The sequence below is a fragment of the Legionella gresilensis genome (assembly GCF_900639865.1).
Classification (GTDB): domain Bacteria; phylum Pseudomonadota; class Gammaproteobacteria; order Legionellales; family Legionellaceae; genus Legionella_C; species Legionella_C gresilensis.
The window spans coordinates 57,672-115,342 of record NZ_CAAAHX010000007.1 but is presented as its reverse complement, the minus strand read 5'-3'; the positions used below and the strand labels follow the sequence as shown (position 1 = coordinate 115,342).

Sequence of the window (57,671 nt, the reverse complement as noted above, 5' to 3'; positions counted from 1 at the left end):
CAAAGAGTAAAATTAAGCAATTTAATGAGGAAGGTTATATTGTTATAGATAACGTTTTACCTATGTCATTACTAAAAAATATGGAAGTTACAATTAGTACCGTAATAAAAGATATTTTATTTCGAGCATCAAAAGAGCTAAATCAACCACAATTAATGCAAATCAACAATATAATAGATAAAGGCATAGTTGAATTACGTAAATATAATATAAGTTACCCATCCATTATTCAGCGAATAGTCAATCGTACTCCTGCATTTTTAAATTTAGCATCTCATCCAAAGCTTGCTTCAACTGTTCGTCAGCTTAACCAGTATTCAGATGACAATCCGCTTTATATGTTATCAAACTGCTTAATTTTTTCTGATCCAAATAACCATAAGGACAGATCGCCTTCACAATTTACTTTAGATTGGCATAATGATGTATTTTCGACTATTCCATTTAGCCAATTTACTCATATGTGGATTCCTATAGTTCGTGATGCGACACTTGAACGTGGCACTTTAATGTTATGCCCTCGAAGCCATAAAGAACTAATAAAGCAAGAAATAAAACTTGATGTGCCTTATAATCATCGCTTCAAGGTTGATTTTAAACAATTAGAAAAATTTAACCCTACTTCCATTGAGGTCAAATTAGGGCAAGGACTCTTTTTTGATGGTAACATGATTCATCGAAGTGGGTTTAATAGTTCGAATCACATGCGCTATACCATGATTGGCCTATTCCATAATATATTTAAGGAGGAGTTTCTGCCTGTTGCAACAAGTTATAAATATATGAAAAGAACGCCTTATGAACACTATTTTCAATTATTTGGCGGGGATCACCTTAAGCCTTTTCTTTATGAAGAACTTGAAAGTGATTTAAAGAATGCTTCTGTATAAAATTTAAAAGGAAATATCAGTAGAGACATAAATTTGATGAAAGTTCAGAGTAATACAATAACTTATATAATGGTTATTGCAAGTGTTCTTTTTATAACGTTTGCGTGGACGCCACTCATACCTGAGATAGCCTCTGACCTAAGAACCACTAATCAATCAATTACTAGCACCCTGTCATTTTTTCTTTTGCTTTATAGTCTAGGATGGATTTTCTTCAGCTTTTTAGTCTTTCGATTTTCTCCTAATTTTTTATTAAGAATCACTTTAAGTATTGCTTTTATTAGCACGCTAGGCATTGCCATAGCCACTAAGATAATAGTTTTTTCATTTTTTTTCGGTATGGCCGGTTTTGGATTAGGTGGATGTACTCTATTAGTACGTCAAACCCTATCTGAACAATATAACGGACATCAATTATCAAAAATTATGTCTATAAGCAGCACTATTTTAACTCTACTTAAAACAGCTTCTTTCTTTTTAGTTATTTATGCTAATTATTTATTTGGATGGCGAGGCGCATTTTTACTTTTATCTGTAATAATTTTTATTTGCATCATGTTCAATCTATACCAACCAACCAACCTCCCTTTTAAAGGATCTCGATTCAAATATTAGTACACAAAAAGTAGTAGGTATCTATAAGAAACTACTAACTAATTTACACTTTTTATTATATCCATTATGTTTTTCCATAGCATATACTGGATTTATTGTTTTTTTTTAAGCACGCCTTTTATCTTTCATAAATATGGACAGATAACACAAATTCAAAATGCACTTATTTTAACAGTTATTATGGTAGGAATGTTCATAGGAGCTGTCTTAAATTTAGCTCTTCAAAAAATATCACCTTATAAAAAATTGATAATTGCCTCATTATTGATGGTATTTTCCTGCATTATTATGCTTACACTTATCGATAGCAAATATGGTAATATTTTAACAATTATTGCTACATTTTTATTCTACACCACCGGATGTCAAATAGTTTATCCAAACTCCTTTTCACTTGGCATGGCTCTTAGTCAAGCTATATCAGACGATACAACTATTGCTAATGTTATTTATAGCGCGCTAGGTATGCTTGCGTCAGGTTTAATAACGCTTAGTATTTTTAACACTATTGAACACTCACTTTACTTAGTTGCTTTTTCACTTTTCCTCTGTAGTAGTGTTATTTTCTTTATAAGTATTATTTTAAATAGTCTACATAAAGCCTCAAAAGAACCATTTGCTTGAACTCCCTAATATCATTTTTATAAATACTATAGATGGTTAACCACGACCTTTTAACATGCCGTGGTTTTAGTACTCTATACATTGAAATTAGCTTTTAACCATTCTTTGGCTTCTGAACTAATTTTTTCATCTTCTAGGGCAATGGTAATAACTGTGGCTTTTTTATCAATCTGATCACCACATATTTCATCCATTAATTGACTCCAGTCATTTAATAACTGAGATGAAGAAATTTTTCCGAAGTTATCTAGAATAGAATAAGCACGTTGCTTTAAATAAGCGTCCATTGCTTTGTCCATCCAAGCTACAATTTCGGGGGTCAATCCATGTTGCTCAAGCCCTTTTCCTTCGGCAAAACCTTTTTCAAATTTTTTAGTTCTGAGGTGAGCGTATTTCTTACCATATAGATTGTTCACCCAATCCATCAATTTTTTCCCTAAATCAATACCCAATTTGGAATTAGGATCTTTATGCAAGTTGTCCTTAAATTCTTTCACCAGATTAAACCACTTTTGTTCAAACATTTCTTTTTGTTCTGGGGTTGAATTTGATTTTAACTCTGTTTCAAATTTTACATACTCTTTAAGCTCAGTAGGCGTAAAGATTTCTTTAACCCAAGCATCTTCAAGCTGTTGCGTCATTTTATATACCTCAATTAATTCAATCACATTTTCCCAAGGAATAGATTTATTAGCGCTACATTCAGAAGATATACGATCTAAAATAGTGCTTGCTTCCAATAATGATTCTGCTTTTTCTTGTAAGAACCTGGATTGCATGGCAAGATTCTGCAGTACATTATCCTTTTTGCTAAGCAATTGTTTGATTTGAGATAACTCAAAACCAAAAAATTTAAGTGCAATAATCTGTTGTAACTTTAATAAATCTGCTTCGGAGTACAAACGATAATTATTACTTTGGCGCAAACTAGGTTTAAGTAAGCCAATCTTGTCATAATAATGCAGCGTACGCACTGACACTTGTGCAAGAATCGCCAACTCTTTTGCATACCATTTTTTCATAATATTTGTCTCCTTGTTGCCAAGGTTAGGTTATGACGTAACGTCATAGTCAAGGGTTTACAATATAAATTTACACATTATCTTATGATAAGCCTTAAGTCGTTAATGTAAGGGGTGATTACAGCAAATTTTATAGCGATTTAGACAAAGTAAATTCAAAAAAATCACTTATAATAATTTAATTTAGTACTTAAGTTTAAGTACCTCTTTTATAGGCATTGGAGACTGAAGCTTCTGGGATATCGACCGGTCTATTTTTTATAATATAGCATTGGTGTAACTCATCTCGCTCAGAAGAGCCTGCGCTAGAAAGTCGCTTTACCGTACCTAACACTTCTAGACCATATTCTTCTTTAAAATCTTTTTTTCTAAAATGTAAAGGTGAATAGCCGCTGGCAATAATTAAACCATGCTCACCGAGTAAAGGTTGCATATATTCCAAATGTTCTTCTGCTAAATCGTATCCGACAATTTCCAGATTAATCGGTCCACCTGATAGGATGATTGCATCGACTTTTCCGCAATATTCATCATATTCTCTATTTGAATTTGCAAATTCTTCCAAGGTTGAGTTGATCACCTCAACATCTTTTTGATTCATCTGTTCGGGGTAATTTTCTTGAAAAAGTTTCGTTGCAACTTCACACTGAGATAAAGCGGGTTCTATTAAGATATATTTAAAAGGAATTCGACGCTCTAATAAAACATCAATAAGTTTACTGGCTAATCGTCCTTTTCCACCCCCTATGTCCATGATAACTAATTTTTGATTTTGCTGAGCTAAAGGTAAGACATTTTCCTCAAACCTCTGTTTCATAAAGCCATCACTTATCTTGTCATAATAGTATTTTTCAACGCCCTCTTCCCAATTATATTGACTCCAAAATTCACTAGACTTTAGTTTTGCGTTTAAGCGAACATGCTTTCTGCATACAACTTCTAAATTATCCTCAGGAAGGCGATTTATGAGCAACTTAACTTGATTCTCTAATCCACTCTTAACAAAAAAATGTATCTTTTGTCCATCTTTTAATGTAAGTGTAAGGATAAATTTAGCATCTTCTGTAATATATTTTATATTACCATAGGTCTCTGTCACTTTAATGGAATCAATTTGTGGATGATAAGCCCCAACTAGCATCCTAATATCTCTTAGTTGTAATGACTTCCTAACGAAAGGATTTAATTTAAATTCATTATCAACTTCAAAAATTTTTTCCTTATTTTGCAAACAAGCTCGTAAGGCTTCTGCGTCATACTCTTTAGATTCCAAAATTTTAAGCCCTTTATCATGTGCTTCCATACAGATTTTATATAATTCATCAATTGTCTGAGCTATAAGGCTGTCATTATCAAGCGAAGTAGACATTAATTTTCCTGCAAAAATACATCTTTTTTAAGTATAGTTCATGAGATTAGTGCTAAGATGTGGTATAGAGCTGCTGCATTAATTTTATCTATTAGATCAAAAGGATACGTATTATTAAAAATGATAATTAAGCTCTGAATTTTTTTCCTCAGCAATGTTTGCTTCAGTCAAAAGCCCATAAGAAAGTATAAAATTATCAAAAAGTTAAAGCAGAGTGGATAAGAATTTTATAAGTGCTGAGCGGTTAAAATCTTTAACAGATGGCTTAATAGCCATAGTAATGACCTTGTTGGTTTTAGAAATAAAAATACCACTATTGGCAACTACATCATTTTCTATTTTAAATATAAAATCAGTTGACTTTATATCAATTACTTTTATCGCTTCAGAAAGATGATTTATGGGGATTTTAAAATATCTAGCTATACTAGATTTTAAAAATGATAAGAATCATATACGCTATTAAATTGCTATACACCGACTTATTTTAAGAATCAATTTAATAAAATACCAAGTATAGTTTAACTATCTTTACCTGCTTATTCTCAATTTTAAAATTACCTTTTTTAGTAGATGTCAATAAAAATTAACTCTTACAGGAGTGTTCAAATGCCATCGCCGCTGATTAATGAAATTACCCTTCCTCATATTCCATTTAAAGTTAATTTAGAAGATCTCTCACCGGATAATAAATTATTAACTAACAACCAAATTACACAAGTTATTAAAGACATCGAAATCATTAAAAAATCATCTCATAAAATTTTAAAAAAAGAACATTTTGCCCAGCGGTTTAAAAAAATAGAGTTAAATACCGCCTATGATATCCTTGTTTTTGATGAAAATTACTATGCCATTTATTATGGTGCCCAACGCAATAAACATGTAGGTTCTGGCGGCTTTGGTTATGTCAAGTTGGTACAAAATCTTAAGTCTGGGGAATGGGCTGTTTTAAAGCTAACTGTTATCGATAAAAAACACAACGAATACTTATTGTTACAGAAAGTTAATTTAGCTTTAGGATATCTTGAACGAACACTACCTATCGATAAAGAAAACTATTTTGTTAAATCTCAAAAAGCACAAAACAGGCGTGGCGCTGCAACTTCATGGTCCCTTCATCAAGCAAATCTTTTAATGAAATTGGCTGATGGTATGGATTTAGATGAGTTAGCTCGTGGTGATTACCATTTACCCATGAGCAAATGGGTTGAAATTATCCTGCAAGTAGCAAAAGAATATAAGAAATTAAAAGATAAAAACATAATTCATAAGGACCTAAAACCAAAAAATATTTTTTATTCTCTTAATAAAAATAAAGCAACTATTATTGACTTTGGTGGCTCAACAAAAAAAAGCTTTTTTGCCCCGAAAAAGGAGCAAGCAATTTATACTATGGGATATGTAGCACCCGAATTACTTTTTAAAACACACTATAATGAAGCAACTGATATTTATGCGCTTGGTAAAACCTTCCTTCATTTATTAGATTTAAGTAGCTATTATTTATCAAAAACTAATGAGACTCAGCTTTATTACAAACTATATAAATACTGTTATTATCGTATGACTGATAATGATGCTAAAGATAGGCCTTGTATTGAACAAGCCATTGGCTTCTTTGAAACTCTGCAATACTCCTGCTCTAATTTATTGCCTAAACCTTTCAGAAAAGTTGCCCTATTTTCTATTGATGAATATTTCTATTACCTACATGGAACGCAAAATAGTATACTTGAAGAAGAACTTATTAAAGGAAAAACTAATAGCCACTCTAAAGGCGAAATCATTGCACCAAAGCAAGATAATTTTAATTTTTTAAATTTTTTATCACCTACTTTTGCTTTTATTAATTCATATTTGCATCCAAGCAGTAAGATGCCTGAAGAAAAAGATCCTGATAAAAAATTAGAAGAGCCGATTCCTTTACAAGCTCCTAATGAAAACTTAAAAAAATATGCTCAAGCTCTGACATCGGCCTTAAAATTATTTGATGAAGTATGGTTTATTGACACATCTAAGCGTTCACAAAAAGACTATATTCAATTATATAGAGACTTAAGCGCCCAAAAAATTATTGTCGGACAGCGATGTTTCTTAACTGAAGATAAAAATTTAAACGCGGTTGTCTCTGCTGTTGGAGAAAAAATTAAAAAGGCAAATTCAAATCAAGATAGCAAATATTTTTTTATTACTGCGCAAATAGAAATACATGAGTTAGAGGATATTTGTCCTATTACATTAAGGCCTGAGGAAGACGACGATTACTATCAAAAAATCATTGATGCCTATACAGCGCTTGATATTCACAAGGAATATCAAATTATAAAAGAATCCTTAACTACGCTGGCTAATCAATACGATATTGTGAAAGATACCTTAAAAGATTTTGAAAAACGCTTTTCAGAAGGTAAGTTAGCTTTCAATTATTTAAAAGATACTTTAAGAGAATTAAGTAAACAACTACCGGCTTTAGAAGAGAAGATCTCTGCAGTGACAAGTCATAATAACATGAAATTTTTTTCTAAATTTAAGCATACTAAATCTCAATCTCTACAATGTATTAAGCAAATTGAGACCCAAATTAATGGCTGGGTAAGTTCATATTAAATGTAATTATTATAATAATCCGTATTACTAAATGTAATACGGAATTAATTTCAAGGCTATCTTTAAATAGCTACGATATTCTCTGCTTGAAGTCCTTTAGGACCTTGAGATACAACGAATTCTACTTTCTGACCTTCTGCTAGGGTTTTAAAACCTGGACTTACAATCGCTTTAAAGTGAGCAAATACATCTGGCCCAGATTGTTGCTCAATAAAGCCAAAACCTTTTGTTTCGTTAAACCACTTTACGGTTCCAATTTTTGTATTAGACATAATAATATCCTGAATTTATTTAAAAGATGCCTTATAGGCTGTGAATAGCGAAAAAGTAGACTTAAACTTAAAAACTTCAGGACGTCGAGTAACAAATAAAACAACGAATTGGAGATAATAAACAATAGACTTTCTTCCTTGCTGGTTGTCATGTTACCGATAATAATGAATTTTGTCTAGATTAATTTTCATATTTATATTTTTAAAATAACTAATGAAACTTCGTTACAACTTATGAAATCCTTATTGATATTGCATGACCGCCCTAGTATAACTTATTTTTACTATATAATATTGGAGCAATACAATTAATTTAAACGCTTAGTTGGTAAAATATATTCATAAAAAGAGTCCTTTCAAAAATAGAACTTATGTTTAATTATAGGGGCTTATCTGTGATGTCGGGCCAAGGCCCGACCTACGTTTATTGATAAAGTTAAGAATGTACTTTTAGTTTATTTTTCACGTCAACTACGCCTTTAGTTTCAAGCGCTAGTTTATAAGCTAATTTTTTCGCTTCTACTGAAGAAACATCGCCAGACAAAATAGCTATTCCTTTTAAGGTTTTAACGTGTAGATTGGATGCATGTATTGATTGGTTAACTATCAGCTTTGCATGTATTAAGCGGCTAATTAAGGTATCCGATATTTTATCTGGTATTGACGCTTTATTTTTGGCAGCAGGAAGATTAGGATTCACCTTAATCTGATTATCAATTTTATCGATATATTCAACTAAACTTGCTAAATCTTCTGCTAATTCTTTTTCTGAAGAATTCTGTACGCAACCTTTAAGGGTAACCTCTTGATCATTGGTTTTACTACATACATTATGTTCTTTTAAAACAGGGTTTTGCTCATACAACATGTTGATTTGTGTATCAATCTCTTTATCTGTATTTGTTTCTGCAAAAACTGAATAATTACCTGCAATTAATACCACAAAACAATACAATTTAAGTTTATTTATAAACATACAATACTCATTTAATGATTTAATTTAGATGCAATTACAATTGCGGAAAGAAAAAATTATATCATAATGTGTTTATTTTGCCCACCGCCAGCAATTCTTGTAACTTAGGAGAGATTTAACCTACATCTTGTTTATAAATATCATCTCTAAAATTCAGGATACCTTTTTCATCCACCCAAGCAGTTAAATAGGTAATTAAAACAGGCAAAGGTTTATTTAATTTAATATTAAAAGGCTCGCCTGATTCTAATATTTTATTAACATCATGAGAGTTTTGATTAATAGATGGATCATTTTGTACGATTTTAGAAAATAAATTAAACGGATTTTGCAACCTTATACAGCCTGAGCTAAGGGCCCGATTTTGATTTTTAAAAAGATCTACAGAGTTCGTATCATGTAGAAAAATAGATTGAGAATTGGTGATTTTATATTTAATCTGCCCTAAAGGATTTTTTGGTCCTGGTTCTTGACGAAAAAAATAATTATCGGCATTTTTATCTAATTGCAAATTGTCTAACTCCTGTAACGGCAATTCCTTTTTATTAGTAGCGTCAAATATACGAATATTTTGGTTTTTTAAATAATTAGCATCTTGTAATGTTTTAGGAACAATATTTTTTTTAGCTAAACTAGAAGGCACGATCCAATAAGGGTTTAACATCACATCTGTAATTTCGGTAGCCATCTCAGGCGTTGGATGCGAGGGCTTTCCGACAATGATAGACTCTTTTAAAGTTATCTTATTTTGCTCAACAAGTTGCGCTTGAAAAGCTGGAATATTAATCCAGAGATAGTGCCCTTTTTGTTTTTTTGCAAAATCATTCCAGCGATTGATATTAGCTTGCAACTGCTTTAATCTCGTTTTAGGCGGAATATTAAGAGCAGCTAATGTTGGTTTATCAACTGTACCATTAGCAGCTAAGCCATGACGCTGTTGGAAAAGGGTAACTGCTTCTTTTAATTCCTGATCAAAATTAGGGTTATTAACCTGTGCTGAATTAGAAAGATCACCAATCAATTGCAGGCGCTTACGAAGCAAGATTACACTTTTATCTGTTACACCTAATTGCAGTAATTGCTTAGGTTGTAGTACTTCCCAAGGTGCTTCAGCTGCTTTTTGATAAATGGCGATAAATTGTTTTAATTTTTTATCTTTTTCAAGGAATGAAATGTGGTCTGTTTGCTTAAAAGGCTGATATTTCGTAAAGAGCAAACCAATGATTACGCTAACAAAAATTAAAAAAGGTACAATAATTTTTTTATTAGACTGCAATAAATTCATAGTCATGATTGCCTTAAAGATAAAACAGGCTATGTTACCACTAATTGCCCTATAATGAGCAAAAAAAGTTTAGATTTATCAATTTAAGGGCTAAAGTGAATTTTTATTAGATATTGAGTAAGTTTAAATGCACTGCCTAGGAGGAAAATAGTTTATGCAAAACAAGTATGTATACATTATGCCTAACTCAAATGCTGAATAAAATGAATTATGTGGAATTTATAAAATGAGCTAAGGAATTTGCAGAATTAAATGAAATAATGTGCAATTATCGCCATATATTCAGGACCTTAACGAGATTTTAAATAGACGTGATCCTACTTCCCTTTTTAAGAAAGTAAAAGCTATCCTTGCTTAAAATTTTAGCTCGAGAATGAAAACTTGATTACTCTGCGCTGCATCAAGCCTACGCTTATTGTTTAAATATATAAATAAATAGAAATTATCAAAATATTATTTAATGCAACAAATTAAGTTTATCTTCCGATTAGGTCTTTGGCTTTCCTAAATGTTGGGAAGCAATTTTGTCTGATTCTTCTTCACTATGTATTTTGCGATCGCCTGTTGCACTGGCAATTTGGACTTGTAAGGGTTCTGGAATATTAAAAAAGCCCCTACTTATCTGGCCAATTAATCGAGCATTTTTTGCAATTTCTGCTCGATTTTCTCTCTTAGCTACTACCCCCTCAGCTTCAGCTAAGTTTTTATTACCTAGTATTTTTGCAACCTGTGAAAATGCTCCCTTAGCCACAAATAATGACCCATCATTGTCTTTAAAGAGATGCTTAAATTTCGCAAGGTTTATAAGAGCATGATTAATTAAAGTATGAGCCTGATCAGGAAGTGCTTGTACAAACATATGCAAATCATAATAATTTTTAAATAGACGTTCAAATTCTTGCGGGTTGTTTAGAATGAAATTAACTAGCTTATCCCTAGTAGAATCAGGAAGTGTTTCTATAACGTGAATCAACTCAAAATTATCTTTGATTAAGCGCTCGCATTCGCTTGGATTATTAAGAATTACGTCAACTAACTTATTAGCCTGATCTCGATATTCTTCTGCACTTTTAGCTACCACCTCAGCTGCTGCTATGTATTCTCTGTTACCTAATAAGTCAATAAATTGTCGAAATGTCCCCTTAGCCAAAAATAATGATGTTTCATCATTCTCAAACAAATGATTAAATTTTTCAGGGCTTATCAGAACAGCATCAATTAAAGTATTAGCCTGATCAGGAAGTGCTTTTGCAAACATCTGCAAATCATAATAATCTTTAAATAGGCGTTCAAATTCTTTCGTATTATTCAAAACAAAATTAATTAAATTATTTCTAGCAGAGGCGGGAAGTCCTTCTGCAACGTGAAGCAGCTCAAAACTATCTTGGATTAAGCGATTGAATTCATCTGGATTGCTAAGAATTACACCAACTAACGCATTAGCATAATTTGGATATGCTTCTGCAATGCTACGTAAGTCATTGTTATTTTTAACTACGCCCTTAAATTCTTCTGGATCTTGCAGAATTTTTATTACCTCAGCTTCTGAAATCATTTTTTATCCAACCAATGTGATTAACACATTTAAAGACTTTATTAGTATAAATATTGTACATAACAAGTTTTTTGTCAAAATTAAGATTAAAATATTTTAGAGGTTACAAATTTAATGAATAAAAGGTTAATTATGCCACGCCCCCTTAAAGCGACGCTTCTAACCAGTTTTTAATTTTTTCATGTTCTGCTAATTCTAATAGTGCTGGAGCATGACCAACATTTTCTATTTCTATCAACTCTGTACGCGGGTGAGTTTCTTGCATTTTAGTGATGTATTCAGGTAGTAAAATATCTGAATGGCGACCATGAATGATAAGTACAGGGCAAGTGACCTGCTGCCATACAGACCATAAATCAATATCGAAAAAGATGCCTTCTAAAGTTTTGTGAGGGTGCTGCACAAGCTCCCACATAAATTGGGTGGGCGTTTTATTATGTGCAATATTGGGATCACATTTGGCAATGTATTTGCCATCAGCTCGAAGTTTAATGCTGTGCTCTGTAAAGTCAATCCATTGAGCTTCGCTCAAATTACCAAAATCGGCATAAATTTTTTGGTAATATTGTTTTGCCTCTTCTTTATTAGAAAAGGCAATACATGTATCAGAGTATTTTGCTAAGCGTCGCAAACCATAGAGTGGCACTTGCGGACCAACATCGTTTAGCACCAAACGGCGAATAGGAGAATTGGGCATAGCTGCCATCATCATCCCAATCAACCCGCCCATTGACGTACCAATCCAGTCAATTTGAGTAGCTGATGATCTAGCAATAAGAGCCGTCATATCTGCGATGTATTGTTCAAATTTATAATGCTGAGGGTTTTTGAACCATTCACTATCGCCACGACCAGCAATATCAGGGCAAAATAGGTGATAACCTTGAAGACTTAAAAAATTAGCCAGTGCATCAAAGTCGTGGCGGTTACGCAGAAGCCCATGAACACAAAATACAGTAGGTTTTGCTGAGGTAGGTTGCCCCCATTCAGTATATACAACTCGATGGAAACCTTCGGTTGATGCTCCCAAAAAATCATTATTTTTCATAGATGAATTACCTCCTTGTAACACATTTACCATACGTCATTAGGGGCAGAATTGATAGATAGTATAAATTATTCTTTAAGAATAGACGAAGTAGCCTTGATGAAGCGATATCTACAAGGTATCTTTTCTAAAGATTGAGCTAATTTAACAATGAGGCTTAATAATTTTAACTTAAACTAGCTTTTTATAAGGATTAAGTTTGTTTCAAATTGAATTACAAGTTAGAGATTATGAGTGTGATATTCAGGGTATTGTTAATAATGCTGTCTATCAACATTACTTTGAACATGCAAGGCACCTTTTTTTAGACCAAAAAGGGATTAATTTTTTTGAAATTACCAAAAAAGGGATTTTCTTAGTAATCTATAAAGCAGAGATAGACTACCTCTTTCCTTTAACAACTAATAAAACATTTAAAGTAAGTGTTGAATTAGAACGTCTATCTAAAGCTAGATGTTTATTTAAGCAAATAATTACTATGGATAGTGATATTTATACTAAAGGAAAATTCTTCACAACCGCAGTGAATACTAATAGAAAACCAATCAATCTTGATTTTCTAGATATGGATTAAACCAATAATGTTTTGAAAAAGAGCGAACCTAAGGTAAATCCTTTAGCTATTTCATTTAAATTAGATTACAAAATTGGAGATGGTAATTAGTATTGTTTTTCCCTTTACGTTTAAATTTAAAAGATATCTGATCAAGCTCTTCAGTTTTTGCTAATAAATTATCAATTGGCTCGATTTCTATCATCATTTCTTCAATTTTTTTTATCAATATTTCTGGCGTTTCTTCTAACTTAACTTCAGCCTGTGTCACAGGATAATTTTGAAGAGGTTCAAAAGAAGTGGGCTCTTTCATTTTCAATTTATGCTTAAATTGCGAAGATCTTTGCTTAAACTCCTCTACTGTAGCCATTAAACTCTCAAATTTCTCACCTTTCACTATCACTTTCTCAATATTTTTCCTGATTATTTCTTTGATTTCTTCTAACTCAGCTTGGGCTTGAAGCAATTGGTAATCTTGTGTGTATTTAGGAAGATCAGCAGCTATTAAGAAAGGCTCTAAATGGCACTTAAATAGATGGTGGCAAAGATAAGTTAATTGTCTTTTATTTAATTGGACATTACAGGCGAGCGCATAAAAACCAGAAGATGTTTTTTGACCATATAAATAATAACCTTCTCTTTCAAAACCATAGCATGCATCTATTTTTAAATTTTCCAAAAAAGAGAGAATATCCAATTTAATTCTTTCAAAAAATTTTTTAGTGAAAAAAGTGCCTTGCTGATTTGATGAGTTAGGAGTTATCCAAGTGATGTTCGATAAATGACTACCAGTAGCTAGCATATAACATTTCATCAGTTTTCTTCCTAAATAACTGGTTAAAGAAGCGCTAACCTTAATCAAACATTTGTAGATAGCTATTACTTCTTCAAACCTTGATTTCGCTCCGCTGTATCAAGGCTACATTAGTGATTACAAATATTGTTGTCAATTTTTTGATTAAAACTTATTCGCATGCCCATAATTTCAATATCTTGATTAGTCGAAGGCGGTAAGGTTAATTTAAATTCTCCAGCAATTGCTGCTTTACGTATTTGTTCCTGCACTGATAAGGCATTAACCAGTAACCTATGGCTGTCCATTGGCCATTTATCGTTTCTTTAAATCCAGTAAATGTAGCATTTTCTAATATTAAGATGAGTGAATTATTTTGCAAATCTTGTATTTGCCAAGCATCACATTTTCCTATGTCATTTGCTAAACAAAAGGGAATATTTATTGAGCCTTCCATAGCAGGCCAATGTTGCTTAAGAAAAGACGACGGCAGTTTACCATTTGCCGTATGAATAATTAGCGGACTGGGTTTTTCACCACTATTAGGATAAGCTTTTAACTGTAATTTTAAAGCGTCTTTAGCATGAGCACGTACATATTCCCTCTGTGGACCTTGCCAAATATTTTGTAACTCTAGCAATGCTTGTTGACCAAAACGTAACCCCTTATAGCGGAGCGCTTCAAAATCAAATTTTTCTGGGGTCACTTTTCCTGACTGAAGGCGCAATAACTGATTAGCTACAAACAGACGAACTGGATCAGCTAAGGGCGTATGTAAAGCCAAATAAATAATGAGAATCAAAAAAGCTGTTGCTATATTGCAATAAGCAAATAATACAAACCTTTTTTTAGAAAAAAGTGCTGTTAAAGTATAACCAACTGCATATGCGCTACCTATTATCATGCATGCAGCAGCATAAATGCGATCAACTGATAAACCATATTGTTGTACCCGTAAATACAGTGCATAAATAGCTAAGATCATAAGTGGGATTAACAAATAACAAGACAAGGCAGCTGCCCAATACTGTACAGAGAATAAGGATTTATTATCATAAGCGCCTTCTCGATAGACCGCATTAATAAGGATAATTAATACACCTGCCGCTAAAAGTAATAGTGCGCTAGCATGACCTGTTTGCCACAATGGCGACAAGCCTGTAAAAAACAGACTAAGTAAAAATAAACTTATAATTGCTGCAATAAGTGGTAATAGCCAAGCTAATAAAGTTAAGCAAAGTGTCCGAATACCCTGAGTGACACGCACATTCACATCGGTAATATGCAATGCGATTGCTATCATAAAGGTTGTCGCCGGCATAGCAAAATAAGCTTGAGTAATTAGGTACTCGAAAAAAGTTAAGTGAATTAAATGAAATAAAGTAGCTCCTAAGGCAAGCAGTAACCAAAAGGCTCCTACAAAAGCTATAGTAAATATAATTTGTACCCCTAACTTCCACGCTATATTAAAGTAGGTTGAATAGTTAGCCACCAAGCGTCGATCCTGTTCACTACTTAATAGTAACGATTGCGTAATAAATAAGGGGATACTAGTAAGGAAAAACAACTGCATGGAAAAAACCATGGATATTAGTGGCAAGCTGTCCTGATTTGGTAAAATTTGTCTATAAACAGCATAGTCTGCAACTCCGATTATTATTAAAGTAATTAAAAGAGTTGCTATACTAAGCGTTTTAAAACGTAAACTAGCAAGCCCTTGAATAATAAGAAGTGGAACAAACATGGTAACCATGAGCATGGGTAGAAAAATAGAAGGATTAAGGGCTAGCCATTGAATTTTATTTTGACTAGCTAAAAATAGAAAATAGAGTACCGCTCCTTGAATTAGCCCTATAATACTGCGTACTGTTGCTGTATTTAAAAACAGTTGTTTCACAAACTACACCATAGATTTATATGATAACAAACTGACCACAATTTTAACTTACAAGTTTTTCAACTTGCAAGTTAGAGAATGTATAAAGCGTAAATGTGTAAAAATGAGAAATTTATCTTCGATTTTTACTCTTTTTAATCTTACTGTATTAAGTAAATTAGCCTTGAAACACCGCAGCTTAACCAAGTTTTTGAAGGATAGTTATTTTACATTATCGGCTAAGGTCCGGCCTAAGCTTACTGAGTATAAGTACAGGACAAGTGACCTATTGGCCATATAGACTATAAATCGATATCAAAAAGATGCCTTCTAAGGTTTTGTGAGAATGCTGCACTAGCTCTCACATAAATTGGCGGGATGTTTTATTATGTGTAATATTGGGATCATATTTGGCAATGTATTTGCCATTAGCTCGCAGTTTAATACTGTATTCGGTAAAATCAATCCATTGAGCCTCGCTCCAATTACCAAAATTTGACAATAAATGCTCTATAATTTAATAGATTTATTAATTTTTTAGGTGGATTTATGCCAAAATCAGATATATCTCCGGGGATCATTCATGAATGGATACAACAAAATAGATTTTCTGATGTAATCTCTTTTTTACAAGAAAATGAGCCTAAAGATAAAAGCGAATTTGTAGATAATTTAAGCCCGGATTCTAAGCAAACTCCCCTTGCAGAAGCTTGCAAAATAGGCAATGTTGAGCTAGTAGAAGCATTATTAAAATGTGGCGCTGATGTCAGTAAAGGAGGGCTTAGAACTAGAAAAACCGTATTAGATTATGCACAGGATAAACCTGATATAATTGCGAAGATTTTGACTCAGTAAAATCATGGGTAGACAATTGGAAAGTAACCGATAAAAGTTCTAGTGGAGATAAAGCAAAATTTGCCTTGTTAGCCTATAGTTTAGCTGATTATTATCAAGCTAGAAATGATACCACGCTTAGTCAATTTTACTTTAAAAAAGCTCAAGCGTTGTCTGACCCTAAAAGATATTCCAGTAATCAATCAACTATAGCGGCTATTATCGGCCCACTAAACTGGCGACTATTTAAATATCAGCTTCTTAATGGTGACATTGCCCAAGCTTCAAAAAGCTTAGAGCAATCGTTAACAGCATATGCTCTTACTAGTTCACAGGATCCTACAGCGTTATTATTTGAACAAAATGTAATATATGATTCAATTATAATGCTTATAAATTTAAATGACCCCAAGAGTCTATCTTGTTGGGATGTAATTAATGATAGGTTTGTAAAAAGCGCTTTGACAGCTGAGCAAAGGCTAACTCTTGTAACAAAAATCTTCGATTTGTTAACTGAACAGTTAAAAGACAATAAATTCATTCACCCAGAAGTGCTTCATAAGGTATCTCTAATAATTAGAGCTGTACCATATGATAAAATCAACGATACCCAAAAGTTTTATTTCGCTAAAATCTTACAAAATTTTGCCCTAAAATTAGATAAATTGGATTCGCCCTTGTCAAGTGAATTATTTACAGCCTCTAATGGTTTATTAGAAAAAATTAAAGAAAAAAATCCAGCCCTACCCGTAATGAAAAATATGAATGATAGGTTTCTAAAGTTTTTTACTGATATGGTTAATTTTGAGAGTGAATTTTTAAAAAGTGAATGTCCAAAGAATTATGAAGAATTCCTATCTATATTCACTAAGGTTTTCCGCATAAATACTGATCCAACCTTTGTTAAAAATCTTATACGTTTTAAATATAAACCTCAAGTAATAGGAGAAATTGGCGGTTTACTCGAACCATATTATCACAATGCAACCAATCCTAATGACGACTTTAGTAATTTAGCCATATCACAAATACCTATTACAAAATTAACGGATAAGTCTCTTCAGAAAATACAAAACGATACAGATAAATTTTGGTCAATATTACAATTGACAAATAATTTTAAAGATCTTAAGCGGCTTCATAATGCAATGTACAATATGATTAAAGCATTAAGTAGTATAAAAATACCTTCAGCAGATCCAGCAAAAGTAAAACAAGCAGTTTATTATTTTATCGAAAAACTTAATGCTATTGAAGTTGCAATGTTTTTGCAGAGCTCTGAAAGCGACCGTAATTCATTCAAATTTAACTCAGTTTATTTTTATGCTAAGGATATAGATGATATATCCACAAGAATTTTAACAAAATCAAACGTTTCAAGTAGTATCCAGAGTATTGCAGAAAAAATTGATCGTAATTTAATACCTACAATAGATCTCATCGAATCACACCCTCCAGCTAAAGCTCCATTGTTTTTCTATCTAATCAATCTCATGAATAAAATTGCCTTGGGAAAAACCCTAGAAAAGGCAGCTAGTTCATTAGCCGAGGCTATTTCAAGAACAATAAGAGTAGAAGAAAGTAATCCAAAAAATATAGAGGACGCTGCTGCAGGACTCGTTTTTTTAAGTCAAGCTAATATAGCAATTTTTGGTAATTTTAATGAGGCTGATTGTAAATTTTTTGAACAATTATTGACGGGAACTAAAGGAATATATGTTAAAATGCAGAAAATGAATATACCTTATAAGAAGAAAGAAATTCTTTATAAGGGAATAATAGATTTTTGGTTCAAAGCCATAAAAGATGCAATCGATAAAGGTCATAGTGGCTTGGCGATAGAAGCAGCTATGTTTCTTACAAGTAGCAAAATTGGTTCTAGCAATGAATACAAAGCTGCTCAAATTGGTGCAATTATCGCTGAAAATTTAATACCGTACTTAGAAAAAAACATCTCATCAGAAGATATGTTGCAAAAAGATTTGCCGAATATAGCATCATATATAAAAATGCTATTAGAAACAGGCGAAAAAAAGCTCGTAATTTCAATGTTAAATTCATTAGCCTCTCAATTGATTAAAAGCAATTATAGGCTAGCACCAGAAATAGGTGAAAAATTAATTTCTCTTGCCAATCAACTGCCACCAAATACTATACATCCTCAAATTATTGCAGACTTAAATTTCCTAGTTCTTAGGAATTTAATGACTCAACCTGATCTTAAAGTGAACCGCATTGCAATTATCACAGATGAGTGTGCAGCTTACTACACTTCACCATTAAGTGAGGAAAGTCATAAACCTCACGATTACCTAGAGCTAATGCGCGCTAGCTATAATATGATTGCGGAAAATAACAAAGAAAATAATAAATATGCTGCAGCGCTCGATTGTTATAATGGCCTAATGGAACTAGACCCCGATAATATAAAAGTATATGTTGAGAAGGCTAATGAGGTTCTAAAAAAACTCCTTGATATAACGCCCAAAATTAGTACTAAAGTACTTTTACTTGAGGAGCTAATCGATAATTATACCTACCTGGATGACGAAAAGACGGCAAAAGAGTTATATAAAGAACTTTTTATGGCAAAATTTGGATTAGCTATACAGTATTTAGAGCATAATAATTTAAAAAGCGCTAACAAAATTTGTGAAGAAATACTCAATGACGTTCAATTTAGTGAGCAATCTGACGCTTATCGAGGGGAAGTTAGAAGTTTAAAAATAAAAATTGACGATAAACAATCTTCACAAAAACAATCTTTCCAGCAAAATCAGTTATTTTTCACTTCTTCTGCTTCTACCTCAAAAAAGAAAAAATCGAAATCTAAAAAAACTGTTGAGAATGAAGAAACAAAAACAGATGAATTTAAATATGCCAAAAAAGACACCACAAAAGAAAAAGGTTTTAATGTTGTAGAGGTACCAAATTTTCCAGATGGCAAAGTTGGTAAGCACGTTAGCGGAAAATTTATTGCTAAAGATAATTCGGGTTTCTTTCCTGTTATTAAAAAGGATATTTCAGATTTTAATAAACTTAAAAAAACAAATTTTGTTTTATATAAAAAGTTAAAAAAAGCAGCGCTAGAAGGTGAAATTTGTCGCGAGTTTGGCCAATCAGGAATTAAATATTTAGGATCTGATATGTGGGAAGCAAAAGTGAGCACCAAACAACGTTTATTTGGGAAAACAGTCGAAAGAGATGGAAAAAAATTTATTGTTTTTGACACGTATTCACCAAAAGGGCTTCATCGCTAGAAATAAAGTTTCGGATTTAAGATAACACTTACTAATATTTGAGTGATATTAGAATGTTGATTGTATTGTTGATATCAGATAAAAAGTATTTTTTTAAGTCTGCATTTCCTTAAGTGCTAGCTATGATATGGACATTACTTGCTTTATTTTTTTGGTGGTTAATATATCGGGAATTAAAAAATCCTATAAGCAAATTTCTAGGCTTTGAAACAGATATGGCACTGCCAGTTTCGAAAGGATATCTGGCATTATTATTTGTTCTTGCTTTGTTATGTTCATGGCTATCTCTATCTCAATGGCACTTTCAACGTTATCTAACTAAGGTAGCGCGACAGTTATCGCAAAATCCATCAGCTATTGTGCATTGTAATACACTGTTTGATACCATATTTGATGAAGAAGTGGGTATAACTGGCCATGCAGATATTAAAAAAGGATATATTGTTATACAGTACCCTAGATGCAAATTCTTAAAAAACTATATTAGTCATCCTAAGCAAGCAACTTTAGAAGAGCTGATTAGCTTAAATACATTAACACATGAAAGTATGCATGTTCGAGGAGAATATAATGAAGCAAAAACTGAGTGTCAAGCAATACAGAGAAATTATCTTACGGCAAAGTTACTTGGCGTTCCTGCTCAGATTGCTAAAAAAAATGCACTAGATTATTACGCGCGGGTTTACTTAAAACGTCGTGATATGTATTTTTCAAAAGATTGTGCTGCTGGTAAAAAATTAGATGAACAATTACCTGATTCTATTTGGGCTGAATAATAAAACTTAACAAGCGTAGAAGGCTTATACTTACTGTTTTGGTAGGTTGTTAGAGCTTGTTGGAATTATTTGGAGTACTTCTTCTAATCGTTGACTAGGCATACTAAAGAGATGATAACAGGTTACACTCTGTAAAGTACTATAAACGCCATTAGGATCACGACGTAATTTAAAAGGCTCTTTACTTCCTACCTACCTCTATACTTCAAAACTCTCTGTTTTTCCTTCAATTTCTAGATGAAATTTGCCCTTTCATAAATACTTAATAGAGGAATATTTATTAATTGATATCCTAAAATTAATAAAAATATCATTGTCGGACCAAGGACCATTTTAAACTTGAGGACCCTCAATAAAATTTAAGATAAAATCCGTCCTTTCAGAAATACCTAATAGAGGGATATTCATTAATTGATATCCTAATTCTGCATACACCTTTCTTAGGTTATTTTCAAATACTACGACTTCTTCAAAAGTAAGCCGCCGCTCAGCATCATTTATATAAATACTCTCCCAGGCTGGTGCAAAAAACACCGTTGGATTGTATTGATAACTACAACTAGCCTTTAACTCTGAACCTAGAGGCAAATTAAAGCATTTACTATAGACCATCAAATCAGGAAGTCCCCTATCAAAAAATACTAGATCGTATTTTGAGGCACTTTCATAATCAACCAGCATCTTTGATAGCATTAATTCTTTAAATAAAAAGGGATTTTTATCATAAACACCCTCACCATCAATTGACCTTTGTTGGGCCAAAATTCTTCTCGCTGGCTCTTCAATAATTGGAAAGCCTCGTTTTGATAATTCAGCTAATATGGAAGTTTTGCCGCTACCTGGCGGGCCAGTTAATATATAAAATTGATTCATTATTTCCTCTATAAAATACCCTACATTTGCCTCGCATTGACAGCTTCAAATAATTAATGCCACTATTTTCTTTAGTTAAAAGCTATAGGCCGCTATTAATATAAGGACGTAATATGCATAACTATAACAAGCTGCGAAGCTCAATATTATTATTCACTTGTATTGGGATCACTCATGCTACACCACCTATATCCATAAAAGACGACTCCCCCAAAGAGCAATATCTCCAGACTATTGATTACGTTGCTAAAATGGCACAAGATATCTATTGTTATTGGGATATAAAAAAGGAGCAGCATGGTGTTGATTGGCAAGTGATTGTTAATGATGCCAAAAATAAAGTAAATGACAACACAACCTTCGATCAATTTCAACGAATCCTTACAAGTGTCGCATCTAGTTTACACGATGGTCATGTCAACTATATTCCTGCTTCACTGCAAGAGATATTTTATACACCCATCAGAGTAAAAAAACTACCTGATGGCTATTATATTTCTCAAGTAGAGCAAGATAAAATGTGGCCTTACTCCATCGATATTGAGCCTGGCGATGAGGTTTTAGCCGTCCATGATCAACCAATTGAAGCCTATATCACAGAAAAGGGTAAAATGATGTCAGCTTCAACCATGTATGCACTTAAATCACGCACTGCTTCAGCTATTCATGCTATGGATAAATTTCAGCATGCGCCAAAAGATAATCTTAAATTAACTATCAAAAAATACACTACTCAACAAGTCAAAATAGTTGAATTGCCTTGGATTAATTACCAAAATCCCAGTTCGGATGAACAATCATTATCTGATATCGTTCAAACTAAAATTCTCCCGGGTAATATTGGTGTGTTAACGCTAACCAGCATGCATTATAAGTCAGGAAATGAGGCGCATATAGCATTCATAAAGCAAGCCATGAATACTTTAAAAAACACCAAATCGCTTATCATCGATGTGCGTAATAATGGCGGAGGTTATGGTGAGATTGGTGATAGTGTAGTTGCCCATTTTATTAATAAAAAAGTCAGAAGATATCAAGCCCAATTAAAAAATTCCTATCAAGCCATGTATGCTCGCCCAGAATTGATTGAGCTCTTTCAGCAAACTGATCCGTCTATTTCTGAATTTTCTGAGTGGGTCGATTACGACATCCAACCTTTGTCCGCAGAAAAACCTGCTTATGATAAACCAGTTTATATTTTAACTAACGAACGCTGCTTTTCAGCCTGTGACACTTTCGTTGATAGTTTTTCATCCAATCACCTAGGCAAAGTGTTAGGAGCTCGAACAGGTGGCGGCACAGGATATCCCTTATGGTTTAAATTACCATGGCAATTCGGTAATTTTCGCTTCTCAATTCTTAGAGGCTTTTCCAACCATGATCGCTATTTAGAAGGTATAGGAACTATACCTGATGTAGAAATTTATAATACTCCACGTGACTTATATCATAAGTTAGATGGCGAGCTGATTGGTGCTTATAATCTCGTAATGAATGAACTAAACCATACCAACCAAGTTCAATATGCCAAAAAGAAAATAGATTTAAAAACCAATTTTGCAATGAGGCAAAATGAAATTGTGCCTTTTTATATTGAAGAAGCTTACTGGCAAAAAGTTCAAAGGTGAATTGAATTATGAACTATAATTAACCATAACATATATAGATATCCTAGCCTTGATGCAGCGCAGCGTAATCAAGGCATTTATTAGGATAAATTGTACGTTAATCATCATGAATAAAGTTTTTTACCATATGTATAGAGCTTGATTGATTAATAATTAATTTTGAATTTATAATGCTGCGAAAAATAAAAATAATAATTAAGTAAGTATGAAACAAATCAACAATCTTTCGAAAAGAATTACTAACTATTCAGAAAAAATACAAGCCACAATTAATCGAGTATTAGCTAATGGTTGGCTAATATTGGGTCCAGAGGTTAAGCAATTTGAACAAGATTTTGCAGCCTTTCTTGGATGTGAATATTGTATTAGTGTTGCCAATGGTACTGATGCTTTAGAATTAGCACTTAAAGCAATGGGTATAAATCGCATGGATTATGTTGCTACCGTAGCTAATGCTGGAATGTATGCTACTAATGCTATATTAGCAATTGGCGCAGAACCTATTTTTATGGATATTAATAGTGATACTTATGTAGTAAGTTTTGATGAAGTTGTACGAGTAATTGATGCAGGTGTAAAAGCAATCATTGTAACCCACCTATATGGTCTATTAATTCCAGAAATTGAAAAAATTGTTGATTATTGTAGGAAAAAAGGCGTATTAGTATTAGAAGACTGTGCTCAAGTCGCTGGCGCACATCATAATAATAAACGGGCAGGCTCGTTTGGCGATGCTGCAAGCTTTAGTTTTTATCCAACTAAAAATTTAGCAGCGTTAGGAGATGGGGGTGCAGTGGTAACTAATAACTCTATAATAGCCGACAAGTTGAAATCCTTACGCCAATATGGTTGGTCAGCAAAATATCAAGTAGAATTGGGCGGCGGTCGTAATAGTCGTCTTGATGAAATACAAGCAGCCATTTTATCGATGTTTCTACCTGAACTTGATCATACTAACGCGCGCAGACGTGAAATTGCAGCACTTTATAACGATGGAATTACTCACCCGGATGTTATTGTTCCTTCGCACGCAGGTTCAGAATATGTAGCGCATCTTTATGTAATTCGTACTAATAGACGTGATGATTTACGTAAGCATCTTCATCAAGCAAATATTGCCACAGATATTCACTACCCAATTCCAGATTATCGTCAACAAGTTTTTGGTAATAATTTTTCAGCTATTTTTCTTGAAAATACGGAGCTTGTAACTAGGGAAATACTTACTTTGCCGTGCTATCCTGAGCTAAGTAATGATGAAGTTAATTTTATTATAAACGCTATAAATAGTTGGTAGAAATGAAATACTCTGTAATAGTTCCTGTTTATAAAAATGAAGCATCTATACCCCGTTTACTACAAGCATTAGCTGAAATGAATACACAGTTAAACGGGAATTTAGAAGTGGTGTTTGTTGTAGACGGTAGTCCGGATAAATCATATGCTCTATTACGTGAAGCTATTGACGACCTCCCTTACACAAGCCAACTTTTACTTCATTCGCGTAATTTTGGTTCCTTTCCAGCTATACGTAGCGGCCTAAAAGCTGCCCGAGGAAAATATTATGGTGTTATGGCGGCAGATCTGCAAGAACCTATAGACTTACTAATTAATTTCTTTAAAGCATTAGATTCTAATGAATGTGATGTAGCCATTGGTACTCGTCTTAGACGCAATGATCCGTTAATATCGCGGATTACCTCTGGCCTCTTCTGGCGAATTTATAAACGCTTAGTTGTACGTGATATGCCTGAAGGCGGTGTTGATGTATTTGGTTGTAATCAGTTGTTTCGAGATCACCTATTAGAACTGGATGAATCGCGTTCTTCTTTAATCGCGCTTATCTTTTGGCTTGGATTTAGACGAAAATTAGTGAGCTATGAACGTCAGGTTCGTCAAGAAGGAAAATCAGCCTGGACACTTAATAAAAAAATAGAATACATGATGGATAGTATTTTTGCTTTTACTGATTTTCCTATGCGATTGTTAATGAAAATTGGTGCTTTAGGTACTATTGTATCAGTTACTTTAGGTTCAATTGTGCTATTTGCTCGACTTTTTCATGTAATTAACGTACCTGGTTATGCAGCTACTGTATTAATTATTCTAACAATGGGCGCTTTTAATCTCTTAGGATTAGGCCTGGTTGGAACTTATGCTTGGCGAGCTTATGAAAATAGTAAACGTAGGCCGTTAGCTATTGTGTCGTTACAATATGAAAATAAATTAAGGACTAATAATGGTTGAATCCACTTATATTCACCCTACTGCGGATGTTCAATCAAAAACAATTGGTGAAGCTACTCGTATCTGGCAATTTGTTGTCATTCTTTCTGGTGCTAAAATCGGAAAACATGTAAACATCTGTGCTAATTGTTTGATAGAAAATGATGTTGTGATTGGTAATAACGTTACTATAAAATCAGGCGTCTATCTTTGGGATGGCATACAATTAGATGATGATGTTTTTATTGGCCCTAATGTAACATTTACCAATGACAAATTTCCAAGATCAAAAATATATCCAGAAAAATTTCTTCCAACCAAGGTAGAACGAGGCGCTTCTATTGGGGGAGGCGCTACTATATTGCCTGGCTTAACCATTGGCATGGGCGCAATGGTTGGAGCTGGCGCGGTGGTTACCAAATCTATTCCTCCCTATGCTATTGTTACCGGATCACCTGCAAGAATTATAGGTTATGTAGACAGCGATACATTAAGTGATAATTATACGCAGAACAAACCTAGTGATTTACCTTCACCTGGTTTTCCGAAGCAATTGAATGTTGGTAAGGTCAAATTATATCAACTCAAGCTGGTTCGAGATATGCGCGGCGATCTTACTGTAGGCGAGTTTCTTAAAGTTATTCCCTTTATTCCTAAACGATACTTTGTAGTATTTAATGTTCCAAGCGAAAAAACGCGAGGTGAACATGCTCATTATAATTGCCATCAATTCTTAGTTTGTATTAAAGGAAGTTGTTCTGTAGTAGTAGATGATGGTAAAGCGCGTAGTGAGGTTACACTAGAGTCGCCTGATATAGGATTATATTTACCCCCTCTTACCTGGGGAATTCAATATAAATATTCTAGCGACTCTGTATTATTAGTATTTACTTCCGATTATTATGACGCAGATGATTATATTCGTAACTATAAAGATTTTATTAATATAGTTAGTAAAAAGGAAGAGCAGTGTATCGAACTGGTCTAAAGCAAAAATTAGGACATGGGTTACGTTTTTTATCAGGTGGTTTTCTAAATACAGTTTTAACTTACGCTATTTACTTTTTTTTAAAATTATTTATTAACTATCAATGGGCTTATTTATTTGCTTATATAGTAGGCGTTCTTTTTTCCTATAGTTTTAATGCAAAAATAGTCTTTAGGGTGCAATATTCTTGGAAAATTTTTAGCTTCTATCCACTGATCTATCTTTTTCAATACACAATATCATCATTATTATTATATATTTTAGTTGAATTAGAACAGTTAAATGATACTGTGGCGCCTGTCATTGTTATTGCTGTTATGGTCCCATTCTCATATATCATGAATAAAATAGTTTTACTGCATAAAATCTCATAGATAATTATTTATATTAACTCAATTTTTGCTTCTCTTTTAAATAAAGAGGCATAGATAGACGAAACGTCTGTTACAAGCTAAGCCTCTTTATTATCTTTAGCAATAATAAGTTTTAGATATGGGATAACTTAGTCACCTTAATAAGATTAATTTTATCAGTTTTTTTAGTAAGACGCTGATAAATTGTTCGACCTAATTTAATAGCAGGCTTTTCAATAAATTTAACAAAAAAAGCACAAATCAAAATTAATAAAATTAAAGTATAGGGCATTTTCGCAAACAAACCGTCACCAGACCATTGTTTAATTCTATCAAATAGCCAATTATGGAATAAATAAACAGAGTAAGTTAATTCTGAAGTAAATAAAATAATGGCGTTAGTTGTTAATCGCTCTCTAAATTTCCATGTTATTACAAAAAGTAAAAAGGCTAATAATGCAAAATGGGTATGGAGCCAGTTTGGTTGGTAAACTCTAGTTAAGTACCAATACTGCATAAAAACAAGACATACGAAGGCTCCTAAAGCGCTTAAATTTATACATTGATTCTCATATAAATAGATAAAGACACCTAAAAAAAGAAAAGGGCCATACATATTTAAGTAGGCCATATTCCATGTGCCCTCTCCTGGAATAGGCGGAATAAAATTGAGCAGAAGTGTAAGAAAAACTAAAATAACTGGTAATGCTATATTCTTGTTATTGATAATATTTAGTGAGCGCATTAAACACATACAGAAATAAAATATAATTTCCACACGTAAAGTCCACTCTACACCACCAAGAACATTAGGCGCATGATAAAGATCACCAATTAATAAAAGTTGAGGAATCAAAATTCGATAATTGGGGGAGTTATGATTGATAAGCAAATTAAGAAAAACCTCCAATAGCACTGCTGTTATAAAAAGAGGGTAGATTCTAAAAATTCGTTTAACAAGAAATTCAAAGGGTAGCTCCGTTTTTAATACATAAGTAATAACATAACCAGAGACTAAGAAAAAGACCACAACCCCAGCACCACCGCCAAAACAAAATGGTAAAACTAAATTAACTAAAAATTTAAGCGAATCATGAACTTTATGACAATTAGTAAGATGGAATAAGAAAGGGAAAAATTTATGTCCAATTAAAACACTAATAAAAGCAAAAATCCTTAAATAATCAAGAAATATCATCCGTTTTTTAATTTGCTGCATAGTATGTTAGTTAAATATTTAAGAGAAAAGCACTATAGTTTTTTATAAATAGAATTGCAATATTCATCACTAAGAAACTTAAATTTAATAAATTGTATTTTTGAAAAAAGAAGATCAAATTTACAAATTCTTAGGGACCAATTGCTACCAGCATATTAATTTTAAAAAGATTTCCCTTCATTATAACTAGCATTTGGATTATAAGATGATAAGTTTTGCTCTATTTATTACAGGATGCAACCCATTTAAGTGACTAAGTCGATTCCAACTCCTTCGCGCAGTCAATATCATTTAAAGGAAAACTAATTTATTAAAATAAACATTTAATTTATAATGTATCCCTTTTTAATAGCGCAAAAAAGCAATCAATGTAAATTAATTGATGAAATGGATAGGCTCAAATGAATAAATTAACCCAATTTTTTGAAACGGATTCAATATTTACTGGATTACTCTTAATTTCGTTGGTTTTATCAGTTGGATATATAATTGGTTTTACTGGCTTATTCTTCTGTCTCTCAATTTATCTAATTTTATATGCATTTTCTTATTATTATGTTCTGAAAAATCAGATTTTAAAACGAAATGAAATAAATATAATTTTTTTAATAATTACATTAATTAATGCCTTTGTATATTCTATTATTATTAAAGAAAAATACATATATTATTGGGACTTTCGAGCCTACTGGAATATTACAGAAGATACCTCGAATCTGATTTTTAGTAACTTAAGCTCAACTCTGAAGCAATGGTATCATAGTATCCAATACGATGTTTATAATATAACGCCTTCAATATTTCTGTCCTTACCCGTCAAGTTGTTAGGAGCAAGTTATTTAAGTTATGTGTTATCCATCTTAAATATTTTTATTATTCCTTGTTTTTTTGTATTAGCTATTTTGATTCAAACTATTATTAGAGAAACAACTGAAAAAAACATAAAACTATATAATATTTTCTTTGTATTAGCACTGTTCCCTCCGATGTTTAATCCATTATTGTATGGATATTTAGATTCCGTAGGATTGTTCTTTATTTCTCTAATTCTATTTATTATTTATCATGATGAGCTTATTAAATTTAACCTAATAAGAAATATCGCTTTAAGTTGTTTATTGTTGTTTTTAATCTTTTCAAGGCGTTGGTATGGTTTCTGGTTTGAAACATTTTTTATAGCTTTGACAGTAACTAATTTTATTAAATTTTTTATTGAAAAAAATTATACCTGGGTACATTTAAAAAATTATTTAATAAATATATCTTTTATTGGCTCATTTTGTTTTTTAATTTTGCTATGTTTTTTTTATCCATTTTTGGCTAGATCGGTATTTAATGATTATAATTTTACTCATTCAGCCTATAAGCTTGGCGGCTTACTGTTTAATTTAGTAGGTTCATTTAATTATTTTGGCATAGGGCTCTTTTTATTAGCTCTTGTAGGAGTGATATTTGGTTGTATCTATTATAAAAGTAGATATTTGACGATTTTTACATTAATTCAACTGAGCTTAATCTGGATTCTATTTAATCGAATGGAATCGTTGGGATGGCATCATCAATATTTGTTTTGTAGTCAAATTCTAATATTTTTAGCATTGGGAATTTTTATTCCCTACATTAAATTACAAAAAAATTTATATAAATTTTTATATTTATTAGTTGTAATTAGCTTATTAACTTTTAATTTTATTAGTAACTATTTTCATCAACTTAATAGTAAATTTTTATCTACACATTACCAAACATCTCGTGTTCGTAATGATATCGAAACTATAAAACAAATAGACTATAAGCTTAATAATTTAGTAAAAGAAAATGAAAAAATATACGTCTTAGCTAGCTCATTTATAATGAGCGATGAAATCTTTAAAAATGCTTTTGCGCCAGAGTCAAGAAATCCAGTTCCTGCCATGTTAAATACCTATCATGTTGATGAAATAAGTGGTTTTCCATATCGATTTTTTGAGGCGGATATTGTTGTTGTAGGTGACCCAGTACAATATCACTTAGACCCTAAGCATCAGCGTATGATAGGTATTTTAGCTAAAGATATATTAAGTGGAAAAAATATTGGTGCCCATTATCAATTAATTAATGATAAATACGAATTGGATAATCATGTTAGAGTGAAAATTTATCGTAAACTAAGCAATCTAACTCAAGCAGATTTTGATTATCTATTAAATAAAATCAAGCGTTTTTATCCTGATCACGAAGAATTATGGCTAAATAAAGCCCATTCTTTAAATGGATAATTTATTATAGGTTTGCTCCCCTAAATTTAGAATAAAGTTTAGATTTAATCCTCGTACTTCTAGATAGTTTTAAATTAATTAAATCAGGTGCCATCCAAAAAATTTGGAGGGCACCTTTTTAGCTGTTATTGAACTTTTATATTTTCTTTCATTGCTAAATTTAAAACAAAATTCTGATTATCAAATTAAAAATTAGTAGATCTTATTTTATAATTTAAGGGTATAAATTTTTATACCCTATGAGGTATAATATTGACATTATACCCTTTAAGGTATAAGATTTTTAATATCCCCCATAAGGTATAACTTAATTATGAGGTGCACATGCTTATACATTCTCCTCGTGAATTAGCTATCTTTATAAAAAATCAACGCAAGAAACTTAAATTAAGTCAACAGGAAGTAGCTAATTTAGTTGGTTTAAAGCAGAAAACTATTTCTGCCATAGAAAATGATTCAGAAAATATAAAATTAAGTACCTTATTTCGAATTTTATCAGCGCTTGAAGTAGATATTAAATTCATTGCAAAAAAAGATCTCACTGAAATTACAAACCAATGGAAAGAGGAATGGTAAAGAAATTTCAACGCCTTCATGTTTTAATGAATGGGCTTTTAGTGGGAGAACTTGAAAAAACATCTCACGGTACTTTAGCGTTTTCCTACCATAAAGATTGGTTAGCACAACCAGGCGCACGGCCCATTTCATTATCTTTACCCCTTGTTGAGCAAACCTATAAGGGGGATCTTGTTTATAATTTTTTTGATAATCTTCTCCCAGATAACCAGCAGATACGTGCTCGTATTCAAGCTCGCTTTCAAATACCCACTAACCAACCTTTCGATTTATTATCATGTATTGGGAGAGACTGCGTAGGAGCTATCCAATTAATTGCAGGTCCTATCCCAGAGTTTGAAAAAAAAATTAAATATAAACGCCTTACTGAACACAAAATTGCAGCACTTCTACGTAACTATCAGTTAAATCCTCTAGGTATGAGTCGTGAAGATGATGATTTTCGTATCTCTATCGCTGGCGCTCAAGAAAAAATGGCATTTTTATATCATAAAGGTTATTGGTGTGAGCCCCTGCAAGAGACACCCACGACTCATATTTTTAAGTTGCCTATTGGTTTTATTGCACATCAACAAATGGACTTAAGCGATAGCTGCGAAAATGAATGGTTATGTTCTCTCCTTGCTAAAGCGTATGGTATACCCGCGGCAGATTGTGAAATTCTTTATTTTGAAAATATAAAAGTTTTGTCAGTCAAACGCTTTGACCGACGTCTATCAAGTGATAAAAACTGGTTAATGCGCTTACCGCAAGAAGATCTGTGTCAAGCACTAGGTGTTTCATATAACTTAAAATATCAATCCGATGGCGGTCCCGGTATTAAAGATATTATGCAATTATTGTTAGGATCTAAAAATACAATTGAAGACCGAGATATGTTCTATAGGAGTCAAATCTTTTTTTGGTTAATTGCTGGTATCGACGGGCATGCTAAAAATTTCAGTTTATTTATTGAGCCTGAAGGAAAATACCACTTAACACCCTTGTATGACATCCTATCAGCTTATCCCCTTATTAAGAAAAAACAACTACAGAGTCAAAAAATCAAAATGGCTATGGCTTTAAAAAGTAAAAATAGTCATTATCATTGGTGTACTATGCAACACAGACATTTTCTAGAAACCGCAAAATGGGTGAATTATTCTGTTGCAAGAGCTGAAGATATACTTGATGAGATGTTATCTAAAACAGAAAGGCTTATTGAGACTGTTGCAAACAATCTACCTACAACATTTCCAAAAAATATTTCAGAACCCATTTTTGAAGGATTAAAAAAAGCTAAACAAAAATTAGGTGGTTAATTTTTTAATTTTCTAAATAGATTCTTTTATTTATGCATAGAGAAATATAAATTCAGCAAGTAAAGAAAATAAAACATAAAATTAATGAACCATGAATACGCTGCGCTGTGTCGAGGCTACCCTCTCTCATTAAAATATTGTAAACATGTGTAATAGTGATTTCACCTAATTTGATATAAAAGAGTTGATTTTTACTAATAAATTCATAAACTAGCAAGAAGCAGCCGCTAAAATTTTTGCAATTTTATTCTTACTGTTTAAATGGATTTATTTTGAAGAATTTATTTTTTTTGATTTTTTTCTTTCCTTCCTTTCTCTATGCTAATCAGTTTAACTTTTTTATTGCTGGCGGAATTACTGCTGCAAAACTAAGCACCAATGATTTAGTAGAAATAAATAGTGACGTAATTAATAAATACCAAACAAAGAATAAATACCAGTCGCATGGTTTTTGGGGTGGTGGCTTTAATCAAACATTTACAAACTCTTCTCATGATACCGCGCTATCTTTGGGCATTGCCAGTTATTCATTAGCGCTAGGCAAAATATGGGGTATTGAGTACCCATTTTTTAATGAAGGCCTATTTGATACCTTAAATTATCATTTTCATGTAAAAAATAAACTTCTACTAATTGAGTCCCGTTTAGCCTACACTGCTTTAGTCAATTGGCAACCTTTTGCGGTAGTTGGCATTGGTAAGTCTTGGAATCATTTCTATCATTATCGCGAATACCCTACCAATCCTGCCTTAAGTGCAGCAACTTCCACACCTTTTACTAATAAAACTCAACAAGATTTTTCCTACGAATTAGGATTAGGATTAACTTATAGTTTATTTAATGATAAATCTCATCACATTAATTATTTTACTTCACTAAGTTATCGCTATTTTAATTTAGGTAAAGGTAAGCTAGCTCAACAATTATCCAGCTCTTCTTTGCAAATTAAGAATCTTTCTACGCAAAGCATTGCTGTCGAACTAAATGTTTCTTTCACTGAAAGCTAGATTTTAAGGTAAATTGCATGAAAAAATGGATTAACGTTTTTCTCACGATATTAATTTCGCTTTTTAGTAGCGTATATGCAGCTTCCATTCTAGAAATTGTTCCAACAAGTAGTTACCCCATTGCTCTTTCCGGAAACAGTATAACTTCCTTAAGCTATATCGTTAAGAATAATACAACGAAAACACTAAATTCGTTTTCTATCGATCCTAATTATGGCAACATAAACACTGGTTTATTTTTATCATTTAGTAATAATCAATGTAAACAGCTCAGACCTCAGGCAAGTTGTAAATTTACTATAAATATACAAAGTACAAATCAAGCCTTATTTGTAAACTTAACGCCTCGTGTTTGTGCCCTTAACAAAGCTGTATGCTCAATACCGGTATCAAATAATCGTGTAACTCTTATTGTGAATCCAAATCTACCAAAACCTACTTTTTCTTTGCCTTACGCTGGTACCTTCTACCCTATTTATAATTCCGGCCCCGGCCAATGGATTGAACCTAATCTAGGTATGCCTTTTAACCGTATCAATACTATTTTTATTGCTTTTGCCCATGTTTACCCTTTTGCTAATGGCGCATTATTAACCTATGAAGCTGGTCAAAATGAGCAGGCTCAACGAATCAACCGTTTATCGCAAATTGCTCGCACAGCTAATCCGGCAATAAAATTATTAATTTCTTTAGGATGGGGCAAGAATGATTGGACTTTTATCAATCAAGATTATATTAACCAAGCCAATATTTTTATCCCAAGTGTCATTCAGTTCATTCGTACACATCAGTTAGATGGACTAGATATTGATGATGAGGAGATTGGTGGAACCACCGGTGTTATTACTCAGATAAATTTTGATAGCGTCATCACCAATTTAAGAAATGCATTAAATTTTGCATCGTTGCAAGATGGCAAACCCTATTATTTAACTATTACACCTGCAGGTAATAATCCTCAGCGGGGCGGACTTAATTACACACAAGTTAATGCCAAAAATGCCTTCAATTTTGATCTTATTAATATTCAGACTTATTTCAATGGCAGTGAAACCTTTGGGCAAGACTTTTTAAAAAGCCTAATTAGAATTGGGTACCCTACTCCAAAAATCGCTAATGGAATTGATACTGAAAATTGCCATCCAGATATACCGCCCTACTTAAATTTAGCGGGCTTATTTAACTGGAATATGTCCGCCGATAGTGCTTGTAACTTCAAATACACTATTGAGATTGCTAATTTGTTAGGTTATTACGGTTAATAACTATAGTGATTAATTGAAATCGATTTGTTAAGAAAAAACAACTGCTAAGTCACAAATCAAAATGGCTGTGGTTATAAGAGTAAAATAATCCTTACCAAGGATAATAGAAACTTTGATTAAGTTATACCTTATTAAGGTTAAGAACCCTATACTATCCTAAAGATTAAATAACTTACTCTCTTTTTTTATTTGTTTGCTACACTAATTTTGTATATATAATTTTAAAGGGAATTAATTTATGCAAAGTGATATAAAAAATCCTACAGTCTTAATATCTGGCTTTGCACGTTCATTTTTATCAGAGAAACCAATTGCTGATGCAACAATAACCGTCCTCGAAGATGAAACTTTAAAATTTAAAACTGACTCTAAGGGACTATTTGGACCTTTTGAATGGCCTGTTGGACAACCACTTACTTTAGTATTTGAAAAGCCAGGGACTTTTTGGTCAGGATATAAAACTACACAGACGGCAACCTTAATTGTTCCACCGGAAGGAATTAACAATACTAATTTTTTAAAAAATATTTCATTTCAAGTACCCTCAAATATTGCTTATAAGTTTTTTTCTTTAGCTATGGGAATTAAGGAAGATCCCAACGCGTGCCAGATTGCGGCAACTATTACGCCTCCTAATAAAACGTTAGATGACCTTCCACAAGGTATTGAAGGTGTTAAAGTCACTTTATCTCCAGCTATAAATGCAAAACCCTTTTATTTTGGTATTCTACCGATTACCCAAAAAACAAACCCATTTTCCAGGAAGTTAAAAGCGACATCACTCGATGGTGGTATCGCATTTCCTAATATTCCGCCAGGAGATTATATATTAGAAGCCCAAAAAGATGGCATAACGTTTTCTAAGGTAAATATAAAAGCACGTAATGGCGTTCTGGTGAATGCAAGTCCTCCTTTTGGCCCTACTATGTTGCAATAACGTAACAACGTAGCCTTGAGTCTTTAAATTAAGCTAGAGTTAAATTTGAAGAAAAAATAGAAGAACTAGCAGCTGCAACATTGTTACTTCAACATTTAGCCAATTAATCACTCAAATAATTGAAAATAGCAAGCCTAAGTTGGGTTAATTCGATACTTAACTTAGTAATAATTTTGGTTTCGAAGAATAAAAACCTTGATTATACTTATGCTGCATTAAGACTGTTCTAACTAGGGACATTTTCAAACACGCCGAAAGATAAAAACTTTCAAATTAGTTAAAATTTGCTCTATAAGATCATTTAATATAGAATTCGGCCAAATTTATTCAACAATGAAATTTATTTCCTAGGCTGCATAGTTATTATCAAAAGTTATAGATTTAGTTCAATTGACTGTCGATCAACATTTTAAAAATAGAGAGTATAAAAATGGCCTTAGCATTTTTTATTAGCAGTATTGGTGATAGTGATTTAGCCAAAAAAACTATTGAGTACTTACAGAATACAGGTTTCAGTGATGATTTGTATGTCATACCGTTAACGTTAGTAGCCCAAGATCGCATCAAAGATTTATCATTTGAAGATAAATTACATCTAGCTATCCTTGATACAATCACAGGAAAGCCTAGTATTACCTATAATCGCTTAAGCCAAGATGAACTTATAAGAGTTAAAGAGTTTGTTACAGCTAGAAATATTACTAATTGCTATTTAGGTGTTCCCTCTGCTGTTGATGACGAAAGTGCCTACCAGCTAGTTAAAAATATTTCACCTTTTATTCCCTGCACCATTGCTTATGAATATATGTTTAAACCCAAAAACCATCCATTTTGGGAAAAATATATTAATACCTTAGCAACACTACCAAATTGTCAGTTTGCAACACCTTTAAAAGCAGCAAGTGCTGACATTTTAGCTATTAATGCGAGTGCAAACGTTGCTGAGATTGGCCATTTAAGTATTGATCGCGCTTTAACAGCAATTCCACCAATTGATAATCAAGCTACAAGACAAAAGTTACTTTTAAGTGAGACAGATGAACTGATCTTTCTTTCCGGTACTTCACAACCTATTGATGTTGATACGGCATTTATTGAAGCATTATTAAGCGAATTACAACGTGGTGAACATCCACATATGCAGGTTCGTTTTGGTATTCATCCAGGCCAAAAAGATCTTATAAATTATTGTAAGAGACTATTTTCTTTATGTGATAAATTTAACGAGGTGGAGAAACAATTTAAAATTATTCTCCCAGAAGCTATCAAACAGATTTTGCTTAAAGATAACAAAGAGCAAGTTTCTGAATTACCCATTCAAAGTAAGCCCTATATACTTGAAGCAGAGGTTAAAGGTCCTGATGCTTGTGCAGCTGCTCTTAAAGTTGGCCAAGCTGTTGCAGGAGCATTAATTAATGAGGAAGCGGTAAAAGGGAAGAAACCTTATTGCCATGATCAAAATGTAAAACCTTACTTACCAAATCATTTATTTGCTAATAATATGCAACTATTTTTTAGTGAGAAAAATATTCCACCTGTCACGAAGCAAGATTTGGATTTATTGGATGAGTCTGCCCCGCAATTAATGGCGAAATTATTATTACGTACCTAAGTTAAGTTATAGGCATTTAACTTATATAACTAAATTAACTTGTTAGCTATATAATTTTAGTTTTAAAAACTTATTATTATATAGCTAAATAACAGTAAATATAGCAATCCATCGACCTTTATGTTCATTTAATGTAAAATGGCACGCCAAAATTATGATCACAATGTCGAGAAAATGATGCCTCAAACTAGTTATCCTGAGAAAAAATATACCATTACTGGCGGTGGAATTGCAGGTTATGTGATTGCTCTCTTAATTCATTTAGATGCTCAAAAAAAGGGAGAACGAGTTCGCATTACTATTAATGATCAATTGAGCAATCTAGAAGATACGCCAGCTGCAAATCTTTTCTTTAGCCTTACCCATGTAGAAATAAAAGCAGTGTTACCGCCACCAAACGAGCTTCTTGAGGCATTTAATAAATCTTTTGATCAAGGCGGTATTCGTGTTGAGGTAGATGGGGTAAATGATTCTCAAGTCACACAAGAATTTTTGGAAGCTGTTGCAAAACTTGAGAAAGAGCCCGTAAAAAAAGCACTAGAGCGTGAAGACACTTTATCTGAGATGGGTAAAATGAGCATGGGTATGTGGGATATGCTTGCAAACTTTAATCCAAAACTCAAAACTATTTTTGCAAATGCAAGTTATCACCCTTGCCGTAATCCGCAAGATGTAAGCAATTTATTTAATCAAGGATATAGGGCTGATGTCATGTTTGACATGGAACCAGGCGTTGCTCACAAAACCGTTGAAGAAATGTGTAATACCTTTAAGCAGGATGGCTATACTTACACTAAACCTTTATCTCCTGACGAGTTAGAAGCTTACGTTCCCGGATTTATTGATTTTTGTAAGGAAAACTCTGAATTAAATACCCAAGGACAACGTGTCTGGAAAAATTCTGCTGCTGCTATTCTTCGACCCGGCGGTTCTATTAATGCTGCAAAATTTTTACGCGGATTAAAAGACTATCTAAACGAAGAAATGGGTACTTATATTAATTCACAAGGCAAGGAGCAACCTTGTTTCCAAGCCCATTATGACCGGAATGTCACTGCTTTACTTCGCGATGAAGAAAAAGCGATAAATGGATTAGTATGGCAAAATCAACAAAAACAACAACGCGTTCGTCCTGATAATGAAAGACATCAATATTCAAAAGTTTCTCATTTCTTTTGCCCGGGCGGAAATGTTGCAACCTTACCTGCATTAGGGTTACCGGTTCCCGCATCAATTGGGTTTGCTGGCGCCTCTTTTCTTTTTGGAATTCAAGATCTTCCTGATGAACTGTTGCAAAAATACAATAATATTGATTTTGGTGGAGAAATGCACTCCACAGGTGTAGTGCTTGCTGTGCAGGCTCGAGCCGATGGCAAATCAATGTCTATTGGTGCTGCAGGCACTAAAAGCTTGTATGGGGATATTATGCCTGATCCAGAAGGCGTATTTGCACGAAATCGTAATCTATTACAATTAAATGCTATTAATAAGGTTTTTCCCGATTTACTCAGCTATGTACTGAAAAAAAATACTAAAGGGCAAACTTTAACATTTGATGATTTAGATAGCTTAAAAACCAGCCAACATGTAAAAACTCGCGCTCTTGTCCGAGCTGTCGCCTATGATGGATTCACAGCTCAAGGCCAAGTTGCTCCTAACGCTTATATTATGACAGATGGCGGTTCAGGAACTGCATCATGCGCCCCTGCCATGGCTGCAACAATCTTATCACGTATAGGAATATTACCTTTGCCTGTTGATAAAGATAAGAATGATAAAATAATGGAGCTTGCTAATCCACTGCGTACCCTCTAAGAATTAGGCCACGAGACCTAATTGGATCAGGTTTCGTGGCCTGCAAATATAACAATCCCTTATGCAGAAATTTGATAAATAAAATTATTTGCCAATAAGTTTAAAAACAACAGGTTAAATATAGTATGACTCAGGTATGTTTCGAGGTAACAATTGTAGGCGCTGGGATGTTTGGTTCAGCTGCTGCAAAATACTTAAGTGCCGAACAAACCAATATCGCTTTAATAGGCCCAGAAGAACCTATCGATAAGTTGGCTGCGTCCTCTCAAAGAGTATTTGGGGCACACTATGATCAGGCAAGGATAACGCGAAGGCTAGGTTGGGACGAAGTCTGGGCTGCAACAGATTCGAAATCCTTAAACCGCTACCGTGATATTGAAAAGGCTTCGGGTATACCATTTTTTTATGAGTGTGGTTCTCTTATTTTAATGGCCAAATCAATAAGTAGCCGCACTGAAGTAATGTTAGATCAATGTAAAGCAAATGACATTCCCATTGAAAGAATGACGACTGAGTCTATGGAGCATCACTGGCCTTATCTCAAAATACCGCAAATACTTGGCGGCGTAGAAGGTCTGTATGAAGATCAAATGGCTGGTTATTTAAATCCCAGAAAATTAGTCAAAGCCCAGCTTTCTCTTTTTCAGCGTAATGGTGGAAATCTTATCAGAGGTACAGTAACTCATGTGAAAAAAAATAAGCCATCTAATTTATGGCAATTAGATGTCACCTTAAATGGTAAAATACAAACCGTTTATACAAAAAAAATACTCATCGCAGCTGGTGCATTTATAAATCATAATGAAATTTTACCACCAGGTTATAAACTCGAATTACATTCATTTACAGAACCAAATCTTCTATTTGAAGTTGGGCTTGAAGAAGTCGAGAGCCTTAAAAAAATGCCTACTATTATTACCGTTGATCCTGAGGATACCGGTAATAAAAATATGTCAATTTATTTACTTCCCCCAGTAAAATATCCAGATGATAAATACTATATCCGTATTGGACCAGGTATGCAGCCAATAGTTGAACACTTAGACTCACTTGAGCAGATGAGAAAGTGGTATATCCAACAACAGATTACGACCCAACAACGAGATTTTTTATTGCAGATGCAACAAATACTGTTACCTAACATCAAACCTAAATCAATTAAAGAAGCTTGTTGTGTTATTGAAAAAACGCCAATCCATTATCCATACATTGGTCAAATTAATGAAGACAGTAGTTTAAATGTAGTTGTTGGTGGTAATGGCCATGGCGCACGCGGTTCAGATGAGATTGGCCGGTTAGCTGCAGGAATTGTAATGGGTCATGAATGGGATTTCCCTATTGAGCAAAGTCGTTTCAAACCAATTTTAATAACTGATAATCAGCTTAATAAAATTAAATTAGCGTGTAAACCACCATTCGGGCTTTGTTAATCAAATGTATTCTGTCCAATATTTTGAATTTTGTTATTTATATTTATGATTAAAAGCTAACTTGTCTTTAAAAAATCTATTTCCCAAACTTGTAAAATTAGTTGATTTAAAAATTTTTCAATTTCATTTAGAAATAACACATCAAGTGGATGATTACACTTTTCAGACAAAAGTTTATTATCCTGATGTAGATTTATTTCAATTAAGTGAACGCTATAATGAGGTATTAATTAAAAAAATATATGCCCATATTGCGCTTTCGGAAACATTTAAATATTGTTCTTTATTTCCAGCTAAAATAGACTTTAGTTTTATCTCAGGACATCTTTCTCAAGCATCATTAGATTTTTTCTTACAAACTTTTCAACATGCTTATGCTCAATGTAAATATGAAAATGGAATTGGTAACGAATATAAGCCAATTTTTGTTCATGGCGAGTTATTGTCTGGTAATAGCGCCACCCTTTCTATTCAAAATTCTCAACATCGACAATCTTTAAACAGCTCCAATACAATTTTAGTGGGAAATGGCGGGGGTAAAGATAGCTTTCTAGCAATGAAGCTGCTTGAGCAATCTCAGCTTAAATACTCTGTCTATCAATGGACTAGACCAGAATATGGCCGATCGCAGTATCAACATGAGCTGTGCGCTAAATTATTGCAACACACATCACCATTTGGTTGCCATAAAGTATCTGTTTATGATGACTTTACAGAAAGTCCATTTATGCAATTGTATTATCCTCATTTAAAAGGTTCATTTACTCTAGGTATTCCTGAGTGTCTTTTTGAAGCACTGCCTGTCATGTTGTTCCATCACCAATCTGCTTTATGTTTTGCTAATGAAAAAAGTTCTGATACCGGAAATCTATACTGGGAAGGTATACAGGGAGTGGTTAACCACCAGTGGGTAAAAAGTTTAGAAGCCGAGCTATTTTTCCAAGAGTTTATTACTCAATTTCTTATCAGCGATTTTAAATTTTTTAGTATTTTAAAACCTATCTACGATTATAGAATTTTTAGTCATCTTGCAAATTACCCTCAATTCATTAAAAATTCTCATTCATGCAATATAGATAAACCTTGGTGTAAAAAATGTCCTAAATGCGCGTATGTTTGGTTAGGCTATCTTGCTCATTTTGACAAATCCTTAGTAGATGCAATATTTGGAACCAATCCCTTTGATGATGAAGATCTTTTCATTCATTATAAAAATATGACTGGGATAGAGGGACATCGCTCTTTTGAATGCATAGGCAACATTGAAGAATGTCAATTATTTATGAAAAAGTGTGTTGAAAAGGGGTTGCAAGGAAAGATGCTCGAGATTTTTAAAAGGGAAGTCATGACTGATGATAAAAATTGGGATTTAATTGAAGAGCAGTTTAATCAAGTTCATAAGAACCATAATATTCCTGAGCAATTTTTCAAAAATATTAAAGAATTTATTTGAGTTTAATGTCCTGTTATTTATTCGAAAAAGCAGACATAGCCTTGATACAGCGCAGCGTAATCAAGGCCACTAAAATTTATCAATTGATACTAGAAAAGTGTTTCTTATCTTCATGATTAATATCTTTACTTTCTTCCCTTTTTTTCTGGTGAAAACCTTTCTCGATTAATATTCGATAAGGTTGTTGCGAAACGCTGTGGTTTAGATCTAGCTTAAATTGCTGAGCTATTGCTTCTGCTGCTAAACGAAAGGCTTCTTCCCAATTTTGCGAATAAAACACCTGACCGCCAGCTAATTCAATTGCTCCTTGAGTCATGCCATTTTGATACATTCCTTCTGAATGAACTAAAATGCCGTCTGGATCACGTTGTAAACCAGATGAAGGTAATTGATTAGATAATCCATTGCTTTCAATTTGAAGATGATATATTTGGTTAAAGAAATCGTTTACTTTTTGCGGGTATTCTCTTTTATCAGTCGTCCAACCATTAATCGGTTTATTTTGCGCTTTCATGTAACCAATCTCAACAGCAGTACCGGGATCCATTTCAGTTGATCGTCTAAACGAGTCAAAGCAAAAGATTGCACCATCTAATTGGTCCATTAATTCAAAATCTGCTTTAACAATTTCTAATGTTAAAGCTTTGCCAGTTTGCTTGTTTTTTATGCTAATTTGGCCATCAAAGGGAGAAACACCTTCCAACTCATAGTTTTGACAAATCTCTTTCATTTTGGCGAAAAATTCTTGCGCGTTGGGCGCGAATACCATTGGGCCAGCTAAATAAATTTTAGGCATAAATTTTTTCCATTTTAAAGTAATAAACTAGATATTATAAGAAGCTAAGCTTTTGATTAATAGTTATTTATTATATTGGTTAGCCATATCAAAAATCAAAAACTATATATTCGATAAAAAATAGTGTACAAAAAAGTGCTAAACTTGAAAGACAAGTTTTGAACAGTTGTGTTTAGATGACTATTGAACGCATCAAAAATAATCTATTAATGAATAATAGCAATTTTAATAATCATGTCTGTGTTTATCGTTTTACAGATGAGAAGGTAGGATTATGTGGCTATTTAGCTATTCACACGCAAACGCCGCAAATGGCTGTTGGCGCCACACGGGTAAGAAATTATAAAACCGAACCCGAAGCTTTGAATGATGTCTTACAACTCTCGCAAAACATGTCATATAAACTTAAAGCCTGCGGTTATCAGCAATACGGCTCAGCAAAAGCCTGTATTATTGAGAATCACTTATCTGCTGAAAGGGAAAAGTGGCTTAAGGGATATGCTAAAATACTCAATGAACTTAAAGGGCAATTTGTAACGGGTACTGATGTGGGCTTAACTTGTACGGATATAAAATTCATTAGTCAAATGACGCCTTATGTTATCGGCTATCATGCTGATCCTTCTTTTTATACGGCAGAAGGAATTTTGATTGCTATTAAGAGTGCCGCTCATTTTATATTTTCTAATCCGGAGTTGGCGGGAAAAAAGTTTGCCATTCAAGGGCTAGGTAAAGTTGGTGGCCATTTATTAGAGCGAATTTATCAAGAAGGCGGCAAAATTTTTGTTACCGATGTTGATAATAGCAAAGTGAATGATTATAAAAAAAAGTTTCCAAACATCAACATTGTTGAACCAGACGTTATTCATCAACTTGAAGTAGATTTTTTATGCCCTTGCGCTTATGGCAATGTTATTCATCACAATAATATTAGAGAGTTGAAATGTAAAGTAATTTGTGGTGGCGCAAATAAGCAGCTTGCTGACCACAAGGTAGGAGAACAGTTGCATGAGATGGGAATTTTATATGTACCGGACTATATCTCTAATAGCGGCGGGCTGATATTAGTTCTTAACGAATTAGGTAATAAAATAATTAATACGGTAAAAATCAAAGAAAAATTCACTAACTTAGAAAATATTGTTAATAATTTGATTCGCTTGTCCTTAACATTGAGTATTCCAACTGAGCAGGCTGCTTTAAGGGTCATCTAATGAGTACTAATCTATTACTTATAGTAGCAACAGTTTTATTAACCGCTTCTTTTTTGCCACTTCTTGTTAAAATTATTAAAAATAAAAACTCGCAAGGTGTGTCACCGGTAATGATGTTGATGGGTTCAACTCAATCGTTGTTGTTTATCATTTATGACATTTACTTTGAACGCTATATTATGGTTTTTCCTTTTTTAACTATAGGTCTATTATTTTTTATCTCGTTTATTGTTATAAAGCGATATGCAAAACAAGGGGAACAATGAGTGAATTTATTATTACATTAAGTTACTTAGGTTTCATATTAGGCGCATTACGATGTTTACCGCAGACTTGGCTAACTATCAAATCAAAAAATGTAAATAATATATCCGTCATTTATTTTATTTGTCACTTTTTTGCAGGCTGGTGCGGCTTGCTCTATGAAATGCAAGTTACAGCCTACAGTATTGCACACTTATTATTTTTTATCATGATTATTATCACCAATGCCGTGCAAATCATGTATGTTGTGGTCTATAGGTATATGCAATCGCCTTAAATACCCATTCAGATTTAAAATAAGTGCTTTAGAATAAGAACCTTAATACGATGCGCTATCATCCAAATAAGATATTTAAACGTCCCATTACATTTTGAGTATTTGCATTGACTCGATGTATAACCTGATTATTTGGACCAATAAGCTCGCTACCAGAAACAGCGCCCGTGTGTAATTTATTGCTTAAACCAATGTAATTATATTCAATGCCTAAGGTTATATTTTTCATAAATTGATATTCAATGCCACCGCCCGCTACCCAGCCGTTGTGCTCCTTAGACATGTTCCAATTTAAATTAAGCGGCGGGAGTGCAGGTAGAGTTCTTCCACTCGTTTTAATCGTAGCCCTTGCATATCCGCCTTTTGCATATACAAGCCAATCGGGATTAATTAAAGCACCTACTCTACCGGAAGCTAAGAAAAAACCTTTGATATTCGTATTTACTGTTTGTTGTGAACCGCGGGAAGAAAAGACTTGTGCTACATTAGATTGTGTTTTACTTAAGTCAGTCCAAAGATAAGCTAGCTCAGCACCCATGACCCATTGGTTAAGCTGGTAATTAAAGCCACTTTGAGCGCCGCCGGATATATTTGACATATCAAATCGATTGGTTGTGGCAATGATTGGACCACTTGGACCTGAAGCGTCGTATGGATTGATGTTTTGATAAATCCATTTTGATGAAGCCCACATGCCACCCAAATTACCACCAACATAAAATCCTGACCACTGAGTGTCAGGAAGTACTGGTCCCATAGTACCTGCCCATAATGACGATATTGAAGAAAACAATAAACCTACATAAAATCCCTTATTCATTTATTTTCTCCCTAAGTGTTATCAAAAAGGCCTTCGCAAAGTTCGTAAAGATTACTGCTTTAGACTATAGTAAGTGTCAAGCCGTTTAAAGCCAGTGATCATAAATATAACCATTTGATAATGGACGAATTTTAGTAATAAATTGCCCCAAAAGTAGCCTTGATGCAGCGCAGCGAAATCAAGGTTTATCTAGTTCAACAAACATAGCCTTGCTACAATTGATCAACACACACAACTAATTGATTCGCAAATTTAATAAATTGGTCTAACATAGTTAGCATCTATTATGGAAATATATTATGAACCTTGGAAGCGCTTGGCAATCACTTAAAGAGTTAGTTAAACTGTGGCGTATAGACAGAATACCCAGCTTAGCTGCAGCCTTATCTTTCTATACTCTTTTCTCATTGGCGCCCATCTTACTTATTTGTATAGTTCTCATCGGCTTTTTCTTAGGCGAAGCTGCCGCCCAGGGCCGTATTTTAGATCATATTTCTGATTTAGCAGGAACAAAAGTCGCTTCGCAAATTCAAACCATGATAGAAAATAGCCAAGAGGTTAGTAAAAGCAAAATGCCTCAGATCATTGGGATTTTCTTCTTGATTTTTGCTACCACTAGGGTTTTTGCTGAACTTCAGAATGGCTTAAATAGAATTTGGGGAGTTATGCCTAAACCTGGTAGAGGATGGTTAAATACAATTAAGGGCCGCTTCTTGTCTTTTAGTATGGTTCTTGGGATCGCCTTTCTTCTATTAGTCTCAATTATATTAAGTTTCAGTCTTGCTGCGATGAGTAGTTTGCTCGTTAAGATGTTCGGCGGTAGTGTATACAATTTCATGATCTTAGATTATATCATTTCTTTTCTCATCATTACCTTGCTTTTTGCCATGTTGTTTAAGGTATTACCGGACGTTATTCTTGATTGGAAGGACGTATGGATAGGCGCTTTTATTACAGCCATCTTATTTACTTTAGGAAAATTTATTGTCAGTTATTATATTAACCACAGCAATAGAGTCACAATATTTGGCGCAGCCAGTTCTTTAATTGTTATTTTAATTTGGTTTTATTTTTCTTCACAAATATTATTTATAGGCGTTGAAATAAATAAATTACTAGTATTGAAAAAAGGCAAAACTATCCAGCCAAAGGAAACTGCTCTTTTAGTTGATAGTAACCGAAATATAGAGAACATAAGTTAACGCCTTCAACAGTACTATGCTTGTTCTTTAGCTTTGCAAATAATAAATCATTGGGTGTTAACACTACATTCCCGGTTTATATGCCGATGGAATCTTCTCATATAAACTATATATCACCTCTTCAGCCTACTCCCTAAACTCTTGAATTTCCTCTAGACCCTCAAACCTAATTAAGCTTGCTTTAAACAGCAACTTATTTTTCATCTAGCAAGCAAGTAAGAATAGCTCTAGCATGTAATTTATTAAACATATTGATTAATTTGTAAACAAAATGATATAATGTAACTCTCAAAATTGCATTTTTAGGAGTAGTTATGTTAGCACACAAAAATACATCTGTAGAGAAAACAATTTCCAATTTGCTTGATATTTACCCAACAGTTAAATCCATAAATCCAGAAGCTTTTAAAGAATTTAAGGCTTATTTACAAAGATATCCTGGGCAAGATATTTTAACAACTTTAGGTAAGAGAAAAGACGAATTAGACCAAATGATTTTATATTATTTTACGCCCGCGCTTATCGATAATGATTTAGAAAAAGTTATGGACCATTTAGAAATACTTTTTATAAATTATTGGGAGAAAAAAATGATACAAACTGCTCAATTAAGTAGAGCAGTCTCTTATGAGAATCCTCAGGTTTCATCTAGATACACTACGAGTAGCCAAAATAGAGCGCCAAATTCTTATCAAACGAGTATGGCTCATCTAATGAGACCTGTTACTGGAGTGAGGCAACAGCCAGATAATTATGCAATTAATCATGATGCTGAGCAAACCACTTGGCGAGCGCCTTCTAGACCAACGGCTTTTAGCAATACCCTTTATTATTTGCCAGAAATGGTTGATTTAGAACGTACTAGCCATAAGAGGCGTGTAGAACCAGAAAAAGAAAGCGCAAGTAATAAATATAGTAAAACTGATACAGCTAGTCGAGGGGAAAAAACTCCCAATACTTCACTATCTAAATATCCTAACTTCGCTTATTCACTATTTACTCCTGAAGAGGATTTAAATCAAGAAGTTGTAAATTTTGATAAAAGCATATTTGATTATCAGTAAGTTGTAAGGGAGGTATCCTATTTAGTCTTTACGAAAAGCTTTTAAAAATAAGAGTAAGTTAGGCTAAACGAAGTGCAGCCTAACGAATCTTCAATGCTCTAAACTTGATGACTGAAATTGTTGGGCCGCTATGCTTAGCCCAACCTCCGTTCGCTAAAATGATCTATGATAAGGTTATTAAAATATAATCAAAGTAAAAGGATTAGAACTATTTTTATTTTAGTGGTGTGCCTTGATGAAAAATCATACGCCATTGCTTATCTTGCAATCTCCAAATAGAAGACCTAATAGCTTGCTTATTCATAGCGTCGGCAGTATCTTTAACTGAGCTAATATAGGTTAATAAGATAATATTCTCAGACAGTGCCTTAGCTTTGAATGAATATCCACTATATTGGGGTTGATTTATGCTTTTAAGCCATCGTATTACTTCAGCTTTATCATATAAATCCGCGCTACTACCAATTTCTATAAATTCATCATCAATAAGATTAGCGAGTTCTTCTAAAGAATCTGTTCTATCCAGTAGCTTCTTTTCCTGTTTAACCAGTAAATTAACGATTGATTCTTGCATTATTTATCCTCTTTAACTCTCATTTATAAGCGCATGATATTAATTTATTGAACTTATTCTCAAGTAGTAAAAGCAAGAGTAGGCTGAGCTAACCAAAATGCAGCCCAACAAATCGCGAATGCGAATAATTAGTATAAAAAGTGAATAAAGTGATATTTGCTACAAATTAGCTTAGGCTCAATTTAATAAGAAGTTTTCTTAAATTGCTTTACTACTTCAAGGTTTAAGTTATTGATTATTTGGCCACTAGCCTCACCAAAGTTTTTGTCTCCTTCAGTAAGCATCCAAATAAAGAGCGCATCAAGATTATCACTAGATTTGGTATTAATTATATGAGGACCAAAATAAACAGTCGCGGTATAGGTAAACATCTTCATTCTCCAACGAAGGGGATAAAAGCTGCCTAAAAAGCGCTTTAAAAGTTAAGGAGATCTAAGAAGGTATAATGTGGTTACAAGTTCTAAGAAACATGAAAATGTTTATACAGTCTGATAACTAATTATAGTACATATACACTCTTAAATCCCTAGTGATTATTACTCGGTTTAAGCAAATGGTGAAGTATATGTTTTAAGGTATTAAACCCCTCTTTAGGGAGCTTTTTATGTCCATTATTTATAGCATTTATAAAACAACTATACTCGCGTTAATTAAGTAAAAAAGGAATGCAATGGCTGATATAAAGGATTTAAATGAATTTAAGGAGGAAAAGACTTTTATTCTTTACGATCGGGCTAATGAAAGAGAGGAAATCATTAATCAGATAAAAATTATTTGGGGCTTACTAAATGAAATCATTCAGCTCTTAGAGAAACACCTAGTTAAGTCATTCAAATTAGAGGAATTAAAACTACATAATGAAATTAGTACTCATGTAAACCAAGTATTAGCTCATCAAGACAATATCCAATGTTCGATAAAAAGAAATATTTATCCATCAGAAAACCCATATAGCTATCGGAAGTATATAATTTACAAGCATACAGATCATAATTTCATTAAAAATCTTAATCCCTTAATGAATTAAATCAAAATTTCTATTGAAAAAATATATTTTTCAAAATTTAGCAGAAAACTCTAATTTACTTATTAAATTTGAATTTACCCAATAGTTTTTAATTTAAAGAAAATTTAAAGCATTCTTAATTAGGAAAAAGCAAGATCCTACTACTATTTAACAAATGTACCCAAATAAGTACAAAAATTTAACCATCAGAATTAAACCCTTACCAGCCTTATGTCGTTGAGCGGAATCGAACCGCTGGCCTATTGATTACGAGACTATTTTTTATCAATATCAAATATTATCAAAAAATATCAAATAATAGGACAATCCCTTATTTAATAAGGTTTTTATCCATTCTATAAATTTCATTTTATTTCATCTGATATCATAAATAAACATAATTACCGGTACCAAAATTGGTACCAAAAGCATTAGGGATGATTATGAAATTTATCGATAGCTTTATTAAAAATCTCAAGCATGAGAGTAACTGGCATGAAAAAATAGAATCAAGTGGGCTTGGAATCAGAGTTATGCCAAGCGGTAGTAAGTCTTGAATTTATCGTTTTATTATAAATGGTAAGCGCCAAAAAATGACTTTAGGTAAGTACCCTGCTCTTAGCCTCAAACAAGCTAGAGAACTTCTGTTTACTATGCAAGGATTAAAAGAACAAGGAATTAATCCTATTGAACATAGTAGGCTAGAAAAGTTAAAAGATGCTTATAATGTAGAGAAACTAATTAATGATTGGTATAACCACTACGTAGTCAAAAACCGCAAAAAACCTCTACAAATAAAACAACAAATTGAAGCTGATATTATTTCTTTATTTGGCCATTTTAGTTTAAATAAATTGCAGCCCTTGGATATATCTAATGCATTAGACATTATTGTTAAACGCGGTGCCCCAATTCAAGCAAACCGAGTCTTAAGTACATTAAAGCAAGTCTTCAATTACGTAGTCGGTAGAGGAAGCATGCAAACAAACCCTGCTTCTAATATTCGTGCTTGCGATATTGGCGGGTTAGAAAAACATCGGGAGCGCTATCTTAGCTTAGAGGAAATTAAAAAAATTTGGCATTTTTTAGATAGCTCACAATGCCAGATGTCAATTCAAACTAGAAGTGCCATAAAAATAATTATTCTTACAGGGGTCAGAACAGCTGAAATACGGTTAGCTCAGTGGAGCCAAATTGATTTCGCCAATTCCCTTTGGATAGTACTGCCTGAACATAATAAAGGTGGAATCACCGTTAAAATTCATTTAACTGATCTAACAAAATCTATTTTTAATGAGCTTAGAGAAATTAGTGATTCTCCTTTTGTGCTTTCAGGCATAGTTGAAGGTAAGCCGCTTGATGAAAATGCGCTCCCAAGAGCAACTAGACGTATTCAGGCAAAAATATGTATTCCAGAGTGGACTGCTCATGATTTAAGGCGGACATTTGCAACTCAGCTTAAAGAAACGCTACATATTCATCCTGTCGTAATTGAAAAATGCTTAGGTCATAAAATGCCTAAAATTATGGCTACTTATAACAAGAACGAAATGCTACCTCAAAGAAAAGATGCACTTGAAAGATGGGCAACCTGTATTCAGTCATGTATTTCCTATCAGGCAACTAAGAAACAAGAACAATTAAGTATGGTGTAAATTAATATAAATATAACCATCTCACTTAGAAATTGGAATTTTGTTTAACCCAGAGAGATAGATAAGCAAACGTTTGAGACAAACTTAGCTAAGACAATAGTGACTGAAAATGCTTGAGAAAGATATTAATCTTCAAGTTCATCTCATAGAATTAAATATTATTAAGTCATTAATGCTTACATATGCTTTCTTCTTTCTTACTAATAGAATTTATTTCATGATTTAGGGCATAGGTTAGAACAGTCCTAATTAACACAATAATAGCAACAATACCTATTGTATAGTAATCAGGTGCTGTTATAGTACTTATAAGATCTGCTGCAACAATAAATTCTAAACCAAGTGTCAATACGCGGCCTAGGCTTAATCTAATATTATATTAATATTGAGTGCAAATTTACTATTAGTTAAGGAGTAAAACACATAATAAATGTAACGCCCTAAAGCGATTAATACACCTATTAAAATAACCAAGACACCGCATAGAGAAATGCCTTCTTGTATAAAGACTAGTATAGAATGAAAATTATCTATATTCATTAATTCCCTCAGGATCCATTTACATGTTATCTAAATAAACTTCCACCCTTTCAAAGTTAAACAACCGTTGAAATAATTAACTATTTAGATATTTGTATTTAAATTAATATTTAATCAAATCAACGCTGGTTAGATTCAAGTAAGTAGAAAAATTTAAGCAAGATTAATTATCATTAATGACCTCCAACTTTTTCAATCCTATCCTGTTTTTCTACAGCTCTTCTAATGCCTCCTAATGAAACTTAAGAGTCAGTGAACTTTAGTAAATAGTTTATCAACTAAATTAAATAATTTAGGGAAAATTGACTAATTTTTAGTACGGATGAAGCAAGATAATTATTAATATTATTTAATTCGATAATTTAACCATAGCTAAATTGGTAGCAAGGTCAAACTAAATTAAGAGATTGAAAAAACAGAAATTATTAAAAGATAACTATACTTTTATAAATCGACTTTTTCTTATCTTTTTTCTTAAATTTAATTATTACTTATCTTTAGGAACTTTAATTTCCTGTTTAAGTTCTTCTATTGCATGTAAAATTTTGGCTTGATTTGCCTTATCTTTAGCTTCTTTACCAATTAGAAAACTGGCAACAACAGCTGTAATATAACCAAAAATGGCAAACCCATATATAGCTAACCCTAAGCAAAGAATGCGCCCTTCAACTGTCTTTGGCCAGAAATCCGAGCCCATGGTTGTTATCATCATAGCAGCCAACCAAAGCGCTTCACCATAATTAGCAAAGACCCCTTCAAAAGCATAAATGCCTGCTGCGCCAACCAAGGTGACTAGAATGGTTAAACTAATAATATAGAAAAAACCTTGCCGACCTAACGTAAACCCAAGAAGGCGCATGCTATAGCGCATGGAGGAGAACACCTTAAATAAATACAAGCTTCGCGTTGCCCGCATAAATGAAAACAAGCGAAATAAGCGAAAAACAGGAAAAAAATAATACAAACAAAGCCAGCCAATTTCTTTCTAAATACTTAAGCTTAGAAGGTGACAATAATAGTCTAATAATAAAATCAAAAATAAAAATAAGCCAAATCGTGAAGCTAAATGTCTCTAGAGGCTTATTTAAGCCTAAAGTCAGCTCAATAATAATTAAAATTAACCAAATTAAAGCAAGAACTATGTTTGTTATTTTGTTTTTTGGTATTGCTTTAGCTTATCAACCTGAGATTTACACGAATGGACTAATCAAATTATTTCCAAAACAAAAGCAAAATAAAGTAAGAGAGGTACTGAATGATACAACCCAAACTTTACAACTTTGGCTAGCTGGTAAAGCTTTCTCCATGCTTATTATTGGCCTGCTTACTTGGATTGGACTTTGGATTTTAGATATCCCACTTGCATTCACTCTTGCACTCTTAGCCGCCCTTCTCTCTTTTATTCCCAATATCGGCCCTATTATCGCTGCTGTTCCAGCTATACTACTTGCATTATTAAAGAGCCCAATATTTGGACTTTACGTTGTACTGTTATATTTGGCAATTCAAACGATTGAGAGTTACTTAATTACGCCCCTTATTCAACAAAAATCAATTTCCTTACCGCCTGCATTAATTGTTTTTATGCAACTTATCATGTCGTTATTGGTTGGCATCCTAAGCTTAGCCCTAGCCACACCCTTACTTGCTGTCATCAGTGTCGTCGTTAAACAAACTTACTTAAATGAAGATTAAATATAAGAGATGGGCTCTGATTTACTTATAAAATGATTACAGGGGAAGTTGGGTTCTTAAGTGCTAAAATAATAAAGAGTAGCATCTTAGTAAAAGGCCCTTAAGCCATAATGAATCTTACTTACATTAAAATAACAAAGGAATGAATGTAGTGGGCGCAAAATTATTAAACCTTTTAGCAAGATTGCATGCGAGTTACTGGTATATACCACTAATCATGGCGATTGCATCACTCTTACTTTCTATTTTTACGGTTTACCTTGATCAAACATTCGTTCCTCAGTGGCTTGTTAACCTTGGTTGGTTTCAAACAAGCAAACCTGATAGAGCAAGTGCTATCTTATCAACGATTGCTACATCAGTAATAACCGTAGCAGGTGTTGTTTTTTCGATGACCATTGTAGCTGTCTCATTTGCAGCGAGCCAGATTGGACCTCGTCTCATAGCAAATTTTATGCGAGACAGAGCAAATCAAGTCACTTTAGGAACATTCATTGCAACGTTTCTTTTTTGTTTGTTTATCCTTCTCGCTCTTTTCAATCTCAATGACAGTGGCGCCAGCGGGATAAGTACAAAGCCTTTCTTACCGCAAATCTCATTACTTGTTGCTATTATTTTGACTCTATGTAGTGTAGGCATTCTCATTTATTTTATTCACCACATTCCACAAAGCATTAACGTGTCTAACGTAGTAGGTAAGGTAGGCGAAGAGTTATTTAGACAGGTTGACTGTTTATTCCCTATTAACATTGGAAAAGATGGACCTAGTCAGGAACATGCCTTAAGTTTAAGTAAATTTAAGAGTACCGTTAGCGCAACTCAGCATGGTTACATGCGAATTATAGATGGCAACTCATTGCTAAGTATTGCGTGCAAACATGATTTTATTATTAAAATCAACGCAAGGCCTGGCGACTACATAACTGAAAATGACACTATGTTTACCATTTACTCTTCAGAAGAACTTACTAAGGACATCAAAAATAAATGCATTAAGGCTTTTATATTTGGTCACGAGCGCAATCAAGAACAAGACATTCTCTTTTTAGTCAATGAATTGGTCGAAATTATTGCTCGAGCCTTATCACCCAGTATGAATGATCCCTTTACTGCTATGACCTGTATGAATTGGCTAGAGCTTACCTTACAAAAAGTCTCAAAGGCAAAGCCACCATCTAGTTATCGCTATGATACAGATAATCAATTAAGAGTCATTGCATCACCCATCTATTTTGAGGAACTTTGTGATCTAACCTTTTGCCGAACACGCTCATATATATGCAAAGATAGGAACGCAACTATGCATATGTTAAAGATAATCCATAATGTTTGTACTCATATTTCCTGTGAAAAGCATAAGACTATTCTTATAAACCATGCAACCGCATTTAAGGATGCGGCCGTTTCTGGCCAGATTTTACCAGATGCTAAAGAGATAAAAATTCTATATCAACAGTATTTTAACTAAAAATTCCTATTGAATAGTTATTTAAAGACATTATTTCTCTTTTAAAGAGCTGCTTTTTCCTTACTGCCATTGCTTTCATTATTAGATAAGAGGTTATGTTCCTGATCAATGGCTTTATGTTGGCGAACTTGCTTTTTCATTTCAGCCACCTCACTACGAAGCTCCCCTTCAGCATGCGTTGCAATCATCCCTTCTTCTTTCGTTGTCTGTATCTCATCTTTTCGTACGGTAGATGCAGCCTCAGCCGCTTGAACTTTAATAATTGTATCTTTACCGATATTTAAATTCATACCTGGCCCAGGCATAGAAATATCTGCATCCTGGAAGGCGCGCTTTATTAAACGAATAGCTGATGATCTTACCTTCTCCCAGTTATATTTTCGGCTGTCTAACCAAAGGTAAATACGTATATTTACTAGGCCCACTGCCAAGCTATCGACCAACACTAATGGCTCAGGCTCCTTTAAGACCGCAGGATGTTGGTTTAGAGTTTTTAGCGCTATTTCTTGTGCTAGTGAGATTGTTTCATGACAGCTAATTGCTATTAAGAAACTTTCACGGCGTTTAGGATTTTTAGTGAAGTTTGTGATATTACTTTGATAGACTGTAGAATTAGGAATTTGTACTTGGTGCCCATTTTCCGTTACCAATATTGTGGCGCGAATTGTAAGCCCCTGTACATAGCCGGTAATATCTGCAACCTCAATTAGATCGTTATTATTAAAAGGTTTTTGTATACTAAGTAAAATACTTGCCAAAAGATTCTCGGTAATATTTTTAAATGCAATACCTAGCACGATACCAATAACTCCAGTACCTCCAATTAGAGTCAGCGCAATGGTTGTTAAGCCAAAAAGTTGTAAAATCAGATAAAGCCCTATTGTGAGGCATAAGAATACTACAGCACGCGCAGCCACATCGGCTAAAAGCGGATGTATACCTCGAAAATGCAAAGTTTTACGGATAAGTTTTGCAATAAAGTGAGCTGCAGCCCAGGCAATCGCTATAATCAATAGAGCAAAAATAAAGAATGGTAACGCTCGTACAAAATGGCGCCATTGTTCTCGTAAACCTGCGCCAATTTGCTGCTGAATATCCCATATTGAAGGATCAACAATTTCCATCCGATTAACGACCGCAACAACGTCCTGCGTCTTTCGGGCAAGATTCTCCGCCCATTTTCGGTGATCAGTTGTCGTAGCGCCTCCCTCAAGAAAGACAACGCCATCAGTCACACTAACTTTTGGTCGTATATACCAGTTAGTTGCTTCAAGTATCGCTTCAAGCCGCTTTTTGATGTCATTATCACGCGCAATAGGCTTTACATCCACTTTGGTAATTTCTTCTGCAGGTTTTGCAACGATATCCTGCGCTGAATTGGGTAACGAATTTTCTTGGCCAAAAGAAGATGCCGTAAAAAGAAAGAACAAAAAAAATAAGGGAGCTGAATGATAAATAAATTTTTGCTTGTTCAACGTTATTCCTTTAACTTAGATTAAATTAGAATAAAAGATAAGATAGCAATAGAACAGCAGCACTACTTAGAATAATACCTAACGCCATTTTAATCTAGCTTAGGCTTGTCTGTGGAGTCTAACAACTTTTATAAAAGGATATCTATGTGGTTAGCGAATTGGAGTGTTTTCTACAAAACAATTTTAGCAGCACTTATTAATTTTACCGCGCTAGTTTTTTTTGTTCGTTTAGCTGGTAAACGAGTTTTATCTAAATTAAACATTTATGATTTCATAATAACTGTGTCACTTGGCTCGGCATTAGCGTCTTCAATTTTGTCGAACACAGTCAGTATTACGCAAGGTATTTTAGCTTTGTTTTGCTTAGTACTTTTACAAAGCTTAATCTCTTATATCACCACACGGTTTAAAAAAATACGTACTTGGGTTAAATCTGATCCCACGCTATTATTCTTTGATGGTGAATTTATTAAGGAAGCCATGCAGTCTGTCAGGATTAGTGAAGAAGATATTTTAGGCGAAATCAGGGTATTTGGTATAAGTGATTTAGAAGAAGTCAAAGCAGTAATTTTAGAAACAAATGGGAGATTAAGTGTTTTACCGGTAAAATCTAATCAATCGCTTACAGCACTTTATAAAGCTAAAATTAATTACTTAGAACCATTTAGAAAATAACTTAAGCTAACGAAGGCCTTGCATTTCTTAAAACAATAAAACCCATACTTCCTGCCATTAGAGAGCCAAGCACCACGCCAATTTTTACCATAGGCATTAGATGCAGATTATTATCTTGGAAAGCTAAGGAGCCAATAAATAAACTCATCGTAAAGCCTACCCCACAAATTAGCGCAATCCCATAGACTTGCTTAAGGTTAATATTATCTTTTTTAAGAAGCTTTTTAAATTTAACAAAATAACCCAACGATAAGAAAATACCAACTTGCTTGCCAACAAATAAACCCAAGGCTATTCCTAAAACAATAGGATGCATAAACATAGCCCTATCAAGTCCAATAAAACTCACACCTGCATTAGCGAAAGCAAAGAGAGGCAGAATTAAAAAAACAATCCAAGGATGCAGACTATTTTCAAGACGAGTAAGCATCGATCTTTTGCCCTCATCTGGAATTGTCATAGCAATCACTATGCCTGCTAATGTTGCATGAACCCCTGATTTTAAAACCGCAATCCATAGCGCAACCCCAACGACCATAAATAACGATATACGACGGTATTTAAAATAATTTAAGCCCATTAAAATTAAAGTAAATAACAATGCGAAGGACAGCGAAACCAAAGATAATTTGTTCGTATAAAAAATAGCAATAATAACAATAGCTGCAATATCATCAAAAATAGCGATGGCTGTCAGTAGAATCTTTAATGAAAGCGGTACACGAGAACCTAATAAAGAAACAATTCCTAAAGTAAAAGCAATATCAGTGGCCGTAGGTATTGCCCAGCCATGTAAGAAAATCGAGTTATGCGCATTAAAGTAGGCAAAAATAGCAGCAGGCAGTAATAATCCACTTAACGCCGTGATAACAGGGACAACGAGATTACGTTTATCGCTTAATACGCCTCGCTTAATTTCTCGTTTAATCTCAAGACCAATTAACAAAAAATAAATAGCCATTAAGCCATCATTAATCCACAATAACAAAGGCTTTCTAATAGAAAATGTTCCTATACTTACCGCGCCATTTACTTGTAATATATGCTCATAGATAGATCGAAATGGTGAGTTAGCGATTAAAATTGCTATGACCGCAGCGATAAAAAGTAAAATTCCGCCCAATGTTTCTAGATTATAAAATGATTTTGAGTTGGTCATAAGCTTATTCATTAAAAATAAAAATTAGTGTACTAGCTCATTAATCGAGTTAATAGCAATTTCATACTAAAGCATTTAAATTGAAGGTAAGCAAGCATAAGCACAGTTAGGAGGTTTAAGCAATATGAAAGTAATTTAGGATTTAACATAATCTATAATATTGTGAGATAAATATTTTAGCTTTTGATTGTAAAGTTATGCTCCTATTAGGAGGATTAAAAGTATATAAATCTCTTTTGCTAATAGGCAATAATCTAAAATAGTATAAAGTTTAAAAAAATTTATTAATGGTTACAACAAAGCAACTATAGTGTTTTCATACTCTATTATTTCAACATTTTAACAGAGTATTAGTTGCCTCTTACTTTAAAGTTCAAGGAGTGAACGATGGATACTGAGCCAAAAAAAAGATCAATTAAACAATATTGGCCTTTGCTCTTATTAATATTAGTTTCTATGCTATCTGCATTTGCTATTAACGCCCATAT

53 protein-coding genes and 1 pseudogene (2 of these 54 cut by a window edge) are annotated in these 57,671 nt (G+C 33.2%); 35 read left to right on the top strand and 19 right to left on the bottom strand.

Translation table 11 applies throughout. The annotated features are described in order from the left end of the window. From E1P04_RS10480 to E1P04_RS10470, 3 genes are all read left to right on the top strand, one after another. Positions 1 to 890: the 3' portion of a phytanoyl-CoA dioxygenase family protein gene (locus tag E1P04_RS10480; protein ID WP_131782859.1), read on the top strand. 10 nt of this gene lie to the left of the window's left edge; only the last 890 of its 900 coding nucleotides appear in the window; its start codon lies beyond the left edge, outside the window; the stop codon is at positions 888 to 890. A gap of 36 nt (positions 891 to 926) precedes the next feature. Next, positions 927 to 1,505 (top strand): MFS transporter, encoded by a 579-nt coding sequence (locus tag E1P04_RS10475; protein ID WP_345788923.1) that lies wholly within the window; start codon positions 927 to 929, stop codon positions 1,503 to 1,505. 288 nt (positions 1,506 to 1,793) lie between these two features. Beyond that, on the top strand, positions 1,794 to 2,129 hold the full coding sequence (locus tag E1P04_RS10470; protein WP_131782857.1) for a hypothetical protein: 336 nt from the start codon (positions 1,794 to 1,796) through the stop codon (positions 2,127 to 2,129). A gap of 74 nt (positions 2,130 to 2,203) precedes the next feature. Here E1P04_RS10470 and E1P04_RS10465 read toward each other — a convergent pair whose 3' ends face one another. Continuing rightward, positions 2,204 to 3,151, bottom strand: a complete 948-nt coding sequence (locus E1P04_RS10465) for a MerR family transcriptional regulator (RefSeq protein ID WP_131782856.1) — start codon at positions 3,149 to 3,151, stop codon at positions 2,204 to 2,206. 196 nt (positions 3,152 to 3,347) lie between these two features. Next, complete coding sequence (locus tag E1P04_RS10460; RefSeq protein ID WP_131782855.1) at positions 3,348 to 4,520, bottom strand: hypothetical protein; 1,173 nt, start codon at positions 4,518 to 4,520, stop codon at positions 3,348 to 3,350. A 214-nt stretch (positions 4,521 to 4,734) separates the two neighbouring features. Between E1P04_RS10460 and E1P04_RS10455 the strand changes: the two genes are divergently transcribed. Both E1P04_RS10455 and E1P04_RS10450 read left to right on the top strand, forming a co-directional pair. Continuing rightward, entirely contained in the window at positions 4,735 to 4,917 is a 183-nt protein-coding gene (locus E1P04_RS10455) for a TMEM175 family protein (protein ID WP_207386011.1), read from the top strand. 212 nt (positions 4,918 to 5,129) lie between these two features. Then, positions 5,130 to 7,130, top strand: a complete 2,001-nt coding sequence (locus tag E1P04_RS10450; RefSeq protein ID WP_165482746.1) for a protein kinase domain-containing protein — start codon at positions 5,130 to 5,132, stop codon at positions 7,128 to 7,130. A 62-nt stretch (positions 7,131 to 7,192) separates the two neighbouring features. Here E1P04_RS10450 and E1P04_RS10445 read toward each other — a convergent pair whose 3' ends face one another. The 5 genes from E1P04_RS10445 to E1P04_RS10425 form a co-directional block, all read right to left on the bottom strand. Further along, a complete protein-coding gene (locus tag E1P04_RS10445) occupies positions 7,193 to 7,402 on the bottom strand; it encodes a cold-shock protein (RefSeq protein WP_131782853.1) in 210 nt (69 codons plus the stop codon). A 436-nt stretch (positions 7,403 to 7,838) separates the two neighbouring features. After that, positions 7,839 to 8,378 (bottom strand): BON domain-containing protein, encoded by a 540-nt coding sequence (locus tag E1P04_RS10440; RefSeq protein ID WP_131782852.1) that lies wholly within the window; start codon positions 8,376 to 8,378, stop codon positions 7,839 to 7,841. A gap of 115 nt (positions 8,379 to 8,493) precedes the next feature. After that, positions 8,494 to 9,669, bottom strand: coding sequence for a L,D-transpeptidase family protein (locus E1P04_RS10435; protein WP_131782851.1), 1,176 nt, complete (start codon positions 9,667 to 9,669; stop codon positions 8,494 to 8,496). A gap of 481 nt (positions 9,670 to 10,150) precedes the next feature. Next, positions 10,151 to 11,218, bottom strand: a complete 1,068-nt coding sequence (locus E1P04_RS10430) for a hypothetical protein (RefSeq protein WP_131782850.1) — start codon at positions 11,216 to 11,218, stop codon at positions 10,151 to 10,153. Between the two features lie 145 nt (positions 11,219 to 11,363). Further along, a complete protein-coding gene (locus E1P04_RS10425; RefSeq protein ID WP_131782849.1) occupies positions 11,364 to 12,266 on the bottom strand; it encodes an alpha/beta fold hydrolase in 903 nt (300 codons plus the stop codon). Between the two features lie 199 nt (positions 12,267 to 12,465). Here E1P04_RS10425 and E1P04_RS10420 point away from each other — a divergent pair, with 199 nt between their 5' ends. After that, positions 12,466 to 12,840, top strand: a complete 375-nt coding sequence (locus tag E1P04_RS10420) for an acyl-CoA thioesterase (protein WP_131782848.1) — start codon at positions 12,466 to 12,468, stop codon at positions 12,838 to 12,840. A 55-nt stretch (positions 12,841 to 12,895) separates the two neighbouring features. On the opposite strand, the gene E1P04_RS10415 is transcribed toward E1P04_RS10420, so the two are convergent. Together E1P04_RS10415 and E1P04_RS10410 are read right to left on the bottom strand one after the other, a co-directional pair. Next, positions 12,896 to 13,633 (bottom strand): hypothetical protein, encoded by a 738-nt coding sequence (locus tag E1P04_RS10415; RefSeq protein ID WP_131782847.1) that lies wholly within the window; start codon positions 13,631 to 13,633, stop codon positions 12,896 to 12,898. A 202-nt stretch (positions 13,634 to 13,835) separates the two neighbouring features. Then, positions 13,836 to 15,509, bottom strand: coding sequence for a DUF4153 domain-containing protein (locus E1P04_RS10410; RefSeq protein ID WP_131782846.1), 1,674 nt, complete (start codon positions 15,507 to 15,509; stop codon positions 13,836 to 13,838). A 528-nt stretch (positions 15,510 to 16,037) separates the two neighbouring features. Between E1P04_RS10410 and E1P04_RS10405 the strand changes: the two genes are divergently transcribed. The 3 genes from E1P04_RS10405 (at position 16,038) to E1P04_RS10395 (ending at position 20,358) form a co-directional block, all read left to right on the top strand. Further along, a complete protein-coding gene (locus E1P04_RS10405) occupies positions 16,038 to 16,343 on the top strand; it encodes an ankyrin repeat domain-containing protein (protein ID WP_131782845.1) in 306 nt (101 codons plus the stop codon). 65 nt (positions 16,344 to 16,408) lie between these two features. Beyond that, the gene (locus E1P04_RS10400) at positions 16,409 to 19,582 is read left to right on the top strand and encodes a tetratricopeptide repeat protein (RefSeq protein WP_131782844.1); all 3,174 of its coding nucleotides are present in this window, start codon (positions 16,409 to 16,411) and stop codon (positions 19,580 to 19,582) included. A gap of 122 nt (positions 19,583 to 19,704) precedes the next feature. Then, entirely contained in the window at positions 19,705 to 20,358 is a 654-nt protein-coding gene (locus E1P04_RS10395; RefSeq protein WP_131782843.1) for a hypothetical protein, read from the top strand. Between the two features lie 333 nt (positions 20,359 to 20,691). Here E1P04_RS10395 and E1P04_RS10390 read toward each other — a convergent pair whose 3' ends face one another. Next, the gene (locus E1P04_RS10390; protein WP_131782842.1) at positions 20,692 to 21,231 is read right to left on the bottom strand and encodes an AAA family ATPase; all 540 of its coding nucleotides are present in this window, start codon (positions 21,229 to 21,231) and stop codon (positions 20,692 to 20,694) included. A 113-nt stretch (positions 21,232 to 21,344) separates the two neighbouring features. Between E1P04_RS10390 and E1P04_RS10385 the strand changes: the two genes are divergently transcribed. The 5 genes from E1P04_RS10385 (at position 21,345) to E1P04_RS10365 (ending at position 26,447) form a co-directional block, all read left to right on the top strand. Continuing rightward, positions 21,345 to 22,859, top strand: coding sequence for a S41 family peptidase (locus tag E1P04_RS10385; protein ID WP_131782841.1), 1,515 nt, complete (start codon positions 21,345 to 21,347; stop codon positions 22,857 to 22,859). Positions 22,860 to 23,064: 205 nt separating this feature from the next. Beyond that, positions 23,065 to 24,156: a DegT/DnrJ/EryC1/StrS family aminotransferase gene (locus E1P04_RS10380; protein WP_131782840.1), complete on the top strand. Its 1,092-nt coding sequence runs from the start codon at positions 23,065 to 23,067 to the stop codon at positions 24,154 to 24,156. Positions 24,157 to 24,158: 2 nt separating this feature from the next. Continuing rightward, positions 24,159 to 25,106 carry a glycosyltransferase family 2 protein gene (locus E1P04_RS10375; RefSeq protein ID WP_131782839.1) on the top strand — a complete coding sequence of 316 codons (948 nt, stop codon included), beginning with the start codon at positions 24,159 to 24,161 and terminating at the stop codon, positions 25,104 to 25,106. Further along, positions 25,099 to 26,073 (top strand): WxcM-like domain-containing protein, encoded by a 975-nt coding sequence (locus E1P04_RS18240; protein ID WP_131782838.1) that lies wholly within the window; start codon positions 25,099 to 25,101, stop codon positions 26,071 to 26,073. The genes E1P04_RS10375 and E1P04_RS18240 overlap by 8 nt, the downstream gene beginning before the upstream one ends. Then, positions 26,055 to 26,447 carry a GtrA family protein gene (locus tag E1P04_RS10365; RefSeq protein ID WP_131782837.1) on the top strand — a complete coding sequence of 131 codons (393 nt, stop codon included), beginning with the start codon at positions 26,055 to 26,057 and terminating at the stop codon, positions 26,445 to 26,447. The genes E1P04_RS18240 and E1P04_RS10365 overlap by 19 nt, the downstream gene beginning before the upstream one ends. Positions 26,448 to 26,559: 112 nt before the next feature. Here E1P04_RS10365 and E1P04_RS10360 read toward each other — a convergent pair whose 3' ends face one another. Further along, complete coding sequence (locus tag E1P04_RS10360) at positions 26,560 to 27,645, bottom strand: acyltransferase family protein (protein WP_131782836.1); 1,086 nt, start codon at positions 27,643 to 27,645, stop codon at positions 26,560 to 26,562. A 401-nt stretch (positions 27,646 to 28,046) separates the two neighbouring features. On the opposite strand from E1P04_RS10360, the gene E1P04_RS10355 reads away from it, so the two are divergent. The 10 genes from E1P04_RS10355 (at position 28,047) to E1P04_RS10310 (ending at position 41,299) form a co-directional block, all read left to right on the top strand. After that, the gene (locus E1P04_RS10355) at positions 28,047 to 29,903 is read left to right on the top strand and encodes a hypothetical protein (protein WP_131782835.1); all 1,857 of its coding nucleotides are present in this window, start codon (positions 28,047 to 28,049) and stop codon (positions 29,901 to 29,903) included. Positions 29,904 to 30,227: 324 nt separating this feature from the next. Beyond that, a complete protein-coding gene (locus E1P04_RS10350; protein WP_131782834.1) occupies positions 30,228 to 30,479 on the top strand; it encodes a helix-turn-helix domain-containing protein in 252 nt (83 codons plus the stop codon). Further along, positions 30,473 to 31,780: a type II toxin-antitoxin system HipA family toxin gene (locus tag E1P04_RS10345; RefSeq protein WP_131782833.1), complete on the top strand. Its 1,308-nt coding sequence runs from the start codon at positions 30,473 to 30,475 to the stop codon at positions 31,778 to 31,780. Before E1P04_RS10350 ends, E1P04_RS10345 begins: the two co-directional genes overlap by 7 nt. Before the next feature lie 272 nt (positions 31,781 to 32,052). Then, entirely contained in the window at positions 32,053 to 32,787 is a 735-nt protein-coding gene (locus E1P04_RS10340; RefSeq protein WP_131782832.1) for a hypothetical protein, read from the top strand. Positions 32,788 to 32,804: 17 nt separating this feature from the next. Beyond that, complete coding sequence (locus E1P04_RS10335; protein ID WP_131782831.1) at positions 32,805 to 34,049, top strand: glycoside hydrolase family 18 protein; 1,245 nt, start codon at positions 32,805 to 32,807, stop codon at positions 34,047 to 34,049. 241 nt (positions 34,050 to 34,290) lie between these two features. After that, positions 34,291 to 34,989 (top strand): carboxypeptidase regulatory-like domain-containing protein, encoded by a 699-nt coding sequence (locus E1P04_RS10330; RefSeq protein WP_242604434.1) that lies wholly within the window; start codon positions 34,291 to 34,293, stop codon positions 34,987 to 34,989. A 430-nt stretch (positions 34,990 to 35,419) separates the two neighbouring features. Then, on the top strand, positions 35,420 to 36,601 hold the full coding sequence (locus E1P04_RS10325; protein ID WP_131782830.1) for a hypothetical protein: 1,182 nt from the start codon (positions 35,420 to 35,422) through the stop codon (positions 36,599 to 36,601). A 174-nt stretch (positions 36,602 to 36,775) separates the two neighbouring features. Next, entirely contained in the window at positions 36,776 to 38,416 is a 1,641-nt protein-coding gene (locus E1P04_RS10320) for a hypothetical protein (RefSeq protein WP_165482745.1), read from the top strand. A gap of 125 nt (positions 38,417 to 38,541) precedes the next feature. Further along, positions 38,542 to 39,846: an NAD(P)/FAD-dependent oxidoreductase gene (locus tag E1P04_RS10315; RefSeq protein ID WP_131782828.1), complete on the top strand. Its 1,305-nt coding sequence runs from the start codon at positions 38,542 to 38,544 to the stop codon at positions 39,844 to 39,846. 61 nt (positions 39,847 to 39,907) lie between these two features. Next, positions 39,908 to 41,299, top strand: coding sequence for a MurL C-terminal domain-containing protein (locus E1P04_RS10310; RefSeq protein ID WP_131782827.1), 1,392 nt, complete (start codon positions 39,908 to 39,910; stop codon positions 41,297 to 41,299). 79 nt (positions 41,300 to 41,378) lie between these two features. Here the strand turns inward: E1P04_RS10310 and E1P04_RS10305 are convergent, their stop codons facing one another. Continuing rightward, complete coding sequence (locus E1P04_RS10305; RefSeq protein WP_131782826.1) at positions 41,379 to 42,095, bottom strand: nucleoside 2-deoxyribosyltransferase; 717 nt, start codon at positions 42,093 to 42,095, stop codon at positions 41,379 to 41,381. Positions 42,096 to 42,271: 176 nt separating this feature from the next. On the opposite strand from E1P04_RS10305, the gene E1P04_RS10300 reads away from it, so the two are divergent. Genes E1P04_RS10300 through E1P04_RS10290 form a run of 3 tightly spaced genes read left to right on the top strand, consistent with a single transcriptional unit; the run spans position 42,272 to position 43,850 of the window. Then, a complete protein-coding gene (locus E1P04_RS10300) occupies positions 42,272 to 43,309 on the top strand; it encodes a Glu/Leu/Phe/Val dehydrogenase family protein (RefSeq protein ID WP_131782825.1) in 1,038 nt (345 codons plus the stop codon). Further along, the gene (locus tag E1P04_RS10295; protein WP_131782824.1) at positions 43,309 to 43,575 is read left to right on the top strand and encodes a SemiSWEET family transporter; all 267 of its coding nucleotides are present in this window, start codon (positions 43,309 to 43,311) and stop codon (positions 43,573 to 43,575) included. Before E1P04_RS10300 ends, E1P04_RS10295 begins: the two co-directional genes overlap by 1 nt. After that, on the top strand, positions 43,572 to 43,850 hold the full coding sequence (locus E1P04_RS10290) for a PQ-loop domain-containing transporter (RefSeq protein ID WP_131782823.1): 279 nt from the start codon (positions 43,572 to 43,574) through the stop codon (positions 43,848 to 43,850). Before E1P04_RS10295 ends, E1P04_RS10290 begins: the two co-directional genes overlap by 4 nt. A gap of 58 nt (positions 43,851 to 43,908) precedes the next feature. Here E1P04_RS10290 and E1P04_RS10285 read toward each other — a convergent pair whose 3' ends face one another. Then, complete coding sequence (locus E1P04_RS10285) at positions 43,909 to 44,670, bottom strand: outer membrane protein (RefSeq protein WP_131782822.1); 762 nt, start codon at positions 44,668 to 44,670, stop codon at positions 43,909 to 43,911. A 299-nt stretch (positions 44,671 to 44,969) separates the two neighbouring features. Between E1P04_RS10285 and E1P04_RS10280 the strand changes: the two genes are divergently transcribed. Then, a complete protein-coding gene (locus E1P04_RS10280) occupies positions 44,970 to 45,872 on the top strand; it encodes a YihY/virulence factor BrkB family protein (protein ID WP_131782821.1) in 903 nt (300 codons plus the stop codon). Between the two features lie 314 nt (positions 45,873 to 46,186). Beyond that, complete coding sequence (locus tag E1P04_RS10275; protein WP_131782820.1) at positions 46,187 to 46,936, top strand: hypothetical protein; 750 nt, start codon at positions 46,187 to 46,189, stop codon at positions 46,934 to 46,936. 214 nt (positions 46,937 to 47,150) lie between these two features. Here the strand turns inward: E1P04_RS10275 and E1P04_RS10270 are convergent, their stop codons facing one another. Both E1P04_RS10270 and E1P04_RS10265 read right to left on the bottom strand, forming a co-directional pair. Continuing rightward, positions 47,151 to 47,510, bottom strand: coding sequence for a nuclear transport factor 2 family protein (locus tag E1P04_RS10270; RefSeq protein WP_131782819.1), 360 nt, complete (start codon positions 47,508 to 47,510; stop codon positions 47,151 to 47,153). 182 nt (positions 47,511 to 47,692) lie between these two features. After that, positions 47,693 to 47,881 (bottom strand): hypothetical protein, encoded by a 189-nt coding sequence (locus E1P04_RS10265; RefSeq protein ID WP_131782818.1) that lies wholly within the window; start codon positions 47,879 to 47,881, stop codon positions 47,693 to 47,695. Between the two features lie 299 nt (positions 47,882 to 48,180). On the opposite strand from E1P04_RS10265, the gene E1P04_RS10260 reads away from it, so the two are divergent. Continuing rightward, positions 48,181 to 48,537: a hypothetical protein gene (locus E1P04_RS10260; RefSeq protein ID WP_131782817.1), complete on the top strand. Its 357-nt coding sequence runs from the start codon at positions 48,181 to 48,183 to the stop codon at positions 48,535 to 48,537. A 422-nt stretch (positions 48,538 to 48,959) separates the two neighbouring features. Then, a pseudogene (locus E1P04_RS10255) lies at positions 48,960 to 50,171 on the top strand (tyrosine-type recombinase/integrase). 169 nt (positions 50,172 to 50,340) lie between these two features. On the opposite strand, the gene E1P04_RS18060 reads toward E1P04_RS10255, so the two are convergent. Beyond that, a complete protein-coding gene (locus tag E1P04_RS18060) occupies positions 50,341 to 50,520 on the bottom strand; it encodes a DUF1622 domain-containing protein (protein WP_242604432.1) in 180 nt (59 codons plus the stop codon). Positions 50,521 to 51,198: 678 nt separating this feature from the next. After that, entirely contained in the window at positions 51,199 to 51,582 is a 384-nt protein-coding gene (locus E1P04_RS10245; protein WP_165482744.1) for a potassium channel family protein, read from the bottom strand. A 47-nt stretch (positions 51,583 to 51,629) separates the two neighbouring features. On the opposite strand from E1P04_RS10245, the gene E1P04_RS10240 reads away from it, so the two are divergent. Further along, positions 51,630 to 52,406 carry an AI-2E family transporter gene (locus tag E1P04_RS10240; protein WP_131782815.1) on the top strand — a complete coding sequence of 259 codons (777 nt, stop codon included), beginning with the start codon at positions 51,630 to 51,632 and terminating at the stop codon, positions 52,404 to 52,406. A 151-nt stretch (positions 52,407 to 52,557) separates the two neighbouring features. After that, positions 52,558 to 53,874, top strand: a complete 1,317-nt coding sequence (locus E1P04_RS10235) for a DUF2254 domain-containing protein (RefSeq protein ID WP_165482743.1) — start codon at positions 52,558 to 52,560, stop codon at positions 53,872 to 53,874. A 41-nt stretch (positions 53,875 to 53,915) separates the two neighbouring features. Here E1P04_RS10235 and E1P04_RS10230 read toward each other — a convergent pair whose 3' ends face one another. Further along, positions 53,916 to 55,349 carry a mechanosensitive ion channel family protein gene (locus tag E1P04_RS10230; RefSeq protein WP_131782813.1) on the bottom strand — a complete coding sequence of 478 codons (1,434 nt, stop codon included), beginning with the start codon at positions 55,347 to 55,349 and terminating at the stop codon, positions 53,916 to 53,918. A 144-nt stretch (positions 55,350 to 55,493) separates the two neighbouring features. Between E1P04_RS10230 and E1P04_RS10225 the strand changes: the two genes are divergently transcribed. Next, entirely contained in the window at positions 55,494 to 56,024 is a 531-nt protein-coding gene (locus tag E1P04_RS10225) for a DUF421 domain-containing protein (protein ID WP_131782812.1), read from the top strand. 1 nt (position 56,025) lies between these two features. Here the strand turns inward: E1P04_RS10225 and nhaA are convergent, their stop codons facing one another. Continuing rightward, positions 56,026 to 57,183, bottom strand: a complete 1,158-nt coding sequence (gene nhaA, locus E1P04_RS10220; RefSeq protein ID WP_131782811.1) for a Na+/H+ antiporter NhaA — start codon at positions 57,181 to 57,183, stop codon at positions 56,026 to 56,028. A gap of 387 nt (positions 57,184 to 57,570) precedes the next feature. Between nhaA and E1P04_RS10215 the strand changes: the two genes are divergently transcribed. After that, a protein-coding gene (locus E1P04_RS10215) for a MauE/DoxX family redox-associated membrane protein (protein WP_131782810.1) crosses the window boundary here: on the top strand, positions 57,571 to 57,671 show its beginning. 424 nt of this gene lie beyond the right edge of the window; the window shows 101 of its 525 coding nt (coding positions 1-101); it begins with the start codon at positions 57,571 to 57,573; its stop codon lies beyond the right edge, outside the window.

Bases quoted from the DNA above. Each gene is read 5' to 3' on its own strand.
- E1P04_RS10315 (WP_131782828.1), top strand. From the start codon at position 38,542: ATGACTCAGGTATGTTTCGAGGTAACAATTGTAGGCGCTGGGATGTTT.
- E1P04_RS10240 (WP_131782815.1), top strand. From the start codon at position 51,630: ATGAAAACAAGCGAAATAAGCGAAAAACAGGAAAAAAATAATACAAAC.
- E1P04_RS10280 (WP_131782821.1), top strand. From the start codon at position 44,970: ATGAACCTTGGAAGCGCTTGGCAATCACTTAAAGAGTTAGTTAAACTG.
- E1P04_RS10385 (WP_131782841.1), top strand. From the start codon at position 21,345: ATGCATAACTATAACAAGCTGCGAAGCTCAATATTATTATTCACTTGT.
- E1P04_RS10395 (WP_131782843.1), top strand. From the start codon at position 19,705: ATGATATGGACATTACTTGCTTTATTTTTTTGGTGGTTAATATATCGG.
- E1P04_RS10265 (WP_131782818.1), bottom strand. From the start codon at position 47,881: ATGTTTACCTATACCGCGACTGTTTATTTTGGTCCTCATATAATTAAT.
- E1P04_RS10380 (WP_131782840.1), top strand. From the start codon at position 23,065: ATGAAACAAATCAACAATCTTTCGAAAAGAATTACTAACTATTCAGAA.
- E1P04_RS10330 (WP_242604434.1), top strand. From the start codon at position 34,291: ATGCAAAGTGATATAAAAAATCCTACAGTCTTAATATCTGGCTTTGCA.
- E1P04_RS10470 (WP_131782857.1), top strand. From the start codon at position 1,794: ATGCTTACACTTATCGATAGCAAATATGGTAATATTTTAACAATTATT.
- E1P04_RS10460 (WP_131782855.1), bottom strand. From the start codon at position 4,520: ATGTCTACTTCGCTTGATAATGACAGCCTTATAGCTCAGACAATTGAT.
- E1P04_RS10435 (WP_131782851.1), bottom strand. From the start codon at position 9,669: ATGACTATGAATTTATTGCAGTCTAATAAAAAAATTATTGTACCTTTT.
- E1P04_RS10260 (WP_131782817.1), top strand. From the start codon at position 48,181: ATGGCTGATATAAAGGATTTAAATGAATTTAAGGAGGAAAAGACTTTT.
- E1P04_RS10445 (WP_131782853.1), bottom strand. From the start codon at position 7,402: ATGTCTAATACAAAAATTGGAACCGTAAAGTGGTTTAACGAAACAAAA.
- E1P04_RS10390 (WP_131782842.1), bottom strand. From the start codon at position 21,231: ATGAATCAATTTTATATATTAACTGGCCCGCCAGGTAGCGGCAAAACT.
- E1P04_RS10285 (WP_131782822.1), bottom strand. From the start codon at position 44,670: ATGAATAAGGGATTTTATGTAGGTTTATTGTTTTCTTCAATATCGTCA.
- E1P04_RS10430 (WP_131782850.1), bottom strand. From the start codon at position 11,218: ATGATTTCAGAAGCTGAGGTAATAAAAATTCTGCAAGATCCAGAAGAA.
- E1P04_RS10325 (WP_131782830.1), top strand. From the start codon at position 35,420: ATGGCCTTAGCATTTTTTATTAGCAGTATTGGTGATAGTGATTTAGCC.
- nhaA (WP_131782811.1), bottom strand. From the start codon at position 57,183: ATGACCAACTCAAAATCATTTTATAATCTAGAAACATTGGGCGGAATT.
- E1P04_RS10305 (WP_131782826.1), bottom strand. From the start codon at position 42,095: ATGCCTAAAATTTATTTAGCTGGCCCAATGGTATTCGCGCCCAACGCG.
- E1P04_RS10375 (WP_131782839.1), top strand. From the start codon at position 24,159: ATGAAATACTCTGTAATAGTTCCTGTTTATAAAAATGAAGCATCTATA.
- E1P04_RS10425 (WP_131782849.1), bottom strand. From the start codon at position 12,266: ATGAAAAATAATGATTTTTTGGGAGCATCAACCGAAGGTTTCCATCGA.
- E1P04_RS10295 (WP_131782824.1), top strand. From the start codon at position 43,309: ATGAGTACTAATCTATTACTTATAGTAGCAACAGTTTTATTAACCGCT.
- E1P04_RS10465 (WP_131782856.1), bottom strand. From the start codon at position 3,151: ATGAAAAAATGGTATGCAAAAGAGTTGGCGATTCTTGCACAAGTGTCA.
- E1P04_RS10270 (WP_131782819.1), bottom strand. From the start codon at position 47,510: ATGCAAGAATCAATCGTTAATTTACTGGTTAAACAGGAAAAGAAGCTA.
- E1P04_RS10415 (WP_131782847.1), bottom strand. From the start codon at position 13,633: ATGAAATGTTATATGCTAGCTACTGGTAGTCATTTATCGAACATCACT.
- E1P04_RS10275 (WP_131782820.1), top strand. From the start codon at position 46,187: ATGTTAGCACACAAAAATACATCTGTAGAGAAAACAATTTCCAATTTG.
- E1P04_RS18240 (WP_131782838.1), top strand. From the start codon at position 25,099: ATGGTTGAATCCACTTATATTCACCCTACTGCGGATGTTCAATCAAAA.
- E1P04_RS10440 (WP_131782852.1), bottom strand. From the start codon at position 8,378: ATGTTTATAAATAAACTTAAATTGTATTGTTTTGTGGTATTAATTGCA.
- E1P04_RS10245 (WP_165482744.1), bottom strand. From the start codon at position 51,582: ATGCGCTATAGCATGCGCCTTCTTGGGTTTACGTTAGGTCGGCAAGGT.
- E1P04_RS10475 (WP_345788923.1), top strand. From the start codon at position 927: ATGAAAGTTCAGAGTAATACAATAACTTATATAATGGTTATTGCAAGT.
- E1P04_RS10355 (WP_131782835.1), top strand. From the start codon at position 28,047: ATGAATAAATTAACCCAATTTTTTGAAACGGATTCAATATTTACTGGA.
- E1P04_RS10320 (WP_165482745.1), top strand. From the start codon at position 36,776: ATGATGCCTCAAACTAGTTATCCTGAGAAAAAATATACCATTACTGGC.
- E1P04_RS10225 (WP_131782812.1), top strand. From the start codon at position 55,494: ATGTGGTTAGCGAATTGGAGTGTTTTCTACAAAACAATTTTAGCAGCA.
- E1P04_RS10335 (WP_131782831.1), top strand. From the start codon at position 32,805: ATGAAAAAATGGATTAACGTTTTTCTCACGATATTAATTTCGCTTTTT.
- E1P04_RS10450 (WP_165482746.1), top strand. From the start codon at position 5,130: ATGCCATCGCCGCTGATTAATGAAATTACCCTTCCTCATATTCCATTT.
- E1P04_RS10345 (WP_131782833.1), top strand. From the start codon at position 30,473: ATGGTAAAGAAATTTCAACGCCTTCATGTTTTAATGAATGGGCTTTTA.
- E1P04_RS10290 (WP_131782823.1), top strand. From the start codon at position 43,572: ATGAGTGAATTTATTATTACATTAAGTTACTTAGGTTTCATATTAGGC.
- E1P04_RS10360 (WP_131782836.1), bottom strand. From the start codon at position 27,645: ATGCAGCAAATTAAAAAACGGATGATATTTCTTGATTATTTAAGGATT.
- E1P04_RS10300 (WP_131782825.1), top strand. From the start codon at position 42,272: ATGACTATTGAACGCATCAAAAATAATCTATTAATGAATAATAGCAAT.
- E1P04_RS10350 (WP_131782834.1), top strand. From the start codon at position 30,228: ATGCTTATACATTCTCCTCGTGAATTAGCTATCTTTATAAAAAATCAA.
- E1P04_RS10405 (WP_131782845.1), top strand. From the start codon at position 16,038: ATGCCAAAATCAGATATATCTCCGGGGATCATTCATGAATGGATACAA.